The 51,511-nt window shown below is 60.5% G+C and carries 52 protein-coding genes, 4 tRNA genes and 1 pseudogene; 20 read left to right on the top strand and 37 right to left on the bottom strand.

Translation table 11 applies throughout. The annotated features are described in order from the left end of the window. Positions 1 to 83: 83 nt before the first annotated feature. The 18 genes from HAT86_RS10195 to HAT86_RS10110 all read right to left on the bottom strand — a co-directional run bounded on the left by HAT86_RS10195 (position 84) and on the right by HAT86_RS10110 (position 16,859). Entirely contained in the window at positions 84 to 1,256 is a 1,173-nt protein-coding gene (locus HAT86_RS10195; protein ID WP_167196812.1) for a M23 family metallopeptidase, read from the bottom strand. Positions 1,257 to 1,375: 119 nt separating this feature from the next. Then, positions 1,376 to 2,032: a protein-L-isoaspartate(D-aspartate) O-methyltransferase gene (locus HAT86_RS10190; protein WP_167196809.1), complete on the bottom strand. Its 657-nt coding sequence runs from the start codon at positions 2,030 to 2,032 to the stop codon at positions 1,376 to 1,378. Further along, positions 2,029 to 2,811: a 5'/3'-nucleotidase SurE gene (gene surE / locus HAT86_RS10185; protein WP_167196806.1), complete on the bottom strand. Its 783-nt coding sequence runs from the start codon at positions 2,809 to 2,811 to the stop codon at positions 2,029 to 2,031. Before surE ends, HAT86_RS10190 begins: the two co-directional genes overlap by 4 nt. Positions 2,812 to 2,894: 83 nt before the next feature. Then, positions 2,895 to 3,536 carry an SDR family NAD(P)-dependent oxidoreductase gene (locus tag HAT86_RS10180; RefSeq protein WP_167196803.1) on the bottom strand — a complete coding sequence of 214 codons (642 nt, stop codon included), beginning with the start codon at positions 3,534 to 3,536 and terminating at the stop codon, positions 2,895 to 2,897. A gap of 51 nt (positions 3,537 to 3,587) precedes the next feature. Continuing rightward, on the bottom strand, positions 3,588 to 3,854 hold the full coding sequence (locus HAT86_RS10175; protein WP_231125877.1) for a pilus assembly protein PilP: 267 nt from the start codon (positions 3,852 to 3,854) through the stop codon (positions 3,588 to 3,590). A 174-nt stretch (positions 3,855 to 4,028) separates the two neighbouring features. After that, the gene (gene purF / locus HAT86_RS10170; protein ID WP_167196800.1) at positions 4,029 to 5,483 is read right to left on the bottom strand and encodes an amidophosphoribosyltransferase; all 1,455 of its coding nucleotides are present in this window, start codon (positions 5,481 to 5,483) and stop codon (positions 4,029 to 4,031) included. Positions 5,484 to 5,633: 150 nt separating this feature from the next. Then, entirely contained in the window at positions 5,634 to 6,080 is a 447-nt protein-coding gene (locus HAT86_RS10165; protein ID WP_167196797.1) for a DMT family transporter, read from the bottom strand. Between the two features lie 26 nt (positions 6,081 to 6,106). Then, the gene (locus tag HAT86_RS10160; protein ID WP_167196794.1) at positions 6,107 to 6,694 is read right to left on the bottom strand and encodes a CvpA family protein; all 588 of its coding nucleotides are present in this window, start codon (positions 6,692 to 6,694) and stop codon (positions 6,107 to 6,109) included. A 31-nt stretch (positions 6,695 to 6,725) separates the two neighbouring features. Then, positions 6,726 to 8,090 (bottom strand): DNA repair protein RadA, encoded by a 1,365-nt coding sequence (gene radA / locus HAT86_RS10155; protein WP_167196791.1) that lies wholly within the window; start codon positions 8,088 to 8,090, stop codon positions 6,726 to 6,728. A 39-nt stretch (positions 8,091 to 8,129) separates the two neighbouring features. Continuing rightward, complete coding sequence (locus HAT86_RS10150) at positions 8,130 to 8,894, bottom strand: DNA repair protein (RefSeq protein WP_331272529.1); 765 nt, start codon at positions 8,892 to 8,894, stop codon at positions 8,130 to 8,132. 97 nt (positions 8,895 to 8,991) lie between these two features. Then, entirely contained in the window at positions 8,992 to 9,483 is a 492-nt protein-coding gene (locus HAT86_RS10145; RefSeq protein WP_167196788.1) for a paraquat-inducible protein A, read from the bottom strand. A 103-nt stretch (positions 9,484 to 9,586) separates the two neighbouring features. Further along, the gene (locus HAT86_RS10140; RefSeq protein ID WP_167196785.1) at positions 9,587 to 10,333 is read right to left on the bottom strand and encodes an ABC transporter ATP-binding protein; all 747 of its coding nucleotides are present in this window, start codon (positions 10,331 to 10,333) and stop codon (positions 9,587 to 9,589) included. After that, complete coding sequence (locus tag HAT86_RS10135; RefSeq protein WP_167196782.1) at positions 10,330 to 11,115, bottom strand: MlaE family ABC transporter permease; 786 nt, start codon at positions 11,113 to 11,115, stop codon at positions 10,330 to 10,332. Before HAT86_RS10135 ends, HAT86_RS10140 begins: the two co-directional genes overlap by 4 nt. Continuing rightward, complete coding sequence (gene alr / locus HAT86_RS10130) at positions 11,112 to 12,149, bottom strand: alanine racemase (protein WP_167196779.1); 1,038 nt, start codon at positions 12,147 to 12,149, stop codon at positions 11,112 to 11,114. Before alr ends, HAT86_RS10135 begins: the two co-directional genes overlap by 4 nt. Positions 12,150 to 12,308: 159 nt before the next feature. Continuing rightward, positions 12,309 to 13,808: a replicative DNA helicase gene (locus HAT86_RS10125; protein WP_167196776.1), complete on the bottom strand. Its 1,500-nt coding sequence runs from the start codon at positions 13,806 to 13,808 to the stop codon at positions 12,309 to 12,311. A gap of 219 nt (positions 13,809 to 14,027) precedes the next feature. Further along, on the bottom strand, positions 14,028 to 14,702 hold the full coding sequence (locus HAT86_RS10120) for an orotate phosphoribosyltransferase (protein ID WP_167196773.1): 675 nt from the start codon (positions 14,700 to 14,702) through the stop codon (positions 14,028 to 14,030). A 76-nt stretch (positions 14,703 to 14,778) separates the two neighbouring features. Continuing rightward, a complete protein-coding gene (gene pyrC, locus HAT86_RS10115) occupies positions 14,779 to 15,819 on the bottom strand; it encodes a dihydroorotase (protein WP_167196770.1) in 1,041 nt (346 codons plus the stop codon). A gap of 77 nt (positions 15,820 to 15,896) precedes the next feature. Beyond that, positions 15,897 to 16,859 carry a phosphoadenosine phosphosulfate reductase gene (locus HAT86_RS10110; RefSeq protein ID WP_167196767.1) on the bottom strand — a complete coding sequence of 321 codons (963 nt, stop codon included), beginning with the start codon at positions 16,857 to 16,859 and terminating at the stop codon, positions 15,897 to 15,899. Positions 16,860 to 17,063: 204 nt separating this feature from the next. Here HAT86_RS10110 and HAT86_RS10105 point away from each other — a divergent pair, with 204 nt between their 5' ends. From HAT86_RS10105 to HAT86_RS10065, 9 genes are all read left to right on the top strand, one after another. Continuing rightward, entirely contained in the window at positions 17,064 to 17,987 is a 924-nt protein-coding gene (locus tag HAT86_RS10105; RefSeq protein WP_167196764.1) for an AAA family ATPase, read from the top strand. Positions 17,988 to 18,080: 93 nt separating this feature from the next. Next, a complete protein-coding gene (locus HAT86_RS10100) occupies positions 18,081 to 19,349 on the top strand; it encodes a vWA domain-containing protein (RefSeq protein WP_167196761.1) in 1,269 nt (422 codons plus the stop codon). Between the two features lie 96 nt (positions 19,350 to 19,445). Beyond that, a complete protein-coding gene (locus HAT86_RS10095) occupies positions 19,446 to 19,997 on the top strand; it encodes a YeeE/YedE thiosulfate transporter family protein (RefSeq protein ID WP_167196758.1) in 552 nt (183 codons plus the stop codon). 3 nt (positions 19,998 to 20,000) lie between these two features. After that, positions 20,001 to 20,582: a YeeE/YedE thiosulfate transporter family protein gene (locus HAT86_RS10090; RefSeq protein WP_167196755.1), complete on the top strand. Its 582-nt coding sequence runs from the start codon at positions 20,001 to 20,003 to the stop codon at positions 20,580 to 20,582. A 107-nt stretch (positions 20,583 to 20,689) separates the two neighbouring features. After that, complete coding sequence (locus HAT86_RS10085; protein WP_167196752.1) at positions 20,690 to 21,661, top strand: XdhC family protein; 972 nt, start codon at positions 20,690 to 20,692, stop codon at positions 21,659 to 21,661. Beyond that, positions 21,658 to 22,653 carry a molybdopterin-binding protein gene (locus HAT86_RS10080; protein ID WP_167196749.1) on the top strand — a complete coding sequence of 332 codons (996 nt, stop codon included), beginning with the start codon at positions 21,658 to 21,660 and terminating at the stop codon, positions 22,651 to 22,653. Before HAT86_RS10085 ends, HAT86_RS10080 begins: the two co-directional genes overlap by 4 nt. 81 nt (positions 22,654 to 22,734) lie before the next feature. Next, positions 22,735 to 23,220 (top strand): (2Fe-2S)-binding protein, encoded by a 486-nt coding sequence (locus tag HAT86_RS10075; RefSeq protein WP_167196746.1) that lies wholly within the window; start codon positions 22,735 to 22,737, stop codon positions 23,218 to 23,220. Positions 23,221 to 23,290: 70 nt separating this feature from the next. Next, positions 23,291 to 25,660: a xanthine dehydrogenase family protein molybdopterin-binding subunit gene (locus HAT86_RS10070; protein ID WP_167196743.1), complete on the top strand. Its 2,370-nt coding sequence runs from the start codon at positions 23,291 to 23,293 to the stop codon at positions 25,658 to 25,660. 13 nt (positions 25,661 to 25,673) lie between these two features. Next, on the top strand, positions 25,674 to 26,465 hold the full coding sequence (locus tag HAT86_RS10065) for an FAD binding domain-containing protein (RefSeq protein WP_167196739.1): 792 nt from the start codon (positions 25,674 to 25,676) through the stop codon (positions 26,463 to 26,465). Positions 26,466 to 26,615: 150 nt separating this feature from the next. On the opposite strand, the gene HAT86_RS10060 is transcribed toward HAT86_RS10065, so the two are convergent. Then, positions 26,616 to 27,509: an NAD(P)-dependent oxidoreductase gene (locus tag HAT86_RS10060; RefSeq protein ID WP_167196735.1), complete on the bottom strand. Its 894-nt coding sequence runs from the start codon at positions 27,507 to 27,509 to the stop codon at positions 26,616 to 26,618. Positions 27,510 to 27,571: 62 nt separating this feature from the next. Here HAT86_RS10060 and HAT86_RS10055 point away from each other — a divergent pair, with 62 nt between their 5' ends. Next, entirely contained in the window at positions 27,572 to 30,046 is a 2,475-nt protein-coding gene (locus HAT86_RS10055) for a penicillin acylase family protein (RefSeq protein ID WP_167196732.1), read from the top strand. A 5-nt stretch (positions 30,047 to 30,051) separates the two neighbouring features. Here the strand turns inward: HAT86_RS10055 and HAT86_RS10050 are convergent, their stop codons facing one another. Further along, the gene (locus HAT86_RS10050) at positions 30,052 to 30,660 is read right to left on the bottom strand and encodes an SAM-dependent methyltransferase (protein WP_167196729.1); all 609 of its coding nucleotides are present in this window, start codon (positions 30,658 to 30,660) and stop codon (positions 30,052 to 30,054) included. Between the two features lie 219 nt (positions 30,661 to 30,879). Beyond that, positions 30,880 to 31,338, bottom strand: coding sequence for a translation initiation factor IF-3 (gene infC, locus HAT86_RS10045; RefSeq protein ID WP_331272532.1), 459 nt, complete (start codon positions 31,336 to 31,338; stop codon positions 30,880 to 30,882). Positions 31,339 to 31,623: 285 nt separating this feature from the next. On the opposite strand from infC, the gene HAT86_RS10040 reads away from it, so the two are divergent. Then, positions 31,624 to 32,448, top strand: a complete 825-nt coding sequence (locus HAT86_RS10040; RefSeq protein ID WP_167196726.1) for a translation initiation factor 3 — start codon at positions 31,624 to 31,626, stop codon at positions 32,446 to 32,448. Positions 32,449 to 32,524: 76 nt separating this feature from the next. Here HAT86_RS10040 and HAT86_RS10035 read toward each other — a convergent pair whose 3' ends face one another. The 6 genes from HAT86_RS10035 to cysG form a co-directional block, all read right to left on the bottom strand. Beyond that, a complete protein-coding gene (locus HAT86_RS10035) occupies positions 32,525 to 33,376 on the bottom strand; it encodes a ferredoxin--NADP reductase (protein ID WP_167196723.1) in 852 nt (283 codons plus the stop codon). A 70-nt stretch (positions 33,377 to 33,446) separates the two neighbouring features. Then, the gene (locus HAT86_RS10030; RefSeq protein ID WP_167196720.1) at positions 33,447 to 33,851 is read right to left on the bottom strand and encodes a DUF934 domain-containing protein; all 405 of its coding nucleotides are present in this window, start codon (positions 33,849 to 33,851) and stop codon (positions 33,447 to 33,449) included. Further along, complete coding sequence (locus tag HAT86_RS10025) at positions 33,848 to 34,582, bottom strand: phosphoadenylyl-sulfate reductase (RefSeq protein ID WP_167196716.1); 735 nt, start codon at positions 34,580 to 34,582, stop codon at positions 33,848 to 33,850. Before HAT86_RS10025 ends, HAT86_RS10030 begins: the two co-directional genes overlap by 4 nt. After that, positions 34,569 to 36,236 carry a nitrite/sulfite reductase gene (locus HAT86_RS10020; protein ID WP_167196712.1) on the bottom strand — a complete coding sequence of 556 codons (1,668 nt, stop codon included), beginning with the start codon at positions 36,234 to 36,236 and terminating at the stop codon, positions 34,569 to 34,571. Before HAT86_RS10020 ends, HAT86_RS10025 begins: the two co-directional genes overlap by 14 nt. After that, on the bottom strand, positions 36,229 to 36,537 hold the full coding sequence (locus HAT86_RS10015; protein WP_167196710.1) for a DUF2849 domain-containing protein: 309 nt from the start codon (positions 36,535 to 36,537) through the stop codon (positions 36,229 to 36,231). The genes HAT86_RS10020 and HAT86_RS10015 overlap by 8 nt, the downstream gene beginning before the upstream one ends. Position 36,538: 1 nt before the next feature. Beyond that, positions 36,539 to 37,933, bottom strand: coding sequence for a siroheme synthase CysG (cysG, locus tag HAT86_RS10010; protein WP_167196707.1), 1,395 nt, complete (start codon positions 37,931 to 37,933; stop codon positions 36,539 to 36,541). Between the two features lie 145 nt (positions 37,934 to 38,078). Between cysG and HAT86_RS10005 the strand changes: the two genes are divergently transcribed. Continuing rightward, entirely contained in the window at positions 38,079 to 38,540 is a 462-nt protein-coding gene (locus HAT86_RS10005; RefSeq protein ID WP_167196704.1) for an Lrp/AsnC family transcriptional regulator, read from the top strand. Between the two features lie 2 nt (positions 38,541 to 38,542). Here the strand turns inward: HAT86_RS10005 and tpiA are convergent, their stop codons facing one another. The 6 genes from tpiA to HAT86_RS09975 all read right to left on the bottom strand — a co-directional run bounded on the left by tpiA (position 38,543) and on the right by HAT86_RS09975 (position 42,982). After that, positions 38,543 to 39,295 carry a triose-phosphate isomerase gene (gene tpiA, locus HAT86_RS10000; protein ID WP_167196700.1) on the bottom strand — a complete coding sequence of 251 codons (753 nt, stop codon included), beginning with the start codon at positions 39,293 to 39,295 and terminating at the stop codon, positions 38,543 to 38,545. Between the two features lie 51 nt (positions 39,296 to 39,346). After that, complete coding sequence (locus tag HAT86_RS09995) at positions 39,347 to 39,697, bottom strand: HesB/IscA family protein (protein ID WP_167196697.1); 351 nt, start codon at positions 39,695 to 39,697, stop codon at positions 39,347 to 39,349. A gap of 29 nt (positions 39,698 to 39,726) precedes the next feature. Continuing rightward, a complete protein-coding gene (locus tag HAT86_RS09990; protein WP_167196694.1) occupies positions 39,727 to 40,089 on the bottom strand; it encodes an SUF system Fe-S cluster assembly protein in 363 nt (120 codons plus the stop codon). A 175-nt stretch (positions 40,090 to 40,264) separates the two neighbouring features. Further along, positions 40,265 to 41,677, bottom strand: a complete 1,413-nt coding sequence (gene rimK, locus HAT86_RS09985; RefSeq protein ID WP_167196690.1) for a 30S ribosomal protein S6--L-glutamate ligase — start codon at positions 41,675 to 41,677, stop codon at positions 40,265 to 40,267. 145 nt (positions 41,678 to 41,822) lie between these two features. After that, the gene (locus HAT86_RS09980) at positions 41,823 to 42,095 is read right to left on the bottom strand and encodes an NfeD family protein (RefSeq protein WP_167196687.1); all 273 of its coding nucleotides are present in this window, start codon (positions 42,093 to 42,095) and stop codon (positions 41,823 to 41,825) included. Continuing rightward, complete coding sequence (locus tag HAT86_RS09975) at positions 42,092 to 42,982, bottom strand: SPFH domain-containing protein (RefSeq protein ID WP_167196684.1); 891 nt, start codon at positions 42,980 to 42,982, stop codon at positions 42,092 to 42,094. The genes HAT86_RS09980 and HAT86_RS09975 overlap by 4 nt, the downstream gene beginning before the upstream one ends. A gap of 90 nt (positions 42,983 to 43,072) precedes the next feature. Here HAT86_RS09975 and tgt point away from each other — a divergent pair, with 90 nt between their 5' ends. Both tgt and lon read left to right on the top strand, forming a co-directional pair. Next, positions 43,073 to 44,200 (top strand): tRNA guanosine(34) transglycosylase Tgt, encoded by a 1,128-nt coding sequence (gene tgt / locus HAT86_RS09970; RefSeq protein ID WP_167196681.1) that lies wholly within the window; start codon positions 43,073 to 43,075, stop codon positions 44,198 to 44,200. A gap of 237 nt (positions 44,201 to 44,437) precedes the next feature. Next, positions 44,438 to 46,849 (top strand): endopeptidase La, encoded by a 2,412-nt coding sequence (gene lon, locus HAT86_RS09965; RefSeq protein ID WP_167196677.1) that lies wholly within the window; start codon positions 44,438 to 44,440, stop codon positions 46,847 to 46,849. A gap of 117 nt (positions 46,850 to 46,966) precedes the next feature. On the opposite strand, the gene HAT86_RS09960 is transcribed toward lon, so the two are convergent. After that, positions 46,967 to 47,158, bottom strand: coding sequence for a hypothetical protein (locus tag HAT86_RS09960; protein ID WP_167196674.1), 192 nt, complete (start codon positions 47,156 to 47,158; stop codon positions 46,967 to 46,969). A gap of 128 nt (positions 47,159 to 47,286) precedes the next feature. On the opposite strand from HAT86_RS09960, the gene HAT86_RS09955 reads away from it, so the two are divergent. The 3 genes from HAT86_RS09955 to HAT86_RS09945 all read left to right on the top strand — a co-directional run bounded on the left by HAT86_RS09955 (position 47,287) and on the right by HAT86_RS09945 (position 48,087). Next, positions 47,287 to 47,775 carry an HU family DNA-binding protein gene (locus HAT86_RS09955; protein ID WP_167196671.1) on the top strand — a complete coding sequence of 163 codons (489 nt, stop codon included), beginning with the start codon at positions 47,287 to 47,289 and terminating at the stop codon, positions 47,773 to 47,775. 19 nt (positions 47,776 to 47,794) lie between these two features. After that, positions 47,795 to 47,869: transfer RNA gene (locus HAT86_RS09950), tRNA-Val, on the top strand. Positions 47,870 to 48,011: 142 nt separating this feature from the next. Beyond that, positions 48,012 to 48,087: transfer RNA gene (locus HAT86_RS09945), tRNA-Val, on the top strand. A 78-nt stretch (positions 48,088 to 48,165) separates the two neighbouring features. Here the strand turns inward: HAT86_RS09945 and HAT86_RS17005 are convergent. Continuing rightward, positions 48,166 to 48,297, bottom strand: coding sequence for a hypothetical protein (locus HAT86_RS17005; RefSeq protein WP_269204311.1), 132 nt, complete (start codon positions 48,295 to 48,297; stop codon positions 48,166 to 48,168). Positions 48,298 to 48,505: 208 nt separating this feature from the next. Between HAT86_RS17005 and HAT86_RS09940 the strand changes: the two genes are divergently transcribed. The 3 genes from HAT86_RS09940 (at position 48,506) to HAT86_RS09930 (ending at position 48,951) form a co-directional block, all read left to right on the top strand. Further along, a tRNA-Asp gene (locus tag HAT86_RS09940) sits at positions 48,506 to 48,582 on the top strand. A 32-nt stretch (positions 48,583 to 48,614) separates the two neighbouring features. Further along, positions 48,615 to 48,691, top strand: a tRNA-Asp gene (locus HAT86_RS09935). 32 nt (positions 48,692 to 48,723) lie between these two features. Further along, on the top strand, positions 48,724 to 48,951 hold the full coding sequence (locus tag HAT86_RS09930) for an RND transporter (RefSeq protein ID WP_167196668.1): 228 nt from the start codon (positions 48,724 to 48,726) through the stop codon (positions 48,949 to 48,951). Here HAT86_RS09930 and HAT86_RS09925 read toward each other — a convergent pair. Beyond that, a complete protein-coding gene (locus tag HAT86_RS09925) occupies positions 48,932 to 49,798 on the bottom strand; it encodes an alpha/beta fold hydrolase (protein WP_167196665.1) in 867 nt (288 codons plus the stop codon). The genes HAT86_RS09930 and HAT86_RS09925 overlap by 20 nt on opposite strands. Positions 49,799 to 49,807: 9 nt before the next feature. Further along, positions 49,808 to 51,184: pseudogene (locus tag HAT86_RS09920) on the bottom strand (M20/M25/M40 family metallo-hydrolase). Positions 51,185 to 51,511 lie beyond the last annotated feature (327 nt).

Raw genomic sequence — 51,511 nt, 5'->3', positions numbered from 1 at the left:
CCTCTTCACCGACGAGGAATGCTACAACTTCTTCAAGGCAGCAGGATACAAAACCGATTAAACGCGACACGCTCTAAGGTCTCTCAGCCCAGATAATCGTTGGGATCGACGCTGTCGAATCCATCGCGCACCTCGAAATGCAATGCGGCGGCGCCCTCGCGGCGGATCTCGGCCAGCTTGCCACCGCGCTTGATGGAGTCGCCTTTTTTGACGGCCACGTTGGTGATGTTGGAATAGACCGTTAGAAGGTTGTCGGGATGCTTGATCACGATGATCGGGATGCCATTGGTATCTTCGGTGATCGCGGCGACAACGCCATCGGCGGCGGCTTGCACCGGCGCGCCGGGGCTTGCGGCGATATCTATTCCGTCATTTTTGCCCTTGGCATAGTCGCGAACAATATCCCCACGTACCGGAAAGGCCATGCGCGCGCCACTGGCTGCGGCGGTTTGGCTAGGCCCAAGGTCTGGCGCGCTGGTGGTTTCCGGCGCTTGCGCGGCGGGTTTGGTGTCTTGTGCGGGCAGCGGTTTCGAGGCCGAGGGCGGCTCGGGCGTGGGTGATCCGGCACCGGGGGCGGGTGTTTCCTCGGTATTGCTGTCGCGGTAAGGGTCTGTTGTGTCACCGGGCAAGGCCACGGGAATCAACAGGAACTGGCCTTCGCGCACCGCGAAATCCGAGCCCAGCCCGTTCCATTCGGCCAAGCTGCGGACGGATACGTCGTATAGCCGGGCGATGGTATAGGCGGTTTCGCCGCGTTCCACCTTGTGGCGTATCGGTTCAGCGCCGGTCTGTTCGGATGGCGCGTTACGGCTTTTGTCCGAGTCCGTATCAGGCGCGCGATTGATCGCGTCACCGGCCAGCGTTGTGATATCCACTTCGCCGGGCGGTTGGATCGGGCCGCCGGTTGGTTCGGCAACGCGACCGGGCAATGCGATGATTTCGCCTTTGCGCAGCGAATCCCCGGTTTGCATCCCGTTGTAGCGCGCCAGCGTTTCGACATCGGCGTCGATCCGCGCGGCAAGGCTGGCCAGCGTGTCGCCACGTCGGGCCACCGCCACCTGATAGCCCGGATAGGATATGATCCCGCGGCTGTCGGGCGCTGGGCGGTCGGCCGTGGCATTTTGCGCGGCCTGCGCGGTGCTGGGGGCGTTTCCGAACGCGCCACGCAGGTCGAAATCCATGGGTTGGTCACAGGCTGTCAGCGCCAAACACGCGACACTTGCCAATAGTGGGCCTTTGCGAAGGGGGAATGTCATCTCGATCTTGTCCTCATGCTCCTGCGCCCCTTGTTGGCCGGGGCGGCCTGTTCTCACTCGTTACCACGTTTTTTGCTGGGCCGTCGGATAGGTTTGGCTGCCGATCGTGTATCATACTCTTACCCGTCGCGCCCCAACCCTTCGACCAGCGGGACAAAACGCACCGGCCTTAGCTCGTCATAGTCAAAGCCCGTTTCACTGCGGGTTACGCGGATCAGGCTTTGCACCGCGTCTGACTGGCCCACCGGTAGCACCATGATACCGCCGATTTTCAATTGCGCCAAGAGCGGGCCGGGCGGGTCTTCTGCGGCTGCGGTGACAAGGATGCGGTCAAACGGGGCCTGATCAGGCAGGCCAAAGCTGCCATCGGCGGTAACGGCGGTGATGTTTGTCAGATCCAGATCTTGAAAGATCGCGTTGGCTTCGTTCACCAACCGCTTATGGCGGTCCACGGTATAGACCCGGCGCGCAAGATGGCTGAGGATGGCGGCCTGATAGCCTGAGCCGGTGCCGACCTCCAGCACCTTGTCGCGGGGGCTGACGCGCAGTGCTTGGCTCATCAAGCCGACGACCGAGGGCTGGCTGATGGTCTGGCCGCAGGCAATAGGCAGGGGCATGTCTTCGTAGGCGCGGGCGGCGAAATAGCCGCGAATGAACGGGCCGCGGTCGATCTTTTCCATCGCCGTCAGAACGCGGGTGTCCGTTACGCCCTTGGAGCGTAGGGCGAACAGGAACTGCATCTTGCGTTCGGCGATATCAAGGTCTTGGCCGGTCATTCGATTGCCTTGAGGGCCTCCAGCGCGTCATGGGCCGTCAGGTCGGCGCGCATTGGCGTGACCGAGATATAGCCCTTGAGGTTTACATCCGCATCCGAGCCGGGCGAGGTGGGTTGTTGTTGCGGTGCACCGGTGACCCACAAAAACCGCCGCCCCGAGGGCGAATGGATAGGCTGCACGCCAAAGCCCATGTCGCGGCGAAAGCCCTGCCGCGCGGCCTTGATCCCCTTTACATCCGCCGCCGGGACCGGCGGGAAATTGATGTTGTAGAAAATGCCGTAATCGTCAGCGGTCCAGACGCCGCGATCCAGCAAGGCTTGCAGGGTGGGCAGGCCATGCACACGGGCGGCTTCGAACGGGTCGGGGGCGTCGGTCACAGCCGGGCCGTAATACTGGCTAAGCGCTACGGCGCGCACCCCTTGCAGCGCGGCTTCCATCGCGCCCCCAAGCGTGCCGGAATACAGCGCGTTTTCCGCTGAATTGTTGCCCCGGTTGACGCCTGACAGCACCAGATCGGGCGGCGCGTCTTTCATCACGTCATGCATGGCGGCCAGCACACAATCGGCGGGGCTGCCTTCGGCGGCAAAGCGACGGTCGCCCATCTGGCTGACCATCATGGGCCGGGTGTAGGAAATGCAATGGCCGACGCCGGATTGTTCAAACGCGGGGGCCACGACCCAAACCTCGCCCTCGGGCCCGGCAAGATCGTTTGCGATCTCTTCAAGAACTTGCAGTCCCGGCGCGTTGATGCCGTCGTCGTTGGTGATCAGAATGCGCAATGCCCCGTACCTCTTTTCAATGCCTGCTTTATTTGCCTGTCTATCCGGGCAAGGCAGGTGCAGCAAGCATTTGAGGGGCGGGATTAGTCGAGTGTGGCCAACAGGCGGCGGGCCTCGTCGGTGGCGCTGACCAGCTCGGCGCGATCTTCACCGGGGAAAAACCGTGCGCGGGTATTCGTGGACATCGGTTTCGGGGCCAGAATATGCACATGCGGGCCGGTGCGCGCTGTTTCGGCCTGCCACGACCGCGCCAGCGCGATTTGCGCCGCCTTGGAGGCCCCGTAGGCGCCGAAAAACTTTTCGCCGCCGTGCGGGTCATCGAAAAACAGCGCCTGGCCGGTTTCGCCCAAAAGCGGGGCCAGAAAGGGAATCAAACGCCCCGAGGCTGTGACGTTTACATCGACCGATTTTTGCCAGTCGTTTTCATCCATCTGGCCTGCGGGCGCCAAGGGCGGCGCATGTACCGCTGTGTGAACCCACATATCCACCTTGCCCCAACGATCATGGATCGAGCGGCACAGTTGGCGCATGGCGTCGACATTGGTAATGTCCATTGGCGCAAGCGTGGCTTGTCCGCCCTTGGCCTGAATGCGGTCATCCAGTTCCTCAAGCGCGCCGGTGGTGCGGCCTACGGCCACGATATGGTGTGTGTCAGCCAGCGCTGCGGCCATGGCAAAACCAAGGCCGCGCGATGCTCCAGTGATGAGGGCGATACGGTCAATCATAGCCATTGGTTTGGCAGAAATCAGGCCAAGGTCAAGGCCAAAGGATGCGGTTTATTCGCCCGCGATACGGAGCCGGCCGGGGCGGTTGTTGCGGTTGGTGTGCACAAGGCCGGACTCAATGCCGGTGATTCGCAGCCCGCCGACACTGTCACCGGGGCGCACGCGGGTGATCCTCCCATTGCTGCCGCGGATCAGCGCATAAGGCCCGTCGGGTTTCACAAAAGTGCCCAGCAACACAAGCCCACGGCGGGGCAGCGCGTTTTTCTGCGTGGCTGCGGCTTTGATTGTGGGTGTCGTGGCTGTGGTGGATTGCGTCATGTTGCGAAAGCGCCTGTTTTGACTGCGGTTTCGCGTCCCCTAAAGGGTGCGCCGGGCCGATGCAAAAGGCGGGTGTCGGTGTCGGCAGGATAGTGCCACATTCGGCGCGTGCAGGCAGCGTGCCGCTTATCCGCCCTTGCAGGCGGCCGCGCCAGGCATAGGCGAAAGCCGCCGTTATTCGGCGGCCTTCATTTCAAACCCTTTTTCGATCATGTCCGAGGGCGTCACCGGGTATTCGCCCGAGAAACACGCATCGCAATATTGCGGGCATTTGGCATTTCGGCCTGAAGATTCGCCCACGGCGCGATAAAGCCCGTCGAGCGTAATGAATTTCAGGCTGTCCACATTGAGATGCTCACGCATTTCTTCTTCGCTCATGGTCGCGGCCAACAGTTTTTCACGCTGCGGCGTGTCCACCCCGTAGAAACAAGGCCACGCCGTGGGCGGGCTGGCGATGCGGAAATGGACCTCTTTCGCGCCGGCATCGAGGATCATTTCCTTGATCTTGCGGCTGGTGGTGCCGCGCACCACGCTGTCATCCACCAAGATCACCCGCTTGCCCTGAATCAGTGCGCGGTTGACGTTCAGTTTCAGGCGAACACCCATGTTCCGGATTTGCTCGGTCGGCTCGATGAAAGTGCGGCCCATGTATTGGTTGCGGATGATTCCCATGGCGTAGGGGATACCCGATTCCTGACTATAGCCAATCGCTGCGGGCGTTCCGCTGTCGGGCACGGGACACACGAGGTCAGCGTCGACAGGGGCCTCTCTCGCCAGTTCCACGCCAATCTGGCGGCGATTTTCATAGACCGAGCGGCCCCCGATGATCGAATCGGGACGCGAGAAATAGACATGTTCGAAGATGCAAAAGCGCGACGATTGCTTGCGGAAGGGAAAGTGGCTTTCGACGCCCTTGTCGGTGATCACCACCATCTCGCCGGGTTCAACCTCGCGCACGAAGCGCGCCCCGATGATATCAAGCGCGCAGGTTTCCGAACTCAGCACCCAGCCGTCACCAACTTGGCCCAGCACCAAAGGCCGCACGCCCAACGGGTCGCGCACACCGATCAACTTGGTGCGGGTCATGGCAACGATCGAAAACGCGCCTTCAACACGGCGCAGCGCGTCTTCCATGCGCTCGGGGATCGTGCGCTGTAGCGAGCGGGCCATCAGGTGAATGATGCATTCGCTGTCCGAACTGGACTGAAAAATCGACCCGCGCTCGATCAACTCGCGGCGCAGCGCCTCGGCGTTGGTGATGTTGCCGTTATGGGCAATCGCCGCGCCGCCCATGGCAAATTCGCCAAAGAAGGGCTGCACGTCGCGGATTTGCGCCGGGCCTTTTGATCCGGCGGTGGAATAGCGCACATGCCCGATGGCCAACGGGCCGGGCAGGGTTTCCATCAGGCTTTGTCGGGTAAAATTATCGCGCACATAGCCAAAGCGGCGCGCGCTGTTGAAACCTTGATCGGGATCATGGCTGACGATGCCGCCAGCCTCTTGTCCGCGATGTTGCAAGGCGTGCAGCCCAAGGGCTACGAAATTTGCCGCGTCGGTCAGACCGATCACGCCAAAGACGCCACATTCTTCTTTCAGCTTGTCATCGTCGAAAGGATGGGCGGGGGGCATATATTTGGACAAAGGGTGGCTCCGAATCCCGGTATGTCTCGGTGATCCCTACTTAGTGGCTACGCGTGGATATGTCACGAAACTATCACACGATTGTCAGGGGCCGTGTTTGACAGGGTTTAGGGCGGGCAGGGAGGAACAGTGACCCGGTCAATACCGCGACAGGACAACCCCGGCCGCCACAAGCCCCGCAGCCAACAAGCGGGTCAGAGACACCTCGCGCGGGGCCACGCCGAATAGCCCCATATGATCGATCACAAGCGCTGCCGCGATCTGGCCTAGGATCAGAACGGCGCTCATCGTGAGAACGCCCAGCACGGTCACGCTGGACAGGGTGGCCCAGACAAGGAAAGCACCAAGAACACCACCGGTCAGCAAGATGCGCGGGGCGTGGGCTGACTCCAGCAACCGATCGCCATGGCCGTATGCGATGGTCACCACCAGCAGCAGGGCAAATCCAATCCCGAAAGACACGGTCGCGGCCCCAAGGCTGCTGCCGATATGGCGGCCAAGCGCGGCATTCAGAGGTGACTGCAAGGCAATTGCAGCCCCGGCGGTGATCACCAGCAGCATGGCCAGCAGAGGGGACGTTTGCATTTGACCTCCGGCGATCAAAGCGGCGTTCAGTTGCCGGTTGTGTCTGTTTCTGGCGCAGCGGGCGCATCGCAGGCGCTGACCAGTTCCTCGTATTGCAGGGTGATCCAGCCCAACGCCTGTTCGGGGTTCCCGTCCTGTACCTTTTCGGTCATCCGGCTAAAAACCCGGGCCGAGCGGCTATCGTCGATCACCGCGATGTTCTGGCTGGTGACCACGGTTTCGTACACAAAATACGCGATCGCCACCAAAAGGATGCCGCGCGCCACGCCGAACAAAAAGCCCAACGCCTGATCCACACCGCCCAGTGCCGAGCGCTGCACAAGCGACGAAAACAGCGGGGTGATGAATGATGCCACGATCAAGGCCACGGCAAAGACCAAGGCGAACGCCCCGATCATCGACAATTCGCAACTGTCGGCGATGAAGTCGCCGATCACCGGCACCTCTTTGACCAGTGGTTCGACCTGCGGCGCAAAGATGAAAGCTAGAAGGCCGGCCACGACCCAGCCCGCGATCGCCAGCGCCTCGCGCACCAGACCGCGCGAATAGGCCAGCAGGGCCGACAAGACGATGACAAGCGCCACAACGCCGTCGATAATGGTGAAACCGTCCATATGTTCCGTCCTGTCCCTTGCGACGCTTTGTTTACCCTGCGCCGATAACTTCACCTACAAAAGCTGTCAGATCGCTCATGCGCGTCAGTGTCAGCCCGCCATCACCGCCGGGTTTTCCGCCCGTCGGCACAATAGCTGATGTGAAACCAAGTTTTCGCGCCTCTTTCAACCTGTTTTCGGTTTGGCCCACCGGCCTGAGCGCGCCGGACAGGCTGATTTCGCCGAAAACCACGGTCTCCGATGGCAGGCTGGTGTCCTCGCGCGCACTCAGCAGCGCGGCGGCCACGGCCAGATCGGCGGCCGGTTCGGATATCTTGATGCCGCCCGCGACATTCAGGTAAACGTCGAGCCCCGCAAAGGGTATGCCGCAGCGCGCCTCAAGCACGGCCAAGATCATTGACAGGCGCGCGCTGTCCCAGCCCACCACCGCGCGGCGCGGTTGGCTGTGCGGGGTTGGGGCGACAAGCGCCTGCATTTCCACCAGAACGGGCCGCGTGCCCTCGATCCCGGCGAACACAACCGAACCGGGGGCCGGGTTGCCACGCCCCGATAAAAACAGCTCGGACGGGTTGGCCACCTCGGCCAGCCCGGCGCCGGTCATCTCGAACACACCGATTTCGTCAGCCGGGCCAAAGCGGTTCTTGACGCTGCGCAAAATGCGAAACTGGTGGCCGCGTTCGCCTTCGAAATACAGCACCGTATCGACCATATGTTCGACAACGCGCGGCCCGGCGATTTGGCCGTCCTTGGTGACATGGCCCACCATCACGACGCTTGAGCCCTTGCGCTTGGCAAAGGTTGTCAATTCATGCGCGGCGGCGCGCACTTGGCTGACGCTGCCGGGCACGCTGTCCACGTTATCGGCCCAGACCGTTTGGATCGAATCGATGATCACCAGATCAGGGGCTTCGGTTTCAAGGGTCGTGAGGATGTCGCGCAGGCTGGTGGCCGCGGCCAGTTTCACCGGTGCGTCGGCCAGTGCAAGGCGCTGCGCCCGCATCCGAACCTGCGCGCTGGCCTCTTCGCCGGAAATATAGAAGGTTTTCAGACCCGCTTGTGCGAACCGCGCGGCGGCTTGCAGCAGCAAGGTCGATTTGCCGATGCCCGGATCCCCGCCGACAAGGATGGCGCTGGCTGGCACAAGGCCGCCGCCCAGAACCCTGTCCAACTCATCCATCCCCGAGCCGGTGCGCGGCGGCGGGGTTTCCTTGGCTGACAAATCGGTCAGCGTGATCGGTGTGCCGCGTTTCGCGCCCAAAGATTTCGACGCGGGCCCGGCCGAAAGCGGTGCTTCCTCGACGATGGTGTTCCATTCGCCGCAGCCATCGCAGCGGCCCGACCATTTCGAGAACGAGGCCCCGCAGGCCGAGCAGGTAAAGGTGTTAAGTTTCGCCATAGGATGCTCTTGCCCGAAGGGGGGCGGGCCGTCAAACCCCTATTCAGCGGCTTTCTTGGACAGATCAAGAACCCTCTGTCCGGCATCGACCACGTCCTCGTGGCCGAGTTCAGGTAGAATATCGCGCAGGTCGTCGCGCAGGCGATTGAGTTGACTGACCGCAACGCTTTCTTCCAGATCAACCTCATGCGCCCAATGTTTCAGGTAGCGGCACACCTGCTTGGCGTGATCCAGCCGGGCATTGAAGGCGTCCACCTCTTGTTGGCGTTGGGTCAGGAAGGCGCGCGCGCGGTCCACCCGTTCGTCTGAATAGACCTCGGCCAATTCACGGCTGATATGCGACATTTGGGCAGCCACATCCAACAGCGCTGGCTCTAGGCTTTGCAGATCGGGATGATCGCGCAGATAGTTGAGCCGCTCGCGCACCGCGTCAAACTCGGAGGACATGCGAAACAGGCCTTCGCGGTCGGCGGCATGGGCCAGCGCATAGGCGCGCGCCACATCGTGCATGCCGGTCTCGAACCGCCGGTGCGAGGTCTCCAGCCGCATGATCCGTGCATTGCTTGGCAGGTAAAAGCACAGCAAAACCGCCAGACCCGTCACCCCGATTTGCGCGATCTGCCCGGCATTTTCATAGAGCACACCGCCGACCGACGCTTGAATCTCAAGCCATGGCACGGCCCCAAATGCAGCCATCAAGGTCACCCCATAGAGAACCACGGCCGCAAGGACAAAAATCACAACCGCCAGCCGCTGCAAAAGCTGCGCGCACAGTCCGACAAAGGGTTTGATTTGGCTTGGCACGACTTTCCCCCCAGAAAGACCTATCACATCAATATAAGCGATTTTTCGCCGGTTTGGGAGGAATTACTAGGGCGCGCGCGATTAACTTTGTGTCAAGTCAGGGTTTGCAGCGGTTTTCGGGTGTTTTTGTTGCCGATCTGTCAACATTTGCTCTGTTCTGGCGGCGCTTGTCGGTCAAATAGCTGAGTCCGATCGAGGCCAGAATGCATGCCGTGAACAGGTATAACCCCCAAGCCACCTCGATCCGGCCCAAGCCAATGCCCTTGAGGACGGTGATATAGACCGCGATCAGAAAAACGTCGGCCATCGCCAGTTTGCCAAAAATGTGCAGCACCGGCAGAACCTTGCGGCGCATGAGGCCGAAATGAACAAGCGCAAGGCCGATGGTTTTCAGATAAGGCGCGAACAGGGCAAAGGCGGTGACGATCAGCGCCAGCACGACGTCGGTGTCCCAAAGGCTTTGCAGGCCTGAAACAACGCTGATCTCGGATAGGCCGAACAGCGGCAGGTCAATCCCCGCGCGCAAGAGCGGCGCAAACCAAGCGACGGGGTAGAGGATCAACAGCGCCAAGTTTGCGTATTTCAACATCAGGTTCGCCTATCCGGGTGTTTAAGTGTCACATAGCTTACGATTGCGCGCAAAAATCTTCGAAGATTTTTGCCAAGCCGTTTCGAAACGGCTTGCATCGCGGCTATCGCACCGCCTCGATCGGGCCGTCGGCGCGGCCGTGGATGAACTGATCAAGGTAGGGGTCGCCCGAGGCATCCATATCGGCCACCGGTCCGGTCCATTGGATCACCCCGTCATGCAGCATCGCCACGTTGTCGGCGATGGCGCGCACCGATGTCATATCATGGGTGATGGTCATGGCGGTGGCGCCCATTTCCACGACGATTTCGCGGATCAGGTCGTTGATCACGCCCGACATGATCGGATCAAGCCCGGTGGTCGGCTCGTCGAAAAAGATGATCTCGGGCTCGGCGGCGATGGCGCGGGCAAGGCCCACGCGTTTCTGCATCCCGCCCGACAGCTCAGCGGGGAATTTATCGGCCTGTTCCGGCGTCAGGCCGACGCGGCGCAGCTTTTCGATGGCGATTTCGCGGGCTTCGGCCTTGGGCCGCTTGAGCGAGCCGCGCAGCAGGCGGAACGCCACGTTTTGCCATACTGGCAGGCTGTCAAACAGCGCGCCGCCCTGAAACAACATGCCAAAGCGCGCCAGAAATGCGTCACGGTCGCCTTTGGTCACGTCCTTGCCGTCCAGCAGAATTTCGCCCGCGTCATGGCGGATCAAGCCCAGAATGCATTTCAGCGCCACCGATTTCCCGGTGCCCGAGCCGCCGATGATCACCATCGACGAGCCGGTGGGAATGGTCAGGTCCACCCCCTGCAGCACCTTGTTGGTGCCAAATGCCTTATGAACGCCGCGCAGGTCTATCATGCCGAGAAAAACAATTCTGTCAGAAGGTAGTTCGACGCCAGGATCAACACGCTGGCCGCCACGACGGCGGATTTGGTGGCGCGGCCCACGCCTTGGGCGCCGCGGCCCGATTGCATGCCGTAATAGCAGCCCATCAAGGCCACGATAAAGCCAAACACCGCGCCCTTGATCAGGCCCGATATGACGTCCCACGCCTCAAGAAAATCAATCGTGTTGTGCAGGTAGGTGCCAGCGCCGAAATCCAGCCGACCGACGCCGACCAAAAAACCGCCCATGATCCCCAGAACATCGCCCACCCCCACCAGAACCGGCACCGCCAGTGTCGCCGCAAGAACGCGGGGCAGGGTGAGGTATTTCATCGGGTTGGTCGACAGCGTGGTCAGCGCGTCGATCTGCTCGGTGACTTTCATGGTGCCGATTTCGGCGGCAATGCTCGACGCCACGCGCGCCGCAACCATCAACCCACCCAGCACCGGGCCCAATTCGCGCGTCAGGCCAATGGCCACGATCGACGGCACCACCGTTTCGGCGTTGAACCGCGCGCCGCCTGCATAGATTTGCAGCGCCAGCGCGCCGCCGGTAAACAGCGCCGTCATGCCCACAACTGGCAGCGACAGCCACCCGATCTGCATCAGCGCGTGCAGAAATTCGCGGCCGTAAAACGGTGGGCGGGCCAGATGGGTCACGGTTTGCCCGGCAAACATCGTCATGCGGCCAATCATCGCCAGCGCGGCCAGAACCTGCCGCCCAAGGCGACCAAGGGGGCGGGTGATCAGCCTCATCCGCCCAGATACCGGCGTGTATAGCGCGATCCTAGCGCGGTCAGGATTTCATAGCCGATTGTGCCCGCGTTGTCGGCCAAGACATCGATGCCCTGTTCGCGGCCCAGCAATTGCAGGGATTTGGGATCGTATCCCAGATCGGTCACATCCACCCCGATCAAATCCATCGAGATGCGGCCCGCCAGAGGGCAGGGCGCGCCATCGGCCAGCATATGGGTTTTGGCCCCCATCGCCCGGTGAATGCCATCGGCATAGCCCGCCGCCACGGTGGCGATGCGGGTCGGACGTGTTGCTGTGAAGGTGTTGGCATAGCCCACGGTTTCGCCCGGTTCCAGATCGCGGCACTGGATCACCGGAATGTCCAGCGTTACCACCGGCTGCGCGTCGGCAAACGGCAGGCCACCGTAAAGGCCGATGCCGGGGCGCGTCAGGTCAAAGTGAAACTCTGGCCCCATCAGCACCCCGCCGGTATTGGCAAAGCACAAAGGCACACCAGTGTCGGCGGTCATGTCGCGGAAACACTCAAGCTGCTGTCGGTTCATCGGATCGTCGGGATCGTCGGCGCAGGCCAGATGGCTCATCAGAACGGTGGGCGCTTGCGACAGCGCCACCTCGCGGGTGGCGGCCCATTCGGCAGGCTCCATCCCTAACCGGTTCATGCCGCTGTCAAGCTGCACGCCAAACGGATGGCCCGGCAAGGCTTCGACATGGCGGATCATCTGATCAAGCGAGTTGATCATCGGCACAAGGTCCATATCGCCGATCATATCCGCATCGCCCGCCATATGGCCGGAAAAAACGTTGATCACGGGCCCCGGTCCCAACGCCTGACGCAGAGCGGCACCTTCTTCGGCGATGGCGACGAAAAACGTGCGTGCGCCCGCCTTGGCCAACGCGCGGGCCACGCGGTCGGCACCGAGCCCGTAGGCGTCAGCCTTGACCACGGCGGCGGTTTCACTGGTGCTTTGGGCGTCCAATGCGCGCCAGTTGGCGCAGATGGCATCAAGATCAATTGTTAAGGTTGCGCTGCTCATGGCCTCGGGTTTTGACAGGATGCGGGCAAGGGTCAAGAGGAAACAGGCTGCAACCGGGATCAGAAGCCCCACGCGCGGCACCCGGGCCGCACCCGCGTGCCGGTTTGAGTATTTTTGGAACAATGAAGGGGCAGCTGCTGCAACACCCGGCGCCTGCGCCTAGAAGTCCTGCTCGGCACCTTGCTGCCAAGGTTTGATCAGGTTGCCGAAGCGGGTGAACTGTGATTCGAAGCTCAGCTCGACCGTGCCGATGGGGCCGTGGCGCTGTTTGCCGATGACCACCTCGGCCTTGCCATGCAGGCGTGACATGCGTTCTTGCCACGCGGCCATTTCATCAAGCTTCTCATCCGATGGTTTTTCACGTTCCACGTAATATTCTTCGCGGAACACGAACATCACAACGTCGGCGTCCTGTTCGATCGAGCCGGATTCGCGCAAGTCGGAAAGTTGCGGGCGCTTGTCGTCGCGGCTTTCGACCTGACGTGACAGCTGGGACAGGGCCATGACGGGAATATTCAGTTCCTTGGCAATCGCCTTGAGGCCCATCGAGATTTCAGCGATTTCCTGCACCCGATTGTCCGAGGTGCCGCGCACCAGTTGCAGGTAGTCGACGATCAGCAAATCCAGCCCGTGAATGCGTTTCAGCCGCCGCGCCCGCGCGGCCAGCTGCGCAATCGGCAGCGCTGGGGTGTCGTCGATGAACAGCGGGCAGGATTCCAGCTCTTTGGCGGCTTCGACGAAGCGGCGGAATTCGCTTTCTTCCATGTCGCCCTGACGGATCTTGTGCGAGGAGATTTCCGAAGCTTCCGCCAAAATCCGCCCGGCCAATTGCTCGGCGCTCATTTCAAGGCTGTAAAAGCCCACCACGCCGCCATCGACTGTGCCCTCGGTGCCATCGGGCAGGGTGCCGCGCTTGTAGGCCTTGGCGACATTATAGGCGATGTTGGTGGCGAGCGAGGTTTTGCCCATCGACGGGCGACCGGCAAGGATCAGAAGGTCGGATTTGTGCAGTCCGCCCAGTTTCTTGTCCATGTCGATCAGCCCGGTCGATACCCCGGCCAAGCCGCCTTCGCGTTGATAAGCGGCGTTGGCGACGTTGACCGCATCGGTCACGGCCTTGAGGAACGATTGAAACCCGCTGTCGGATTGGCCCTGTTCGCTGAGTTTATAGAGCTTTTGTTCGGCTTCGATGATCTGGTCGCGCGGTTCGCTTTCCACCTCGGCGCGGGTGGCCTTGCCGACGATGTCGTGGCCAAGGCCGATCAATTCGCGCCGGATTGCCATGTCGTGGATCATCTGGGCATAGTCACGCACCGCAAACGCGCTGATCGCCGCGCCCGCCAGCTTGGCCAGATAAGCCGGGCCACCCAATTCCTTCAGCCCCTCATCGTCATCCAGAAACGCCTTGAGCGTGACCGGCGAGGCCAGATTGCCCTTGGCGATGCGGGCCACCGCGGTTTCATAGATGCGCTGATGGACGGGGTCATAAAAGTGATGTGGCTGGATGATCGAGGCGACGCGGTCATACACGTCATTGTTGGTCAGAAGCGCGCCCAAAAGCTGCTGCTCGGCTTCGATTGAATGTGGCATGGCTTGGGCGGCGTCGGCATCGGTGCCTGGGTTTATGCCGGCGGCGTTGAAACTTGCGACTTCATTCATGGTATCCCCCGATCCTTCTGGGACGTGGTCTTAGCTGGGCCAAACATGCGGCGGCAATGGGAACAAACCTGTGGATGATCTGTGTATAAAGTAGCACACATGATTTAGGGGTGCAGCCCGGAATTGCCGCTGTATGATGTGGCGCAGTCAGGCGGCACCGCCATGTCCGTGACCATAAAGCAGCAAAAATATTTTTTATCCGCTTCTGGTCGGGCGCGCTTAGCCGCGCGCGGCCTGCCATGCGCGGGGGTCGTTGAGGAACGATTCGACACCGTTCAGCGTTGCGGTATCAAACGCGCCTTGCGCCCGAGCCTCGGCCAGAACATCCCACCATGTGCACAGGTGATGCAGCGCCACACCGTGGTCGCCCAATGTCTTTTCCGTTTCCGGGAAGATGCCGTAGTAGAAAATCACCGCTGTGTGTTCGCAGGTCGCACCCGTGTCGCGGATCGCGTCCACAAAGCTGAGCTTGGAGCCGCCATCGGTGGTCAGGTCTTCGACCAGCAACACACGCTGACCGTCGCGCATGTCCCCTTCGATCCGGGCGTTGCGGCCATAGCCCTTGGGTTTCTTGCGCACATAGGTCATCGGCAGGGCCATGCGTTCGGCCACCAGCGCGGCAAAGGGGATGCCCGCGGTTTCCCCCCCGGCGATGTTGTCGAATGCCTCAAGCCCGGCGTTGCGCATCACGGTGACGGTCAGAAAATCCATCAGCGTGGAGCGGATGCGCGGATACGAGATCAGCTTGCGGCAGTCGATATAGGTGGGCGACGGCAGGCCGCTGGCCAGTGTGAACGGTTCATCGGCATTGAAATGCACAGCCCCGATTTCCAGCAGCATCCGCGCGGTCAGGCGGGCGATTTCTTGGGGCGCGGGGTAGGAGGTCGGGATCATCGTATTTTGTCCTTTGCAGGCCGGGCACCGTAGGTTTCATGCCTCGGGCAATGATATTTCAGCACGAAGAAAGCGGTCAGCTGACCTGCCAATACAGGGGAAAGCCTGGGTCAAAAACAGTAACAGGACCATCGCCGGTGACGATCTGCGCCGGATAATCCATGGGCTGATCGCTCTTGGTCAGGGTCAGGGTGCTGTCGTTGACCGGCAGGCGGTAGAAGTCGGGGCCGTTCCGGGATGTGAAAGCTTCCAGCTGGTCCAGCGCGTTTTCTTCCTCGAACACTTGGGCAAGGATCGACATGGTATTGGTGGCGGTGAAGCAGCCGGCACAGCCGCAGCCGCTTTGCTTGTTGGCATCGGTATGCGGGGCACTATCGGTGCCAAGGAAAAACCGGGCATCGCCGCTGGTCGCGGCGGCGCGCAGGGCAAGGCGGTGCTCTTCGCGTTTGGCGACGGGCAGGCAGTAGTAATGCGGTTTGATCCCACCCACCAGAATATGGTTGCGATTGATGATCAGGTGATGCGTGGTGATGGTGCCGCCCAGACCGTGATCGGCGGATTTGACATACTCGATCCCGTCACGTGTGGTGATATGTTCCAAGATCACGCGCAGGCCGGGTGTGGCGCGGCGGATCGGATCAAGCACACGGTCGATGAATACGGCCTCACGGTCAAAGATGTCGATATCGGCATCGGTCACCTCGCCATGCACGCACAGCGGACAGCCCACTTCGGCCATTGCGTCAAGCACGCCGCGCACCCGGTCGAAATCGCGCACACCGCTGGCCGAATTGGTGGTGGCCCCGGCGGGGTAGAGTTTGACCGCTGAGATCAGCCCTTCGGTATGGGCACGCACAACATCGGCCGGGTCGGTGTCTTCGGTCAAGTACAGCGTCATCAACGGCCGGAAATCGCTGCCCTCGGGCAAGGCGGCCATGATCCGGTCGCGATAGGCGCGGGCCTCGTCCGAAGTGACGACAGGCGGCACAAGGTTGGGCATGATGATGGCGCGGCCAAAATGGCGCGCGCTTTCAGGCAGGACGGCGCGTAGCATCGCGCCATCGCGCAGATGCAGGTGCCAATCGTCGGGGCGTCTCACGGTCAGGGTCTGGCTCATGCGCTGTGCTTTACACAATTGCGCGATGCGGTGCCAGATGCGACAAACGCAAAAAAACGCAGGGCCGTCGGGGCCGGTTAATCCACTTCGCGCTTTGGCATGGCGACGCCCTGCGCCTCGGCCGCGTTATAGGCGGCTCGCGTAGCCCGACGAAAACGCGGCCCCGGTGTGCGGCGCAAGATGCACTGACACCACAGGGCGACAAGCCTCAGGCGTCCCGCCTGTTCCAGTTTCGCCAAGACCCGCTTGAGATAGGGCGCGTGGGTGCGCCGTTCACGATAAAGCTGCGCCAGCGACGGCTGGTCAAGTTTGTCGGCGCTCAATTGTGCCAGCATACGCAGCAGAACCCCCATGCCCATCAGGCTATGTTCCAACTGATTGCCCAGATGGCGCATGCGTAATTTCATGACGTTGGGCCGGGTAAACAGCGCCGCATGCATGGCATCGAGCGGAATTTCGGGGTCATAGACCACCACGGCGCGCGTCGCGGCATCCAGCATGTCGGGCGCGTAGCCATAGCGATCATCAAACGCCGTGCGCCGCATATGGCTGTAGCGGTCATCCCATTCCGTCACGCGTGGGTCCAGCGTGGCCTGTGGCTGTAGCGCCAACACCTTGGCCCCCGGTGCAGCAACCGAAAACGCCGCCGCCGCATAGCCACAGGCGCCTGCGCCATAGAATATCACCTGCTCGAACTCATCAAAGAACCCATCATCGGCCAGACGGTCGAAATAGCCATAGACATGGCGATCCCGAAACCATGTATCACCATTGGCCACGACGCATAAATGCGACCAACCCAACGCCTTGACCATGGTCCAGCCGATCGGGTGGGCCGGTTGCGACAGCGCGGCAATGCCGTGGTGAGTTTCGAAGGTCACCAGAAGAACAGGTTTGTCTTCGTAGAACACCGCAGCATGATCGGGACCAAGGTTTTCGACATGGCCATCGGCTTCGACAATCTCGTCGGCCGTGCGCAACCAGTCCGACCAGCCCAGTCCGGTCAGGGCGGTGTCGAAACTCCGGGGGGTGTCTTGCATGCTGCTTGGTCCTCGTCATTTGCCGTCGGGCCGCGGTCCGGCGTGCGCCACTCATTACGTGTGACGTCTATATGCGAACTTTGGCGAAACTTTGGAAAATCCAAGAGGTTTTTGTCTTATTGCACCCGTCATCCAAATTCCGGACCGCTTGACGGGACAGGCCTTGCCATGCACTTGTCTGTGTCAGTGCGGCGGGAGGCGTGAATGACTGACAAACCAAACTCCATCGATGATGTGCAGACCATGCTTGGCGCGCAGGATTACGTCTGCGACCGCGCGCTTGGCACGGTCGTGTTCCTGGCGCTGACGCTGGGCAGGCCATTGTTCTTGGAAGGCGAAGCCGGTGTCGGCAAGACGGAAATCGCCAAAGCTCTGGCCGCGGGCCTTGGCCGACGCCTGATCCGGCTGCAATGCTACGAAGGCTTGGATGCCGCCAGCGCGGTCTATGAATGGAATTTCGCCGAACAGATGATCGCCATCCGCACCGCCGAGGCGATGGGCTTTGAAGGCGCGGGCGCTGATCGCACCGCCCTCAAGGACGAATTGTTTACCCAAGATTACCTGATCGAACGTCCGCTCTTGCAGGCCATGCGCCCACAACCGGGCGGCGCCCCGGTGCTGTTGATCGACGAGCTTGACCGTACAGATGAGCCGTTCGAGGCGTTTTTGCTCGAGGCGCTCAGTGATTTTCAGGTGACCATTCCAGAGCTTGGCACGATCCACGCCCCCGAGCCGCCGATCGTGATCGTGACCTCCAACCGCACGCGCGAAGTGCATGACGCGCTCAAACGCCGGTGCCTGTATCACTGGGTCGACTATCCCGGCTTCGTTCGTGAGATTGACATCTTGCACGCCCGCGCCCCCGAGGCCGCTGCGGCCCTCAGCCAAGAGGTGGTGGCCTTTGTCCAAAAACTGCGCACAGAGGATCTGTTCAAGAAACCCGGCGTCGCCGAAACCATCGACTGGGCCAAATGCCTGCTGGCGCTCGATGTCGTCTCGCTCAGCCCCGAGGTTATTTCCGACACCCTTGGCGCGATTTTGAAATATCAAGACGATATCCAGAAACTTCAGGGCTCCGAGGCCAAGCGCATACTCGATGAGGCCCGCGCAAGTCTGGCGCCGACATGATGCTTCATTGTTCCAAAAATACTCAAAAAAAGGGATCGGGTCACGTCAGGGCGCGGCCTGCCAGTCCTGGTGCGATGTCTCTTGAGTGCGAACATGCCTGAATATCCCGCGCTCGATCTGCCGGACACACCCCGGCTGACTCATAACATCACCCATTTCGCGCGCGCCTTGCGCCGGGCGGGGTTGCCCATCGGGCCGGGCCGGGTGATTGATGCGATCCGCGCGGTGCAGGCGGCGGGGTTCACCTCGAAAACCGATTTCTTCTATACCCTGCGCGCCTGTTTTGTGAACCGCCCCGAACACCGTGCGGTGTATGCGCAGATATTCCGCCTCTACTGGCGCGATCCGCGCTACATGGAGCATATGATGTCGATGATGCTGCCCGCCATTCGCGGTGTGCAGGAGGATCGCGCGGCGCAATCGGCTGAAAAACGCGCGGCCGAGGCGTTGCTTGATGGCCAGACCCCCGAGACGCCCACGCCAGAGGGAGACGAGGAGACCGAGGAAACGGTGATCGAGATCGACGCCTCGGCCACTATGTCGGCCGAAGAGCGCCTGCGCACGCTGGATTTCGAACAGATGTCCACCGCCGAGATCACGCAGGCCAAGCGGATGCTGGCCCGGCTGCGCTTGCCGGTCAAACCGCTGCCATCGCGGCGCGGTCAGGCCAGCCTGCAAGGCACCCGGATCGACGCGCGCCGCACCTTGCGCGCGGCCATGCGGCGGGGTGGCGAAATGCGTCAGGTGCATTTGCAGAAACCGCGTCCACGCTGGCCCAATTTGGTGGTGCTGTGCGATATTTCCGGCTCGATGAGCCAATATAGCCGCATGGTGCTGCATTTCTTGCATGCCGTGGCCAATGAAAAAGGCGCGGGCTGGGCGCATGTGCATGCCTTCACCTTCGGGACGCGGCTGACCAACATCACTCGCCACCTTGCCACCCGCGACGTCGACGCGGCGCTTGCGGCCGCCGGTCACGAGGCGCAGGACTGGGAGGGCGGCACGCGCATTGGTGAGTGCCTACATGCCTTCAACCGGGACTGGTCGCGCCGGGTGATGGGGCAGGGCGCGGTGGTGTTGTTGATCACCGATGGGCTGGACCGGGGCAATGCGACGGCCTTGGAAAAAGAGGTCGAGCGTCTGCACCTCAGCGCGCGCCGCCTGATCTGGCTCAATCCGCTGTTGCGGTGGGATGGCTTTGCGCCGCGCGCCAGCGGCATTCGTGCCATGCTGCCGCATGTCGATGCGTTCCGCGCGGGCCACTCCATCGCCACGCTGGAAGAGTTGGCCGAGGCGATTTCGCGGGCCGATGACACCGGCGAAAAGGCAAGGTTGCTGCGTCTTATGGACAGCGCTGCCTGATCGCGCGGTGTTGGCAGAGCGATTATAGATCATTGCAATCTTCCCTGCCTCGTTATATTCAATAAACAGAATGTAAAATTTGGAAGGAAAACCAAAATGGTCCTCAACTGGAAAACCGGTGGGGTGGTCCTGGGGCTCGTGTTCTTTTTGGCGGTGCTGCTGGTCAAGCCGATTGGCGTGTCCACGCAATTCGTCATTCTGGATGCGATCATCGGCAATGTGGCCGTGCCTGATCTGATCACCCAAACCGATGATGGCTATACATCGTCCAACGCTTATCTCGCCAAGTCGGATGGGAAATATGCCGCCAATGCCGCCAACCCGCTGAACTACAGCTTTGTCTTTGTTTTGGCGATGGCAGTGGGCGCGTTTCTGTCGGCCATGGCGCGCGGCGGGATCGGCGCGGATGAACGCAAACTGCCCGCGATCTGGTATGCCAATTACGGCGACACGCCGGTGAAACGCTACACTGTCGCTTTCATTGGCGGCTTTGTCGTGCTGTATGGCGCGCGTCTGGCTGGCGGCTGCACCTCGGGGCATATGATGTCGGGCATGATGCAGACCGCTGTGTCGGGCTATATCTTTGCTGCAGGCGCCTTTGCTGCCGCAGTTCCAGTGGCCATCATGATGTACAAGCAGGAGGGCTAAGCCATGACATCCATTATCCTAGCTGTCGTGATCGGTGCCGCCTTCGGTGCGGTGCTTGACCGGATCGGGGCGACGAACCCCAACTGGATCGGCAAGATGCTGACCCTGACCAACCTGCATTTGATGAAAACCATCCTTCTGGCCATCGGCACTGCGTCTGTCTTGATGTTTGGCGGCCAGATGCTGGGCCTTGTCGATGTCGGCCACATGAGCGTGAAAACCGCTTATGCCGGTGTGTTCATCGGGGGTCTGATGCTGGGCGCGGGCTGGGCGGCGGCGGGCTATTGCCCCGGCACCGGCGTCTGCGCCGCGGCCTCGGGGCGCAAGGACGCGCTGTTTTTCATCGCGGGCGGTCTGCTGGGCGCGGCGGCCTATATGGTCACCTACCCGGCATGGGACGCCGCGGGCTTGCTGGACGGCTCCAAGCTGACGCTTGGCGCGGTGCCGGGCGCGGGCTATGACAGCCTGCTGTCGATTTCGGGCGATCTTCTTGGGATCGTCATGGGGCTGGCCTTTGTGGCCATTGCCATCGCCTTGCCCGAACGCCTGCGCGGCGGGGGCGAGGCTGTTGCGCCTGCCGAATAACCGCACTCGGTTTTGCCAAGACATTGGGCCGCCCCTGACCGGGGGCGGCCTTTTTCGTTTGTCGCGCCGCGCCACCGACGCCATATTGCTGGACAGGGAGGCCTACCATGACGACACAGCGATTTGACGATATCCCCGAAACCGCCCTTGCATGGCACCGCGCGGGCAAGGGGGCGGCGCTGGCCGCGGTGGTGCAGACATGGGGAAGCGCGCCGCGCCGCGTGGGCAGCCAACTGGCAATTTCCGGCGCGGGCGAGATCGCGGGCTCGGTCTCGGGCGGCTGTGTCGAAGGCGCGGTGGTGGCCGAGGCGCTGGACGCCATCGAAGACGGCACGCCGGTGATGCTGGAATATGGCGTCAGCGATGGCGATGCCTTTGCCGTGGGGCTGGCCTGCGGTGGCACCATCCGGGTGTTTGTCGAACCCATAGGCGCGGTGATGCCCGAGGATATGCTAGAGCGCTTGGTTCAGGCCCGCGCCGCGCGCCAGCCGGTGGCCTATGTGACCGGGATGAATGCGCCGCGCAAATTGTTCTATGATGGGTTTTCCGAACGCTTCCGCATGGATCGCTCGGGCTTTGAAGAGGATGGCGAAACCTTCGTCAATATTCATAACCCGCCACTGCGCCTGATTGTCGTGGGTGCGGTGCATATTGCGCAGGCGCTTGTGCCGATGGCCCGGATCGCGGGCTATGATCCGCTGTTGATTGATCCGCGCGAAAGTTTCGGCAGCGCAGACCGCTTTCCCGGTGAAACCATCGCGCATGATTGGCCGGATGAGGGCGTGCAGGCCTATGGGCTGGACAGCCGCACCGCGCTGGTGCTGCTGACCCATGACCCAAAACTGGATGATCCAGCGTTGGAACAGGCGCTGGCCAGCGAGGTGTTCTATATCGGGGCGCTTGGATCAACCCGGACCCATGCCAAACGCGTCGAACGCTTTCGCGACAAGGGCTATAGCGATGATCAGATTGGCCTGATCCACGGCCCCATCGGGCTTGATATCGGCGCGGCAGGCCCGTCCGAGATTGCCATCAGCATTCTGGCCGAAATGACCCGCGTTCTAAGGCAGGGGGCATGAAATTTGGCCCTGTTCCCGTCGCGCAGGCCGCAGGTGCGATCCTTGCGCATTCGCTGAAACTTCCCGACCAGCGGCTGCGCAAGGGGCTGGTGCTTGGGCCGGATCACCTGGCGCAATTGCGCGCCGCCGGGGTTGATCAGGTGACCGTGGCCCAGCTTGATCCCGATGACATGCACGAAGATGCCGCCGCCGACCATCTGGCGCGCGCTTTGCTGGACGGCTCGGAACACCTGCACCTGACACAGCCGTTTACCGGCCGGGTCAACCTGATTGCAGATCGTGCCGGTGTTGTCGTGCTGGATGCGGACCGGATCAACGCCGCCAATGCCGTTGATCCAATGCTGACAGTGGCCACCGTCGCGCCCTACCATCAGTTGCAACCGGGCGGGATGGCCGCGACGATCAAGATCATTTCCTACGGCGTATCTGTGCAGGCGGTGCAGCAGGCCGCGCAGCAGGCCAGCGGCGCCATCCGGCTGGCCACGCCGGTCTATGACACCGCCAGCCTGATTCTGACCGACATTCCCGGCAGCCCCGGAGAAAAGGGGCTTGAGGCCGTCGCGGCGCGCGTCAAAGGCTTGGACATGGAGCTGACAGAAACCCTGCATTGCCCGCATGACGAACATGCACTGGCCCAAGCGATCAAAAACGCGCGCGGCGATATCGTGCTGATCCTGACCGCCTCGGCCACCTCGGATGCGCATGACACGGCCCCGCAGGCCTTGCGCCTTGCCGGGGGGAGGGTGGAACGCTTTGGCCTGCCGGTCGATCCCGGCAATCTGCTGTTTCTGGGCCAAATCGGTGACAGGCCGGTGATCGGATTGCCAAACAGTGCCCGCTCACCGGTGTTGCATGGGGCCGATTGGGTGTTGGCCCGTGTGGCCTGCGGGGTGCCGGTGGACAGTGCCGCCATGGCGCAGATGGGCGTGGGCGGCTTGCTCAAGGAAATTCCCACACGCCCACAGCCACGCCAACCCCGGCAGGTAAAATGAAAAACCGGGTTCTCAACTGGCCGGACCCGTGCTTAACTCTCACTCAGCTAACATAAGAAAAGCCAAATGGGAGGATCCTCAATGCCACAGGTCAACATGACCGTGAACGGCAAGCCCGCGTCCGGCGATGTCGAAGGCCGCACACTGCTTGTCGAATTTCTGCGTGACTCACTCAATCTGACCGGCACGCATGTCGGCTGCGACACCAGCCAGTGTGGCGCATGCGTGGTGCATGTGAATGGCAAAGCCGTCAAAGCCTGCACCATGTTCGCCGCCGAGGCCGAGGGCACCGAAGTGCTGACCATCGAAGGCGTCGCTGCCCCCGATGGCACGCTGGACCCGGTGCAAGATGCCTTTCACCAGCATCACGGTTTGCAATGCGGCTTTTGCACGCCCGGCATGGTGATGTCGGCCAAGGCGCTGCTGGCCGAAAACCCCAAACCCACCGAGGCCGAGGTGCGCGACTATCTTGAAGGTAATATTTGCCGCTGCACCGGCTATCACAACATCGTCAAGGCGATCATGGCCGCATCCGGGCAGGATGTGGAAACCATCGCCGCCGAATGACATGACCGTATAAGCCGCCCAAGGCGGCACCGGCTGCGCAAGTCGCAGCCCTTCAGGGAGGAGACCCAACATGCCCAAGGACGGAGGCATCGGCGCCAGCAGCAAACGGCGCGAAGACGCCCGGTTTTTGACCGGGATCGGCAATTATACCGACGATATCAACCTGCACGGCCAAGCCTATGTGCATTTCCTGCGCTCGGACGTGGCGCATGGCAAGATCAACGGCATAGACACCAGCACCGCTGAATCGATGCCCGGTGTCATTCGTATTTTCACCGGCAAGGATTTTGAAACCGCAGGCAGCATTCCCTGCGGCTGGCAGGTGACAGACCGGTTCGGCGAGGTAATGAAAGAGCCCCGCCATCCGATTTTGGCCGAAGGCAAAGTGCGCCATGTGGGCGATCCGATTGCCGCCATCGTGGCCGAAACCCGTGAACAGGCGCGCGACGCCGCCGAGGCGATCGAGCTTGATATCGAAGACCTGCCCGCTGTGATCGATATGAAGGCCGCGCTTGAGGATGGTAGCACCAAGGTGCATGACGATCTGTCAGACAATCTGTGTTTCGATTGGGGGTTTGTCGAAGAAAACAAGCAGGCCGTCGATGACGCCATCAAATCTGCCGCGCATGTCACCACGCTGGAACTGGTCAACAATCGCCTTGTCCCCAATGCGATGGAACCGCGCGTGGCCGTGGGCGATTTCAACCGCGGCACCGGCGAGCACACGCTGTATACCACCTCGCAGAACCCGCATGTGATCCGCCTTTTGATGGGCGCTTTCGTGCTCAACATCCCCGAACACAAATTGCGCGTCGTGGCCCCGGATGTGGGCGGCGGGTTCGGCTCGAAAATCTACCACTACGCCGAAGAGGCGTTCTGCACCTACGCTGCGCGCGAATTGAACCGCCCCGTGAAATGGACCTGCACCCGGTCCGAGGCGTTTCTCAGCGACGCGCAAGCGCGCGACCACGTGACCAAGATCGAATTGGCGCTGGATGCGGACAACAACTTTACTGCTGTCCGCACCGAGACATATGCCAACATGGGGGCGTATCTGTCCACCTTCGCGCCATCGATTCCGACATGGCTGCATGGCACGCTGATGGCGGGCAACTACAAGACGCCGCTGGTCTATGTGAACGTCAAGGCGGTGTTTACAAACACCGTGCCGGTCGATGCCTATCGCGGCGCGGGCCGCCCCGAGGCGACCTATCAATTGGAGCGCGTCATCGACAAGGCCGCCCGCGAGTTGGGGGTCGACCCGATTGCCCTGCGGCGGCAGAATTTCATCACCGAGTTTCCCTACGCCACGCCAGTGGCCGTCGAATACGATTCGGGCGATTTCAACCGGCTGATGGATAAACTCGAAGCCAATGCCGATTTTGACGGCTTTGCCGCCCGCCGCGCCGAAAACGAAAAGACCGGCAAGCTGCGCGGCCTTGGCATCAATTGCTTTATCGAGGCCTGCGGCATCGCGCCCTCGCATCTGGTGGGGCAGTTGGGCGCGCGCGCCGGGCTTTACGAATCCGCCACCGTGCGGGTCAACGCCACCGGCGGCATAACCGTGATGACCGGCAGCCACAGCCACGGGCAGGGGCATGAAACCGTGTTCCCGCAAGTGGTGGCCGACATGATCGGGATCGACGAATCGATGATCGAGATCGAACACGGCGACACCGCCAACACGCCGATGGGCATGGGCACCTATGGCTCGCGCTCGATCGCGGTCGGCGGCTCGGCGATGGTGCGCGCCACCGAAAAAATCATCAACAAGGCACGCAAGATCGCCGCCCACCTGATGGAGGCCGCCGAGGCTGATATCGAACTGAAAGACGGCCAGTTCACCGTGGCGGGCACCGATAAATCGGTGGCTTGGGGCGATGTGACGCTGGCGGCCTATGTGCCGCATAACTACCCGCTCGAAGACATCGAACCGGGGCTTGAGGAAACGGCGTTCTACGATCCCAACAACTTTACCTACCCGGCTGGCGCCTATGCCTGCGAGGTCGAGGTCGACCCCGAAACTGGTAGGGTCACGATCGAACGGTTCACCACCGCCGATGATTTCGGCAATGTGGTCAACCCAATGATCGTGGACGGACAGGTGCATGGTGGATTGGCCCAAGGGATCGGGCAGGCGCTGCTTGAAAACTGTTCCTATGACGAAAACGGCCAGCTTTTGTCGGCCAGCTACATGGATTACGCCATGCCGCGCGCTGATGACATGCCGTTCTTCACGGTGGATCATTCCAACGGCACGCCTTGTGCGCACAACCCGCTTGGCGTGAAAGGCTGCGGCGAGGCCGGGGCCATCGGATCGTGCCCGACGGTGATCAACGCCGTGGTCGATGCGGTGCAATCGGGTGGCATCAATCTAGATCACATCGATATGCCGGTGACGCCGGGCCGCGTCTGGCAAGCCATCCAATCGGCCAAGTAAGGAGAAACGGAAAATGTATGCATTCGATATCGAACGCCCGACCACGCTGGCCGATGCGGTGAAACTGCTGGCCGCGTCTGATGAGCATCAGGCGCTTGGCGGCGGGCAAACCCTGATCCCGACGCTGAAACAGCGCCTTGCCATGCCCGAAACGCTGGTCAGCCTGACCGCCATCGACGAACTGAAAGGCATTTGTCAGGATGACGCAGGCCGCATCTGCATCGGCGCGGCCACCACCCATGACGAGGTTGTCAAAGGCGCGGGCGACTATCCCGGGCTGGCTGCGCTGGCCGGGCAAATCGGTGACCCGGCGGTGCGCAATCGCGGCACCATCGGCGGCAGCCTTGCCAATAACGATCCGTCGGCCTGCTATCCGGCCGCCGCTCTCGGGTCAGGCGCAACTATCGTCACCAACAAACGCGAAATCGCCGCCGATGACTACTTTCAGGGCATGTTTACCACCGCGCTTGACGAGGGCGAGATCATCACCGAGGTCAAGTTCCCGGTGCCGCAAAAGGCCGCCTACATGAAGTTCGAACAGCCCGCCTCGCGCTTTGCTTTGGTGGGCGCGTTCGTGGCGCAATATGCCGACGGGGTGCGCGTGGCAATCACCGGTGCCTCGGAGGAAGGCGTGTTCCGCTGGTCCGAGGCCGAGGCGGCGCTTGGCGCAAACTTCTCGCCCGACGCGATCGAAGACCTCACCCTGTCGGGGGACGGGATGATTGCCGATCTGCACGGCTCGGGCGATTACCGCGCGAATCTGGTGGCCGTCATGACTAAACGCGCTGTCGCCGCCGCTGGATAATCCAAAACCACAAATAAACGCCCCGCCTTTTCCACAGGGCGGGGCGTTCCACTATATCTCGGCTTTCATTGTTCCCAAAATACTCCGGGGGAGTCGCAGCTTGCTGCGACGGGGGCAGCGCCCCCATTGTCTTCACTCAGCCAAGTGTCCTCACTCCGACAATTTGCGCAGCCGTCTGAACAGGCTTGAGGTGTCCCACCGACCGCCGCCCATGTTTTGCACATCCTTGTAGAACTGGTCGACCAACGCCGTGACCGGCAGTGATGCCCCGGTTTCATTGGCGGTCGCCAGACAGATCCCTAGATCCTTGCGCATCCAGTCCACCGCGAAACCGTGGTCAAATTCGTCGTCCAGCATGGTCTCGTAGCGGTTCGCCATCTGCCAGCTGCCCGCCGCCCCTTGGCTGATCACCTCGACCACCGCGCGCCCGTCCAGCCCGGCGCGCTCGGCGAAATGCAGCGCTTCGCTCAGGCCTTGGACCAGCCCGGCAATGGCGATCTGGTTGCACATCTTGGTCATCTGGCCTGCACCGGTTTCGCCGATCCGGCGGCACAGCTTGGCATAGATCGTCATCACCGGCTCGGCGGCGTCATAGGCGGGCTGATCGCCACCGCACATGATCGAAAGCTGCCCGTTCTCCGCGCCCGCTTGCCCGCCTGAAATCGGCGCATCGACGAAATTCAACCCCGCTTCTTGCGCCTTGGCATAAAGCTCTTCGGTCACTTTGGCCGACACCGTGGTATGATCGACAAATACGGCGCCGTCGCGCATCCCGGCAAAGGCACCGTCGCGGCCAAGGCACACCTCGCGCAGGTCATCGTCATTGCCGACACAGGCCATGACAAAATCGGCCTCCTCGGCGGCCTCTTTCGGTGTGGCGGCCATTTGCCCGCCATGTTCGGCCACCCATTTTTCGGCCTTGGTCCCAGTTCGGTTATAGACGCAGACGTCATGGCCCGCCGCTTGCAGATGTCCCGCCATCGGGTAGCCCATCACACCAAGGCCTAGAAATGCCAGTTTCGTCATCGTCCTCTCCCTTTTCATTGTCTCGAAGGTGATTTCTGACTATCCCATGAGCGGATGCAAGGAAAAACCGGGGCAGGGGCATGGTGCTGATTTTCAAATGGCTGCTGCGGCTGACAGGCGGCGCGATCCTGCTGGCTTTGCTGGCGGTGGTGGGGCTGTATTTCCTGTTGTCGCGGTCGCTGCCGGATTATGACAAGCAGCTTGCCGTTAAGGGGGTCAGCGCCCCGGTCGAGATTGTGCGCGACAATGCCAATGTGCCGCATATTTTCGGTGCCTCTGACGACGACACGTTTTTCGGCCTTGGCTACGCCCATGCCCAAGACCGCCTGTGGCAGATGGTGACCCTGCGCCGCACCGTGCAGGGCCGCCTGTCCGAGGTGTTTGGCCCACGCACCATCGATATTGACAAGCTGATGCGCCGGTATGGGCTTTACGATCTGGCGCGCAGGTCTGTTGCGGCTCAGGATGAGGCCACGCAGCAGGCGCTGCGCGCCTATGCGGCTGGTGTGAACGCCCGCCTGACCGAGATCAACGACGGCGCCCTTGGCCGTGGCGCACCCGAGATGTTTTTGTTCAATGCGCCGATTGCCCCGTGGCAGCCGGCCGATTCCATCGCCATCATCAAATTGATGGCGGTGCAACTGTCGGCGCATCTGGAAAACGAGGTGCTCTATGCCCGCACCTCGCTTGAGGTGGAGGACGAGGCGCGCCTTGCCGATATACTGCCCGAGGCGCCGGGCAGCGGGATCGCGGCCCTGCCTGATTATGCCGCGCTGATGCCGGGGGCCGAAGGGTTGCGCCACGCCGCCCTGCCACAAAAAGACCAGCACCCGCTGTCGCCGTTCAAGAAACGCGCCTTTGCCGGGGCCTCGAATGCATGGGCGGCAGCGCCTGCGCGCTCGGCCTCGGGGGGGGCGTTGCTGGCCAATGATCCGCATCTTGGATTTACCGCCCCGGCCATCTGGTATTTGGCCCGGCTGGATTTGCAAAGCGGTGGGGTGATTGGCGGCACCATCCCCGGCTTGCCCGTGGTGATGACCGGCCGCAGCCATGATCTGGGATGGGGGATCACCTCGTCTTACATGGATGATCAGGATGTGTTCATCGAAAAACTCAACCCTGACGATCCAGATGAATACCTGACGCCGGAAGGCCCCAAGCCGTTTCGGACCGAAAGAACGATCATCCGGATCAAGGATGCTGATCCGATCACCCTGACGTTGCGCTGGACAGATAACGGGCCGGTGCTGCCCGGCTCGCATTACGATCTGGCCACCATCACCCCGTCGGGCCATGTGGCCGCGCTGTCATGGACGGCGCTAACGGATGCCGACACAACGATGACCGCGGGCATGCGTTTGATGAAATCGGCCTCGGTTGATGAAGCATTGGCCGCCGGACAGCTTTATGTTGCGCCCTCGCAGAACCTGACCCTTGTCGATCACGACACGATCGCACTGAAAACCATCGGCGCGATGCCGCGCCGCAACGCGCAGCACGACACCCAAGGGCGTATGCCTGCGCGTGGGTGGGTCCGGCAAAACCGCTGGCGAGGCACCAGCCCCTATTCGGCCAATCCCGAATTCATCGCGCCCTCGGGCGGGGTGTTGGGCAATACAAACAACAAAACGGTCGACAGGCCATTTCCGCTGCATGTCAGCTTTGTCTGGGGTGATACGCAGCGCGTGCATCGCTGGCGCCGGCTGATGCAAACCCGCGCAGTGCACACCCGCGACAGCTTTATCGAAGCGCAGCTTGATACCGTCAGCTTTACCGCCCGGTCGCTTTTGCCGCTGATTGGCAAGGATTTGTGGTTCACCGGCGAGGCCGCGCCAGAGGGCACCCCGGACCGGCAGCGCCAGCGCGCGCTTGACCTGTTGTCCGAATGGAACGGCGAGATGAACGAACATATGCCCGAGCCATTGATCTATGCCGCGTGGCTGCGCGCCCTGCAAGATCGCCTGACGCGCGATGATCTGGGGCCGCTGGCCCGTGAATTTCGCCACCCCGATCCGGTGTTTATCGAACGGGTTTATCGCGATATCGACGGAGCGTCGGCGTGGTGTGACGTGCGGCGATCGACCCGGACAGAAACCTGCACCGATATCGCCCGGCTGGCGCTTGACGACGCGCTTGTCTGGATCAACGAGACCTATGGGACAGCGCTTGAAAGCCTGCGGTGGGGCGATGCCCATCAGGCCACCCATGATCACCCGGTTCTGGGCGAGGTGCCGCTGTTGCGCTACTTTGTGAACATCAGGCAATCCACCTCGGGTGGCGATAACACCTTGTTGCGGGGCCGGACCAAGGGCAGCGGCCCCGATCCGTTCCAAAACGTCCATGGCGCGGGCTTTCGGGGGGTCTATGACTTTGCCGATCCCGATAGCAGCGTGTTCATCACCTCAACGGGGCAATCGGGGCACTTCTTGTCGCGCCATTACGATGACATGGCGCAGTTGTGGCGGCGCGGCGAATATATCCCGATGTCGCTGGACCCGGATCTTGCACGCGCTGCCGCCGTCGGGGTCACTGTGCTGGAACCCGCCGCGCAATAGCGGTTTCAATCGGTGCGCAGGGGCTTGCGCGCGATCAGGTCAATCAGGGCGGACTGCCCACAATGACCTGTGCCTTCTTGAATCTCACGCTCGTATTCGGCGCAGCGGATGATTTCCCACCCTGAAAAGGCGTCGCGCAGTATGGTCTGGGTATACATGTTCGCCGGGTTGGGCGGGCCACCTGTGCCATACTCGATTTGCTGGGGCGTATAGCCATGCAGCATCATCAACCCACCCGGCGCAACGCTGGACTTCATGGCGTCAAACAAACGCGCCCGATCTTCGGGGCCGACAAACTGAATGAAAATACCCGCCACCAGATCGTAAACCTCGGGCCAGTCATACTCCATAACGTCAACCTGCAGGAATGTGATCTGGTCGGCGACGCCATGCCGCTCGGCAAGTGCCTTGGCTTTGGCTATCGCAGACGGGGCGTATTCCAGCGCCGTCACCGTCATACCCTGCTGGGCCATGAAAACCGAATTACGGCCCTCGCCATCGGCCACCGCCAAGGCGGTTGCGCCCTTTGTCAGTAGATGGGCATTTTCCGCCAGAAAAACGGACGGCTCTTGACCAAAGATATATTCGGGTGTGGCAAAACGGTCTTCCCACATCTTGGGATCTCCTGAAGTTTGGTTCGGTGCTTGGCGATTTATGTTGGCCGTGTATCTGTTGCTTGGATCACAGACGACGCACAAAAAACACCCCTTGCACGGCGGGGTGCAAGGGGTGCTGATGTATTCAGAAAAGGTGCCGAAATCTGGCGATCAGGCCGTTTGTGTAGCAAATCCACGGGGATACCATGGGGTTTGCCCACAGCAGCTCTGTGATGATCAGCGGGCCACCGGGCCGATCACCATGATCATCTGACGGCCTTCCATCTTGGGCATGTTTTCAACCTTGCCCACCTCTTTGATGTCTTCGGCGACGCGATTAAGAAGCTCACGGCCAAGGCTTTGGTGCGCCATCTCGCGGCCACGAAACCGCAGCGTCACCTTTACCTTGTCACCGTTTTCAAGGAATTTCAGCACGTTGCGCATTTTGACATCATAATCATGCGTGTCGGTGTTGGGCCGAAATTTGACCTCTTTCACCTCGATGATCTTTTGCTTTTTACGCGCTTCAGCCTCGCGCTTTTGTTGTTCATACTTGAATTTGCCATAGTCCATGATCTTGCAGACCGGCGGTGTGGCGTTCGGCGAAATTTCAACCAGATCCAACCCGGCCTCTTCGGCCATGCTCATCGCGCGCTCTGGTGTTACAACACCAACATTTTCGCCGTCTGCGCCGATCAGGCGAAGTTCGGGGGCGCGGATTTTATCGTTGATAAGTGGTCCTGTTTCACGGGTCGGGGGCGCGTTATGCGGTCTGCGAGCTATGGCTTTGATCCTTCAGTTGTTAGACTATTCCGAAGCCATACGGTAACCGTGCTGTCCGGTGCTTTCAAGTTGCAAAATAGGCTTACCTGAGCCGAACCGCCCCATATTCCCCCTTGTCGCTTTCTTTTTTAATTGTCATCTGAAAGTTGTATGATGCGTGGCGTAAGATCGCGCGAAATTTTTAAGGGGAACCATAAAATGAGAAACCTGCTTTGGATCGTTCTGGCGCTTGTCGTGCTGGCTGGCGGTTACATGCTGTTTACCGGCAAATCGCCGCAAGACGTGGTCGATCAGGTCTCGGACACGACAGTGGATGCGCCAGACCAACTGGAGGACGCGGCGACTGCGGCAGGTGATGCTGCCGAAAACGCCGTTGACTCTACTGTCGAGGCGGCCAGCGATGCCGCGACCGCCGTGGAAGACACCGCCGAAAGCGCGGCAGACGCCGCAAGCGAAGCGGCTGAGACTGCAACCGAAGCCGCGACAGATACCGTCGATGCCGCGACAGAGGCAGCTGGCGACGCCGCTGACGCGACAATGGACGCCGCCGATGACGCGGCCACCGCGGCGCAAGACGCGGTCGATGACGCCACCGAAACCGCCTCTGAAGCCGCCGAGGCGACAGGCGATGCGGTTGATAGTGCCGTCGATACAGCAGCCGAAACTGCCGATAGCGCGGCAGATGCCACCGAAGAGGCTGTCGATGAGGTGGCAGAAGAGGCCGCCGAAGCCGCAGACACCACTGTCGACTCTGTCGAAAGCGCAACGGATGAGGCGGATCAGGCCACCGATGAGGCCGTTGATGCAGAACAGGCGGAGGCGACCGAAACCGCAACCAACGGCGTCGCCGACTGGATGACCGTCGATGGTTTCAACATGGAAAAGGCCGCCGAGGCGATCGAAAATTCATCGCTTGGCGACATGGAGAAAACACTTTTGAAGCGGTCGTTGGAGCAGGCGCAGGAAAATCCCGACCTGTTGAAAACCACGCTTGAAAAGGCCCGCGACGCGCTTGGCATGTAAGCCGAGGGCCGCAAACGAAATGAAACCCGCGCCAGATTGGCGCGGGTTTTTTTGTATTTGAAAATTGGGATTTTGGTCAGTCCAAAAACGCTTTTTCGACCACGTATTCCTTGGGTGCAGAATTCGCACCTTCGCGCAGGCCGTATTCCTCAAGCATCTCCTTTATCTCAAGGTTGAAGGCCAGATTCCCGCAGACCATCGCACGATCCGTCTCAGGGGCCAGTGGCGCGACGCCCAAATCTTCAAACACCTCGCCCGAGCGCATCAGGTCGGTGATCCGGCCCATTTTGGCGCTCTCTTGGCGGGTGGTGGTGGGGTAATAGCGCAGCTTTTCGTGAAAGCCTTCGCCGATCAATTCCTCCAGCATCTCGTCGTTGCGGATGCTGTCGATCAACTGTTTCCCATAGTCCAATTCGCCTGCTTCACGGCAGGTGTGGGTGATGATCACCTCATCGTAATCGCTATAGGTTTGCGGATCGCGCAACAGCGACGCAAAGGGCGCGATGCCGGTGCCGGTGGCAAAGAACCACACACGCTTGCCCGGCAACAGGGCATCATGCACAAGCGTGCCCACGGGTTTTGGGCGCAAAATGATCTGATCGCCGGGTTCGATATGCTGCAAGCGGCTGGTCAGCGGGCCGTCCTGCACCTTGATCGAATAGAACTCAAGCTCATCATCCCAAGACGGCGATGCGATGGAATAGGCCCGCAAAAGCGGTTTTTCCTTGCCGGTCTTTTCGTCGGTTTGCATCAGCCCGATCATCACAAACTCGCCCGAGCGGAACCGCAAGGACGCGGGCCGTGTCACCCGAAAAGAAAACAGGCGGTCTGTCCAATGGGTCACCTCGGTGACGGTCTGCGCGTCGGGCAGGGCGGGTTTGTTGACGGCCTTGGCTGCTGCTTCGGTCACTTTGCTAATCTCGTTCATTGCTGCATTTGCCGATTTGATTAAACCGACACCTCTAACTAATCTTTGATTCAGGTCAGGTGAAGGGGTGTTAACCGCGCAGGCGGGCTTGATAGTCATTTGCCCGCCAATCGGCGCGGAATAGCCACTGATCTTCGGGCTGCCGGGCCGCCAGATCATCGGCGATTTCCACCTCGTCAAATCCCGCGCGCCGGGCCATGGCATATTGATCGGCGATCACATGGCCGCGCGCGCGCAATCGGCCCTTATAGCCCATCAGCCGCAGTTGCCGGGCGATGGTAAACCCGCGGCCATCAGCAAAGCTGGGAAAATCCACCCGGATCAGCGGGATGTCAGACAGCCGCCCGGCCAATTCCATCGGGTCGGCACTGGAGGGCACGTCGATGCCATGTCCGCTTCGGGCGTCTTCAAGGGCCGAGAACGGACCGGCCCAATCGTCGGGAACAAAGCCTGTGTCTGTGACGATGATGCTCATGCGTTTTCTCCTTGGCGGACAATCTTGCCGTTGACGAAATGAATGCCGCATTCTGTTTTCTGTTGCCCACGCCAGCGGCCCGAGCGGGGATCTTCACCATTTTGCACGCGAGAGGTGCAGGGCGCGCAGCCGATGGACGGATAGCCCTTGGCCACCAGCGGATGACGGGGCAGGCGGTTTTCCTCCATGTAGCTGCGCAGGTCTTCGGGGGCCCAATGGGCCAGCGGATTCACCTTGATCCGGCCGGTGGCGTCCTCGACCTCGAAAAACTCCAGATCGGCGCGGCTGTTGCCCTGATAGCGTTTACGCCCGGTGATCCAGCCGTCGAAACCGGCCAAGGCGTCTTGCAATGGCTGGGTCTTGCGCAAAGCGCAGCAGGCGTCGGGGGCGGTTTGATGCAAGCGGCCGTCAGGATCGTGCCGCTGCAACTCGGCGTCCCAAGCGCGGATGATCCGCAAATCGCTCAGGTTCAATCTCTCGGCCAATTCCTGTTGATAGACCAGCGTTTCGGCAAACAGCATCTGCGTGTCGATAAAGATAACCGGCGTGTCACGGCGTGCGACCGATACCATATGCAGCAACACCACCGATTCCGCCCCGAAGCTTGAGACCAGCGCCAGCGACCCCGCGTCTGGATCATGCAACGCGTGTTCCAGAACGGCGGTCGCCGAATGGTGGCGATAGCGCGCGTTCAGCCGCGCCACGCGGGGGGCTAGATCACTGCGCGGCATAGGCGTTGACCTTGTCATAAAGGGCCGCCTTGAAGGGGGCCATGCCAATCCGGCGAAAGGTCTGCAGGAACGGCTCGGACGCCTCGTGGCGATTCTCAAGATAGGTATAAACGATACGCTCAATCGCGGGGATGATCTCGTCGGCGGAAAACCCCGGCCCGGTGCGCTGCCCAAGGGCGGCGTCCTGCGTGTGGTCGCCGCCAAGCGTGACTTGGTAGTTTTCCACACCCGCCCGGTCGAGGCCAAGAATCCCGATATGCCCGACATGGTGATGCCCGCAGGCATTGATGCAGCCCGAAATCTTGATCTTCAGATCGCCGATCTCATGCTCCAGCTTCAATTCGTCAAACCGTGTGGCGATTTGCTGTGCAATCGGGATCGACCGCGCCGTTGCCAAGGCGCAGTAATCCATGCCGGGGCAGGCGATGATATCGGAAATCAGCCCGATATTCGCGGTAGCCAGCCCGTGCTTTTTCAAGATGCCATGCACGGCGGGCAAATCGGATTTGTGGACATGTGGCAGAATCACGTTCTGCTCATGGCTGATGCGCAATTCGTCATGGCCGTAAAACTCGGCTAAATCGGCCAGCACGCGCATCTGGTCCGCCGTGGCGTCGCCCGGTGTTGCGCCATGCGCCTTGAGGCTGATCTGCACGATGGCATAGCCCGGCGCGCGATGGTCGGCCAAGTTCGTGTCGCACCACGCCCGAAAGACCGGATCGGCGCTATAGGCCGTCTGGTAATCGTCTGTGCTAGCGCTGCGAAAAGCCGGCGGCGCAAAGGCGGCTTTGATCTGATCGAATAAAGCCACGTCAATTCCACCAAAGCTGGGGCGAACCAGCGCAAACCGCGCCTCCACCCGCTGGCGAATATCGTCGATCCCGTGTTCATGCACGGTGATCTTGATGCGGGATTTATACTTGTTGTCGCGCCGCCCGATCTGATTCCAGACGCTGACGACGGAATCCAGATAGGGCAAAAGATCGTCTTGGGTGATGAACTCGGCCAAGATTTTGCCGATCATCGGCGTTCGGCCCAGACCACCGCCCACAATCACGCGGTAGCCCTGCTGACCGTCCCTATCAACAATTTGCAGGCCAATGTCATGCGCCTTAATCACCGCACGGTCATTTGGGCTGCCGGTGACGGCAATCTTGAACTTGCGGGGCAGGAATTGAAATTCGGGGTGATCGGTGGACCATTGCCGGATCAATTCGGCCACCGGGCGCGGATCGGCGATTTCATCGGCAGCGGCCCCGGCGAAATGGTCGGCGGTGACATTGCGGATGGTGTTACCGCTGGTCTGAATGGCGTGCATCTCGACCTGGGCCAAAGCCTCCAGCATATCCGGCACATCGCGCAGTTTCGGCCAGTTATACTGGATGTTTTGCCGGGTGGTGAAATGGCCATAGCCCTTGTCCCACCGCTCGGCGATATAGGCCAGTTGCCGCATCTTGGCACTGTCAAGCGTGCCATAGGGAATCGCCACGCGCAGCATGTAGGCATGCAATTGCAGATAGAGGCCATTCATCAGGCGCAGCGGCTTGAATTCGTCTTCGGTCAATGCGCCGCTGATACGGCGTTCGACCTGCTGGCGAAACTGACGGTTGCGTTCGGCCACAAAGGCGGCATCAAATTCGGAATAATTATACATCTGCGGGCTCCGCTTGTTTGCCATGGGCATAGTTCGAGGGGCCTGTGCGGCGAAACTCCTCGCGGAAATGGGTGGGTTCGGGACCATCCGGGCCGGGTGTGACATCGGCCAGATACACCCCGACCACTTCGTCTGGCTGACCTTCGGCCATCAACAGACGCAGGTTTGCGTTGGCCTCATCGGTGATCACTTCGGCCTGAGACAGATGCCGCGTCCAGCGATCATCGCTGGTTTGATAGACAACATCGCCCTCTAGCAGGGCATTGGCGGTGACAACTTTGGGTGTGAAGGCTTGGGGCATGTCAGGCAAGCTCCTGTTTCAAAGAGGAAAGGGCCGCCTGTGCGGCACGTGGGGCCAAGCCATAAACCAGCAAGGCAGGCCCGGTGATTGACGCATCCGAAAGATCCTGCGCCATGGTTTCCAATGTGGTGGCCAGACAGCGTTGATCGGGGCGCGATGCGTTTTCGATCACCGTGACCGGCGTGACGCGGTCGGCCCCGTGCATGATCAGGCGGCCTTGGATGAAGCGGGCCGATTTCTTGCCCATGTAAATCGCGGCAACCTCGCCGGACCGGGCCAGCGTTTGCCAATCGTGATCGGCAAAGCCTTTCATGTCATGCCCGGTCAGTAGGCGAACGGCGCTGTTGCGGCCCCGTTGGGTTAGGCTTTGGCCCATGGCTGCAACGCTGGCCGACGCGGCGGTGATGCCGGGCACGATGTGCCAGCCGATCCCGGCGTCCTCAAGCGCTGCGATCTCTTCGTCCAGCCGCCCGAATACCGTGGGATCGCCACCTTTGAGCCGAACAACCTGCGCGCCGTCCAAGGCATGGGCGACGATCAACTGGTTGATCTTGTCCTGCGCCATCGCCGGGCCAAATCCTTGTTTGCCCACATCAATCACCGTGGCTTCGCGGCGGGCAAGCTCTAGGATATCCGGGGTGACCAACCTGTCATGAATCACCACATCCGCCGCATCAAGGGCTTTGCGTGCCTTGAGTGTCAGCAACTCCGGATCGCCCGGACCAGCCCCGACAAAGGCCACATGCCCCGGCGTTTCCGCGGCGGTTAAGTGTTTTTTCAAAAGGGTTTGCAAGCTATCCTTCACGTCGTTTTCGCCACCGGTCGTGACGGCATGTGGCCCCGCGTGAAAGTAATATTCAGCCCAAAAGTCACGACGCGCGCGACCCATGGGCAAAACGTCGGCCATTTTTCGAAACGCCTTGCCGATCCGGGCCAACGTCCCAAGGGTTGAAGGAAGTTTTTCCTCCAAATCGGCCTTGATCGCACGGGCCAGCACGGGGGCGGCCCCTTCGGTGCCGATGGCCACGGTCACGGGGTCGCGGTCCACGATGGCCGGGGTGATGAACTGGCTGTCTTGCAGGTTGTCCACGATATTCACCAACGCGCCATCCGCACGCGCGATGGCTGCGGTGCGCGCATCCTCGGCCGCGTCTTCGTTGGCGCCGTAGAACAGCGCCGCGCAGAGCGTGTCACCGGGGGCCAAATCCCGCCGGTAGAGTGTCATGCGATGATCATTGGCCCAGCTTTCGATCTCCGGGGCTGGGTGCGTGCTGAAAACGTTCAGCCGCGCCTCGGTCTTTAGCAGAAGGCGCAATTTCGCAACCGCCGCATCGCCGCCGCCTGCGACCACGATCCGCCGGCCCGCGACTGACATGAAAATTGGAAAATGCTGCATGGGACCACCCCGGAAACTTGATTGACCTTGCTGTGAATATAGGAAATATTCCCGATAAATTGCCATATACCTACGACAATAAGGATTTTTGTTCCAAAAATGGCGGATTGGTATGGGGGCGTTCCACAAAAAGGTGACACATAAAATGACTGTTCGTATCGACGATCTGGATCGGAAAATTCTTGTGCAGCTGCAGCGCGACGGCGGCCAATCTTTGGACGAAATCGCCAAGATTGTGGGCAGTTCCAAGACCCCTGTCTGGAACAGGATTCGCAAAATGCGCGATGCGGGAATCATCAAGCAACAGACATTTTTGCTGGATGCCGAGACGCTTGGATTCGAGGCGTGCTTTTTCGTGCTGATCCGCACGTCCGAGCATGATGCAGACTGGCAGGCGAAATTCCTCAAGGCGCTGCTGGATCGCGACGAGGTGCAAGAGGCCCACCGGCTGGCAGGTGATATCGACTACATCCTAAAGGTGCGTGTGGCCAATGCCCGCGCTTATGACAGCTTCTATCAGGCGCTAATTTCCGAGGTGAAAGTGCACAACGTCACAGCGCTTTTGTCGATGGAGGAAATCAAATCCACCACGCACCTGCCGTTATGACCTTAAGAGTTGTCGCTTAGGGCCTTGATAATCGGGGTAAAATCACCTTCCGACAGGCTTGCGCCACCGACCAGGGCACCATCAACGTTATCCACCGCAAAGATCTGGGCCGCGTTGGCGGGTTTGACAGACCCGCCATACAACAGGCGCACGCCCTTGGCGGTGTCGGTGCCAAAGCGCTTGGATAGGCTTTGACGCATGAAATCATGCACTTCGCCGATTTGTTCAAGGCTGGGCACCTTACCCGTGCCGATGGCCCACACAGGCTCGTAGGCGATGACGGTGTTGTCTGCCTTGGCGCTGTCGGGGGTGGAGCCTTCTAGCTGTGCGGCGATGACACCAAGGGTTTGCCCCGCGTCGCGCTGCGCCAGCGTTTCACCGATACATATGATTGCGGTCAGCCCCGCGGCATGGGCCGCCGTCGCCTTGGCGCGCACCAGATCGTCGGTTTCATTGTGGTCTTCGCGTCGTTCTGAATGGCCAAGGATCACGGCCGTCGCACCGCAATCGGCGATCATGGGCGCTGCGATATCGCCGGTATGCGCTCCAGAGGCCGCCGGGTGGCAATCCTGTGCGCCAATATCAATGGCCTGACCTTTAACCATCTCCGCCGCTGAAAATAGCAACGGGGCAGGTGGGCAGATCAAAATATCAACCGACGGGCTGTCATGCGCTTGCGCCAAGGTTTGCAGTTCGGCCAATGCCGCGCGGGTTCCGTTCATCTTCCAATTGCCAGCGGCAAGTTTGCGCACCATAAGCCTAAGCGTCCTTTTTATCTTTTGATATCAGTGGAATACAGGCGTGTCTTACATGCCTTCAAACTTGATGGATTCACCGCAACCACAGGCTTCGGTTACGTTAGGATTGTTGAACACAAACCCTGATTCCAGCAAGGATGTTTGATAGTCGATCTGCGTGCCGAACAGAAACATTTGCGCCATGGGCGCAATCATGACCCGCGCACCTTCATGTTCAACCACTTCATCATGCGGGTCGACTTCGGCCACATATTCCATCGTGTATTCCATGCCAGCACAGCCGCCTTTCTTGACGCCGATGCGCAACCCTTGATGGCCGTCTTTGTCCATCAGTTTTGCAATCTGTGTGGCAGCGGCTGGCGTTATGCTAACAGCCTGCTTTCCGGGAATTCCGAACATCAGCTTTCCCTTTCAATCTATTGAAGTAATTACATGAAACCCAATTCAAGCCGGGCTTCGTCGCTCATCATGTCCATACCCCAGGGCGGATCCCAAACCAATTCAACATCCACCTGTTTGACGCCGGCCACCGGCTCGATCGCCTCGGCCAACCAGCCGGGCATTTCACCGGCCACGGGACAGCCCGGTGCGGTCAGGGTCATGATCACGCGCACCGCGTTCTCACCGTCGATCTCGATGGTGTAAATCAGACCTAGATCGTAGATATTGACTGGAATTTCGGGGTCATAAACAGAACGGCACGCTTCAACGATCTGATCGTAAAGCGGGTGTTCGGTGCTGGAGGGCGCGATCAGCGGCGTCCCTTCGAGCGGTTCGGGGCTATGGGTCATGGACGACTCCTGCAGTGTTCCTGACGAAACATATAGGATTTATGTGGCCTGCCGTCCAGAGGGGCGCGGTGAACAGCAAGCAAAACAAATGGATGCGGTCTTGCTGCACGGCAGCAAAAGGCACCAAAAGGACGCGACGGTCGCACTGTTTTGAAGGTGTCGGGCTGGACGCCCTTCAATCGGATCTGGCAGATCGGCGGCGGCGAACGGGGGTAGGGCGCACGCGCTCTTCGATGTTGTCGTAAAGCTTTCCGATGATGTTCTTGTTGGTGGATTTTTCAATGCCTTCGAACCCCGGGGATGAGTTCACCTCAAGCACCTTGGGCCCATTTTCCGAGCGTAGAAGGTCCACGCCGGCCATGTTCAGGTTGAATGCCTTGGCCGCGCGCAGGGCGGTGTCGCGTTCTTCCTTGGTGATCCGAACTGATTTGGCCGATCCGCCGCGATGCAGGTTCGAGCGGAAATCGCCGTCGGCGCCGGTGCGCTTCATCGACGCCACAACCTTGCCGCCGATCACCAGACAGCGGATGTCTTCGCCTGCGGCTTCCTTTACGAAGTCCTGCACCAGAAAGTTCGCCTTCAATCCGCGGAACGCGTCGATCACCGATTCAGCGGCTTTTTTTGTTTCGGCCAGCACAACGCCTTTGCCTTGGGTCGATTCCAGCAGTTTGACGATCAAAGGCGCGGTGCCGACCAGCCCGATCAGGTTGCCTGTATCTTTGGGCGATGCGGCAAAGGCGGTGTTGGGCATACCGATCTTGGCGCGCGCCATAAGCTGATGGGCATACAGTTTGTCGCGGCTGGCGGTAATGCCAGCCGAGGGGTTGACGCAATAAGTGCCGATGGTTTCGAACTGGCGGATGATGGCGGTGCCATAGGGGGTGATCGACGCACCAATGCGCGGGATCACAGCATCAAAGCGCGGCAGGCGCTTGCCATCATAATGCACCTCGGGGGCCATGGCGTTGATGGCCATGTAGCACCGCGTGGTGTTGATCACCTCAACCGAATGGCCGCGCTTTTCGCCCTCTTCGACAAGGCGGCGCGTGGAGTAATTATCTTCGCGCGACAGCACGCAGATTCGTAAGGACCGCTTGGGCGCTTCGCGGCGCATCTTGGCGGTGTGATAGACATCATAGCTTAGCTCGGGCTGCAAAAACCGGTCGGTCGCCACGATCGTGATATGATCCTTGAGCGCCTGACGCCCCAGCAACATGCGCGATTGCATGGTCGACCGGTTGGTGAGCGTCATTTCGATCGGCCAGCAGTCACCGTTCACTTCCAGATTGGTTTCAATGACATAGCGCATTTCCTTTTCGCCATTCGACGATGTCACTTCGCGGCGGTCGATGATCGGTGCCGAGCAGGGAATGACCAGATCATCGCGCCCGGGGATCGGGTGCACGGTAAACCTGACCTTGGGTTTGCTGGCGGGGCCAAAGGTTTCGATGTCAAACGCATGTAGCGCGGAGGTGCGCGCGCCGGTGTCCACTTTGGCCCGTAAGGCGGGCACGCCCAGATCCGGAAGCGAGATCCACTCCTCCCACCCGAATTGCAGTTGTTGCGATGGATCGGGTATGTCGGTCATATGCCTGTCCCTTTTGATTTTGCCGTTGTGTCTGGCGGCACCTTAGCCGTCGACCATAACGCAATTTAGACGGGATGAAAGCAGGTGATATCCCTTGGGTAATGGGCTTTGTAGGCCATGCCGCTCGCAAAGGGGGCGGCCGTGGCTATTGATTGATATCGTCATGGATGACGCGGCTTTGATCATTGCGGGCCCGAAACACACGCCGCAGGATCAACCAAGCGACCAGAGACAGAACCGCGAAAATCGCCAGTATGGCCGCAAGGCCAATCGACAGCGGCAGCGCCACGATCAATGCCATCATGGCCGCGCCGATTGCGATGCCCAGAAAGACATATCCGGGGATCAGGGTTTCAAGGATCGCCAGCCCAAGGGCAGCGGCCAGCCAAACCCACCATGATGTCCAAAGTTCTGTCATGATTTGCCTTTCAGCATGTTAAAGGCGTTTCCAAAGGCCTCTAGCGCGTGTGCGGGGACCAGAACGGTTTGCGAGGACGGACCGCTGCCAAGGGCATTCAGCGCCTCGACCTGTTTGAGCGCGACTTGATATTGCGCGGCTTCCAGCCCGTTATCGGCAATCGCCTTGGCCACGACCCCGGTGGCATAAGCTTCGGCGTCGGCGGTAATCCGTCGTGCCTTGGCGGTTTGTTCGGCGGCATAAAGCTCGCCTTCGGCTTCCAGTTCAACGGCGCGTTTTTTGCCCTCGGCTTCGGTCACATGGGCGCGGCGGGCACGCTCGGCGTTAAGCTGTTGCAGCATGGCGGCGCGGGTGGCTTCGTCAAGGTTGACGTCCAGCAGTTCGGCGCGCGTCACCTCGATGCCCCAATTGTCCACCGCGTCTTCGACGGCCGCCTTGATGGTTGTTATCAACGCGGACCGGTTGGCCTGAACATCGTCAAGGTCCATCTTGCCAATCTCGGCGCGTACGATGCCTGCGACCGTGGTGGCAATGGCGGCGTCAGCGTCGCGGATACGGTAAACCGTCTTTTCCGGTTGGGTGATGCGGTAGAACACGGATGTCTCAACCTCGACCAGCACGTTGTCGCGGGTGATGGCATCTTGGCTGGCATTGGGCAGTTGGCGTTCAAGGATCGACACCTTGTGACGCACCACATCAAGGAACGGCACGATGAAGTTGATCCCCGGCCCCAGAACCGCGCGCAGGCGGCCAAAGCGTTCGACGACGTATTGCTCGGATTGCGGAACGATCTGGATGCCTTTGAAAATCACGACAAAGATCAGGATCGCCAGAAGCACCCAGATCAGGTTTGACGCCAGAAGATCCAGAATTTGTTGTTCGGTCATTGCGAAACTCACTTGAAATGAAGGCGCGGGGTTTTCAAGGCAGATTAAATCACAATAAGGGGGGCGGAAAGACGGCAAAAGCGGGATGTTGTGGTGAAATTCGACTTTCAAGTGCAAGCGACGGACGGGATGGCGCGCAAAGGTGTGATCAGCACCCCGCGCGGTGATGTGCGCACGCCGGCCTTTATGCCGGTGGGCACGGCGGCGACGGTCAAGGCGATGCTGCCCGAAAACGTGCGCGCGACGGGCGCGGATATTTTGCTGGGCAACACCTATCACCTGATGCTGCGCCCCACGGCGGAGCGGATCGACCGTTTGGGCGGGCTGCACAAGTTCATGAATTGGGATCGGCCCATTCTGACCGACAGCGGCGGCTTTCAGGTGATGAGCCTTGCCGGGCTGCGCAAACTGACCGAGGCGGGCGTGACCTTCAAAAGCCATATCGACGGGTCCAAGCACGAGTTGACGCCCGAGCGCTCGATGGAGATTCAGCGACTGTTGGGCAGCGACATCGTGATGTGTTTCGATGAATGCCCGGCACTGCCTGCGACCGACAAACAGGTGGCCGACAGCATGCGGTTGTCGATGCGGTGGGCCGCGCGCTCGAAAGAGGCGTTCGGCGACCGGCCCGGCCATGCGTTGTTTGGCATCATGCAGGGCGGCGTCACCCCCGAACTGCGCGAAGAAAGCGCCAAGGCCCTGACCGAGATCGGGTTCGATGGCTATGCGGTTGGCGGTCTGGCCGTAGGCGAGGGGCAAGAGGCGATGTTCGGCGTGCTGGATTATGCGCCGGGGTTTTTGCCGCACGACAAGCCGCGCTACCTGATGGGCGTGGGCAAGCCCGATGATATCGTGGGCGCTGTCAAACGCGGCATCGACATGATGGATTGTGTTTTGCCGTCCCGCAGTGGGCGCACGGGACAGGTGTTCACCCGGCACGGTCAGTTGAACATTAAGAACGCCCGACATCAGGACGACCCGCGCCCGATTGACGATGAATGCACCTGTCCGGCCTGCCGCAACTATAGCCGCGCCTATTTGCATCACGTGTTCCGCAGCCAAGAAATCATCAGCTCGATGCTGCTGACCTGGCACAATCTGCATTACTTTCAGCAGATCATGGATGGGATGCGGCAGGCGATTGCCCAAGGGATGTTTACCGAGTGGGAGGCCAGCTTTCACAAGGGCCGGGAAGCGGGCGATATCGCGCCGTTATAATCGGATGTGCTGAGTGCTGTGCCTGATCGAGTCACCGGCATCGCGCAAGTCTGACGCGTAATCTTCGAAAATAGCCCGTAAACAACCCTTGTGATGCCTTGGCGCGGCGGGCATTCTGCATCAAATCGGTTGAAACCTGAGCGGGTGCGCCCCAAGTTAACATTCAGGAAACGCGGAGATGGGCGCGGCTGCCTGTAACAGGGGCCCGGATCATCTGCCCAGAACAAGGAAACGAGCATGCAAGAGCCTCTTAACGCCTCTTACCCAGTCCTGCCGCTGCGCGATATTGTGGTGTTCCCACATATGATTGTGCCGCTTTTTGTCGGGCGCGAAAAATCCGTGCGCGCACTGGAAGAGGTCATGCAAGACGACAAGCAAATTCTGCTATCCAGCCAGATGGATGCCAGCGTCGATGATCCCGACGTTGACGGCATTTACGGGGCCGGTGTGCTGGCCAATGTGCTGCAACTGCTGAAGCTGCCCGATGGCACCGTCAAGGTGCTGGTCGAAGGCGTGGCGCGGGTGCGGATCGCTGAATATCTGGACAACGAGAACTTTTTCGAGGCGCGCGCCGAGTATCTGCAAGAGATGCCGGGCGATCAAGCCACCATTGAGGCGCTTTTGCGCACCGTCGGTGATGAGTTTGAGCGCTACGCGAAGGTCAAGAAAAACATCCCCGAAGAAGCGCTAGCCGCTGTCAGCGACACCGAAGAGCCCGCGAAACTGGCCGATCTGGTGGCCGGGCATCTGGGTATCGAGGTTGAGCAGAAGCAGGAGCTTTTGGAAACCCTGAGCGTGAGCGAACGTCTTGAGAAGGTTTACGGCTTGATGCAAGGCGAGATGAGCGTTTTGCAGGTCGAGAAAAAGATCAAGACGCGCGTCAAGTCGCAGATGGAGAAAACGCAGCGCGAATACTACCTGAATGAGCAGATGAAGGCCATTCAGAAGGAATTGGGCGATGGCGAAGAGGGCGAAGGCGAACTGGCCGAGCTTGAAGACAAGATCGCCAACACCAAGCTGTCCAAGGAAGCGCGCGACAAGGCCGAGGCCGAGCTGAAAAAGCTCAAGAACATGAGCCCGATGAGCGCCGAGGCCACAGTGGTGCGCAACTATCTGGATTGGATGCTGTCGATCCCGTGGGGCGTGAAATCGCGCGTCAAAAAGGATTTGGGCCGCGCCGAGAAAATCCTCGATACCGACCATTATGGCCTTGAAAAGGTCAAGGAACGGATCGTCGAATATCTTGCGGTGCAGCAGCGCTCGAAAAAGCTGAAAGGCCCGATCATGTGCCTTGTCGGCCCGCCGGGCGTGGGCAAGACCAGCCTTGGGGAATCCGTGGCCAAAGCGACGGGCCGCGAGTTTATCCGCATCTCCCTTGGCGGCGTGCGCGATGAAAGCGAAATCCGGGGTCACCGCCGCACCTATATCGGCTCGATGCCGGGCAAGATCATTCAGGCGCTGAAAAAGGCCAAAACGACCAATCCGCTGATCTTGTTGGATGAGATCGACAAGATGGGTCAGGACTTTCGCGGCGATCCGGCATCGGCCATGCTTGAGGTGCTGGACCCTGAGCAGAACGCGACCTTCGTGGATCACTATCTTGAGGTGGAATATGATCTGTCGAACGTCATGTTCCTGACCACGGCCAACAGCTATACCATGCCGGGGCCATTGCTGGACCGGATGGAGATCATTCCGCTGGCCGGCTACACCGAGGATGAAAAGCGCGAGATCGCCAAGCAGCACTTGCTGCCGAAGCAGGTCAAGAACCACGGCCTGGAGAAAGGCGAGTTCGAGCTGACCGACGCGGCGCTGACCGATATCGTGCGTCACTATACCCGTGAGGCTGGTGTGCGGAACCTTGAGCGTGAAATCGCCAAGGTCGCGCGCAAGGCGGTCACCCGGATCATCAAGGGTGAGGACAAGGCAATCACGGTGACACCCGAGAACCTGACGGATTATCTGGGCGTCAAGAAGTTCCGCTATGGTCTGGCCGAAGAAAAGGATCAGGTCGGTGTCGTCACCGGGTTGGCCTATACCTCGGTCGGGGGCGAGTTGCTGAACATCGAGGCGTTGCGCCTGCCCGGCAAGGGCCGGATGAAGACCACCGGCACCTTGGGCGACGTGATGAAAGAATCGATCGATGCCGCGAGTTCTTACGTGCGGTCCATCGCGCCCGAGATCGGGGTCAAGCCGCCGCGCTTTGAAAAGTGGGATATCCACGTCCACGTTCCCGAAGGTGCCACGCCCAAGGACGGGCCAAGCGCCGGTTTGGCGATGGTCACGTCGATCGTTTCCGTGCTGACGGGCATCCCGGTGCGCAAGGATATCGCCATGACCGGCGAGGTCACCTTGCGCGGCAACGCGTTGGCCATTGGTGGCTTGAAAGAAAAGCTGCTGGCGGCCCTTCGCGGGGGCATCAAAACGGTTCTGATCCCACGTGAAAACGAAAAGGATCTGATCGAAATCCCGGACAACGTGAAAGAGGGGCTGGACATCATCCCGGTGGATCACGTCCGCGATGTGCTGAAGTTGGCGCTGGTGCGCACGCCCGAAGCGGTGGAATGGGATGAAGAGGCCGAAGAGGCGGCCGCAGCCGAAGCCGCGCTGAAGGCCGAGGGCCGTGGCAAGGCCGCAACGGCCCACTGACGTGGACCACGCTCTGCAGGTCTGCGGACATCGAAAAACACGAAGACCCCGCCGCGATACGTGGCGGGGTCTTTTTTGTTCTCAAAGCGCCTCTAGGTGCGGACGCCGTCCACTGTATCAGACGCCAGCAGCACCCAGAATGATCAGCAACACCGTCACAAAGGCAACCAGCCCGCCGATTTTATCCGATGTATCGACCGCATCTGCGGCAATGACTTCGGGTGTCACAACCGGATCTGACAAGCCGCTTGCGATGGCTGCGCCGCTGAATGCGGCGAGGGCGAGCACGGTAAACACGGTGGTTTTCATGATTTTTATCCCCAACATATGCGGTCAAAATATTATGTCGCAAGTTGAGAGGCGTCAACTGACGGCTGGCCATAAGAGGGGCTTGCGGTTACTGTGTCGCGCAGAGCAGTCATGATAGAGAGTGTCAAATGTCCAAACGCAAGACCGCCCCGACCAAGGCCAAAACAAGCCCCCTGAAAGCGTCTGTATCGCCGTCAACGCTGGCGACAGCATCGTCGGCCCCCAAATCGTCGGGCCCCAAACCGGCAAAGCCCGCTGCAACCTCTACGCCCGATCCGGCCGTAGTCAACGAGGCCACGCCGCAGACGGCTGCGCCTGAGTTGAAAAAGAAAGAATTGGTCGATCTTGTCACCGAACGCTCGGATGTGCGCAAGAAATACGCAAAACCAGTGGTCGAGGCGATGATCGATATCCTCGGTGAAGCCATCGCTGAAGGGCGCGAATTGAATTTGCAGCCCTTTGGCAAGATCAAGCAGCAGCGCACCAAGGACACGCCGAATGCGCGTATCACCGTGGCCAAGATCCGCCAAAGCAAAAGCGCGTCACCGGCGCTGGATCATGGCGATGACGCGACCCAAGATAATGCGAAAGAGAGTGTTGCAGACGCTGCCGAGTGACGCTAAATAGCTTTCCAACGGGTGATTAGCTCAGTGGTAGAGCGCTTCGTTCACATCGAAGATGTCAGGAGTTCAAATCTCTTATCACCCACCATGAATTTTCAAACGGCGTGCCTGACAGTCGGGCGCGCCGTTTTCTTTTGTTTGAGGTGTTTGGCTTAGCGGTTGGGTCTGTGGCCAATAGCGGAAAACAGCCTCTTGCGCGCGGCGTCGGCATTGGCTAAGACGCGCGCACCGGGTCGTTAGCTCAGTTGGTAGAGCGCTTCGTTTACACCGAAGATGTCGGGAGTTCGAGCCTCTCACGACCCACCATTCCCCATGGAACGTTGGACTTTAAAAGAACCGGCAACACGGCGCGGCGCGGTTAGCAAACCAACCGCGCCGGGGGTGTTACAGGATGGGCGACATGAGTTGCCATTGCTCCAACCAATCTGGCCCCTCAAGAGCCAGAATCATAAGCGCGGGCAGAACCACCAGAATCCCGGTGACGATCAGCATCGCGCTGAAGAAACCTTTGAACATATCCGTCCTCCTTGCTGCAATTTATAAGTCGGTAAGTAGACGCCGGACCCCGGTCGGCAAGAGGGTTTGCGACCCTGTGGCGCAGGTCGCTGTCGGGTTGGTTCAAAACATGGCGGCTAGCTGGTGAAATTTCCCCAAACGGCGCTTGACGGCACCGCGCGCTGCGCCTAATAAGCGCCACACGCTCAAGAGATCGAGCGGGCAGTGAGCGGTTGTAGCTCAGTTGGTTAGAGTGCCGGCCTGTCACGCCGGAGGTCGCGGGTTCGAGCCCCGTCAACCGCGCCACCACTGCCCCAAGGTTCGCTTGTCGTGAAAGCGCGGTTGTAGCTCAGCTGGTTAGAGTGCCGGCCTGTCACGCCGGAGGTCGCGGGTTCGAGCCCCGTCAACCGCGCCACTTAAGTTTCCCTTGAACTGGATGCGACGTGCATGGCCCGTATTTTGGACAAACTGCCGTGGCTCATCGTGCTGGCGCTTTGCGCGACGTTGGGGTTAGCGCCTGTCATCCCCGAGCCTCATATCTGGGAAAAGCTGAAAATGCTGATCGCGGGCGATCTGGTGCGTCCGATTGACTGGTTCGATCTGCTGTTGCATTCCCTTCCGTGGGCCTTGGCCGTGGCCAAGCTTGCGCGCGAGATCAGCCAAAAAACGCGCTAAGCGCGGTCGCGGTTTTCCGTGCTGCCGTGTCGGGGAAGAAATGCCCGCCGGGAATGGCACACGTCTGAACATCCGTGCACTTGTCCGACCAAGCAGCGGCCATATCGTAATGCTGCGCCATAGCCCCGTCGGCGCCGTATAGCACAAGGGTGGGGCAGGTGACGCGCTGCGACAGATCATCGGCATCGTCTTGAAAATCCACCGCCAAGGTGGCGCGGTAATCATTGCACATCCCGCGGATGGTGTCGGGCTTGCGCCATGCAGATCGGTAGGCGGCCAGTTGCGCCGCGTCGAATTGTGACAGGTCGGCTTTGCCCCAACCCAAAAGACAGCTTTCGTAATAGGCGTCGGGATCGTGGGCGATCATGGTTTCCGGGAACGGCGCGGGCTGTGCCAGAAAGAACCAGTGGTAATACGCGCGGGCCACTTGCGCGTGTAAATCGTCCAGCAGGGTGTGCGTGGGCACGATATCCAGCACGGCCAGCCGGGTGATGGCATCCGGCGCGTCCAGGGCCAGCCGGTGTGCCACGCGCCCGCCGCGATCATGGCCCACCACGGCAAAGCTGTCATAGCCAAGCTGGTCCATCAGGGCCAACACGTCGCGCGCCATGGCGCGAAAGCTGTAGGCGGCCATGTCTTGCGGTTTGCCGCTGTCGCCATAGCCGCGCAGATCAGGGCAGATAACCGTATGAGTCGTGGCCAAATCAGGTGCAATCTGTGCCCACATGGCGTGGGTTTGCGGGAACCCGTGCAGCAAAACCAAAGGCGGACCCGCGCCGCCGATGCTATAGGTGATATCCACCGCGTTCGGCGCGCGCGTATCACAGGTGAAACCGGGTATTGTCATGGCGGAGCCTTACTCTTTGCTTAGCGCATCAAGAATGCGTGCCCAACTGCGCATACCCTTGTGAAAGCTTTCAAGGTCATATTTTTCGTTCGGAGAGTGGATGGCGTCATCGTCTTTGCCAAAGCCGATCAGCATGGCGTTCATGCCAAGGATGGATTGGAAATGCCCGGCAATCGGGATCGAGCCACCACAGCCAACATACGCAGCCTCGTCGGGCCATTCATCCGACAGGGCTTGGCGGGCGGCCTCAAAGGCCGGATCGCTGGTTTCCATGACCGATGCCGCCGAGCCGCCATGCGCTTTGAAATCGACGCTGCAATCGTCGGGCAGGCGGGCCTGCACGAAACCGCGAAACGCATCGCGGATGGTGTCGGGATCTTGGCCCTCGACAAGGCGGAAGCTGATCTTGGCATGGGCTTGCGCGGGCAGCACGGTTTTGAAACCGTCGCCGGTATAGCCGCCCCAGATGCCGTTGACCTCGGCGGTGGGGCGTGACCAGATCATTTCAAGCGGCATGCGCCCCTGTTCGCCCGCCGGTTGGCTGAGTCCGACCGAACCTAGAAAATCTTGCCAGTCGAAATTCAGACCCTCCCATTGGGCGCGGACCTCATCGGTCAGCTCCGGGATACCATCGTAGAATCCGGGAATCGTCACGCGGCCCGTGCTGTCATGCAGATCGGCCAGAATGCCCGACAGCGCCCGAATGGGGTTCATCGCCAAACCACCGAAAAAGCCGGAATGCAGATCGACCTTGGGGCCCGTGATCGTCAGTTCTTCGGTCACCATCCCGCGTAGCATGGTCACAATGGCTGGCGTTTTCGATTGGAACAGGCCGGTGTCGCAAATCAACGCGATATCGGCGCGCAATTCATCGGCGTTTTGTTCCATAAATGGCACCAGCGACGGCGAGCCTGATTCCTCTTCGCCTTCGAAAAAGATCGTGATCTTGCAAGGCAGGGTGCCGTTGACGTCGCGCCATGCGCGGCAGGCCTCGACAAATGTCATCAACTGGCCTTTGTCGTCCGAACTGCCCCGGCCACGGATCACCTGACCTTTGGGGGTATCTTCAAGCTTGGGCTCGAACGGCGGGCTGTCCCATAACTCCAGCGGGTCGACGGGCTGCACATCGTAATGGCCATAAAACAACAGGTGCGGGCCATCGCCGTCGACATGCCCAACAACCATCGGATGCCCCGGTGTTTCGCGCTTTTCGGCCTGTATGCCAAGGCTGTTGAGGTCATTGACCAGCTAATCGGCGGCCTGCGTGCACGGCCCGGCATAGGTTGGGTCGGTCGAGATGGACGGGATGCGCAGCAACCCCATAAGGCGGTCGGTTGCGGCGGGCAGTTGGTCGTCGATGCGGGCCAGAACGGCGTCCAGTGACATTTGCGATCCTTGAATTTATATAAGTTTTAAATAGCGTATCAGGTGACACGCTGCTGTCCAGCGGGCTTGATCGATGTCAAAGAATGGGGGGGCGGCAATTTGTAACCTGTTGCGTGAGGGGTGGGACATCTATATGCATCACCGTTAATGAATATGTCGCCTGCAATGCGACAACGGCCCGGAACAGGGGGCCGCAAAAGACCGAAGGAGGAGACGCCAGTGGATTACTCTGCGAAGCTGGAAGACGCGATCAACCGTCTGCACGAGGAAGGGCGCTATCGCACCTTTATCGACATTGAGCGTCAGAACGGTCAGTTTCCTCATGCC

The sequence above is a fragment of the Roseovarius gahaiensis genome (assembly GCF_011601345.1).
Lineage (GTDB): Bacteria > Pseudomonadota > Alphaproteobacteria > Rhodobacterales > Rhodobacteraceae > Roseovarius > Roseovarius gahaiensis.
This window is presented reverse-complemented; position numbering and strand designations above follow the sequence as displayed.

Excerpts from the sequence above, each read along its gene's own strand:
- HAT86_RS10195 (WP_167196812.1), bottom strand. The coding sequence starts at position 1,256 with ATGACATTCCCCCTTCGCAAAGGCCCACTATTGGCAAGTGTCGCGTGT.
- HAT86_RS10190 (WP_167196809.1), bottom strand. The coding sequence starts at position 2,032 with ATGACCGGCCAAGACCTTGATATCGCCGAACGCAAGATGCAGTTCCTG.
- HAT86_RS10180 (WP_167196803.1), bottom strand. The coding sequence starts at position 3,536 with ATGATTGACCGTATCGCCCTCATCACTGGAGCATCGCGCGGCCTTGGT.
- HAT86_RS10175 (WP_231125877.1), bottom strand. The coding sequence starts at position 3,854 with ATGACGCAATCCACCACAGCCACGACACCCACAATCAAAGCCGCAGCC.
- purF (WP_167196800.1), bottom strand. The coding sequence starts at position 5,483 with ATGCCCCCCGCCCATCCTTTCGACGATGACAAGCTGAAAGAAGAATGT.
- HAT86_RS10165 (WP_167196797.1), bottom strand. The coding sequence starts at position 6,080 with ATGCAAACGTCCCCTCTGCTGGCCATGCTGCTGGTGATCACCGCCGGG.
- HAT86_RS10160 (WP_167196794.1), bottom strand. The coding sequence starts at position 6,694 with ATGGACGGTTTCACCATTATCGACGGCGTTGTGGCGCTTGTCATCGTC.
- radA (WP_167196791.1), bottom strand. The coding sequence starts at position 8,090 with ATGGCGAAACTTAACACCTTTACCTGCTCGGCCTGCGGGGCCTCGTTC.
- HAT86_RS10145 (WP_167196788.1), bottom strand. The coding sequence starts at position 9,483 with ATGTTGAAATACGCAAACTTGGCGCTGTTGATCCTCTACCCCGTCGCT.
- HAT86_RS10140 (WP_167196785.1), bottom strand. The coding sequence starts at position 10,333 with ATGATAGACCTGCGCGGCGTTCATAAGGCATTTGGCACCAACAAGGTG.
- HAT86_RS10135 (WP_167196782.1), bottom strand. The coding sequence starts at position 11,115 with ATGAGGCTGATCACCCGCCCCCTTGGTCGCCTTGGGCGGCAGGTTCTG.
- alr (WP_167196779.1), bottom strand. The coding sequence starts at position 12,149 with ATGAGCAGCGCAACCTTAACAATTGATCTTGATGCCATCTGCGCCAAC.
- HAT86_RS10125 (WP_167196776.1), bottom strand. The coding sequence starts at position 13,808 with ATGAATGAAGTCGCAAGTTTCAACGCCGCCGGCATAAACCCAGGCACC.
- HAT86_RS10120 (WP_167196773.1), bottom strand. The coding sequence starts at position 14,702 with ATGATCCCGACCTCCTACCCCGCGCCCCAAGAAATCGCCCGCCTGACC.
- pyrC (WP_167196770.1), bottom strand. The coding sequence starts at position 15,819 with ATGAGCCAGACCCTGACCGTGAGACGCCCCGACGATTGGCACCTGCAT.
- HAT86_RS10110 (WP_167196767.1), bottom strand. The coding sequence starts at position 16,859 with ATGCAAGACACCCCCCGGAGTTTCGACACCGCCCTGACCGGACTGGGC.
- HAT86_RS10105 (WP_167196764.1), top strand. The coding sequence starts at position 17,064 with ATGACTGACAAACCAAACTCCATCGATGATGTGCAGACCATGCTTGGC.
- HAT86_RS10100 (WP_167196761.1), top strand. The coding sequence starts at position 18,081 with ATGCCTGAATATCCCGCGCTCGATCTGCCGGACACACCCCGGCTGACT.
- HAT86_RS10095 (WP_167196758.1), top strand. The coding sequence starts at position 19,446 with ATGGTCCTCAACTGGAAAACCGGTGGGGTGGTCCTGGGGCTCGTGTTC.
- HAT86_RS10090 (WP_167196755.1), top strand. The coding sequence starts at position 20,001 with ATGACATCCATTATCCTAGCTGTCGTGATCGGTGCCGCCTTCGGTGCG.
- HAT86_RS10085 (WP_167196752.1), top strand. The coding sequence starts at position 20,690 with ATGACGACACAGCGATTTGACGATATCCCCGAAACCGCCCTTGCATGG.
- HAT86_RS10080 (WP_167196749.1), top strand. The coding sequence starts at position 21,658 with ATGAAATTTGGCCCTGTTCCCGTCGCGCAGGCCGCAGGTGCGATCCTT.
- HAT86_RS10075 (WP_167196746.1), top strand. The coding sequence starts at position 22,735 with ATGCCACAGGTCAACATGACCGTGAACGGCAAGCCCGCGTCCGGCGAT.
- HAT86_RS10070 (WP_167196743.1), top strand. The coding sequence starts at position 23,291 with ATGCCCAAGGACGGAGGCATCGGCGCCAGCAGCAAACGGCGCGAAGAC.
- HAT86_RS10065 (WP_167196739.1), top strand. The coding sequence starts at position 25,674 with ATGTATGCATTCGATATCGAACGCCCGACCACGCTGGCCGATGCGGTG.
- HAT86_RS10060 (WP_167196735.1), bottom strand. The coding sequence starts at position 27,509 with ATGAAAAGGGAGAGGACGATGACGAAACTGGCATTTCTAGGCCTTGGT.
- HAT86_RS10055 (WP_167196732.1), top strand. The coding sequence starts at position 27,572 with ATGGTGCTGATTTTCAAATGGCTGCTGCGGCTGACAGGCGGCGCGATC.
- HAT86_RS10050 (WP_167196729.1), bottom strand. The coding sequence starts at position 30,660 with ATGTGGGAAGACCGTTTTGCCACACCCGAATATATCTTTGGTCAAGAG.
- HAT86_RS10040 (WP_167196726.1), top strand. The coding sequence starts at position 31,624 with ATGAGAAACCTGCTTTGGATCGTTCTGGCGCTTGTCGTGCTGGCTGGC.
- HAT86_RS10035 (WP_167196723.1), bottom strand. The coding sequence starts at position 33,376 with ATGAACGAGATTAGCAAAGTGACCGAAGCAGCAGCCAAGGCCGTCAAC.
- HAT86_RS10030 (WP_167196720.1), bottom strand. The coding sequence starts at position 33,851 with ATGAGCATCATCGTCACAGACACAGGCTTTGTTCCCGACGATTGGGCC.
- HAT86_RS10025 (WP_167196716.1), bottom strand. The coding sequence starts at position 34,582 with ATGCCGCGCAGTGATCTAGCCCCCCGCGTGGCGCGGCTGAACGCGCGC.
- HAT86_RS10020 (WP_167196712.1), bottom strand. The coding sequence starts at position 36,236 with ATGTATAATTATTCCGAATTTGATGCCGCCTTTGTGGCCGAACGCAAC.
- HAT86_RS10015 (WP_167196710.1), bottom strand. The coding sequence starts at position 36,537 with ATGCCCCAAGCCTTCACACCCAAAGTTGTCACCGCCAATGCCCTGCTA.
- cysG (WP_167196707.1), bottom strand. The coding sequence starts at position 37,933 with ATGCAGCATTTTCCAATTTTCATGTCAGTCGCGGGCCGGCGGATCGTG.
- HAT86_RS10005 (WP_167196704.1), top strand. The coding sequence starts at position 38,079 with ATGACTGTTCGTATCGACGATCTGGATCGGAAAATTCTTGTGCAGCTG.
- tpiA (WP_167196700.1), bottom strand. The coding sequence starts at position 39,295 with ATGGTGCGCAAACTTGCCGCTGGCAATTGGAAGATGAACGGAACCCGC.
- HAT86_RS09995 (WP_167196697.1), bottom strand. The coding sequence starts at position 39,697 with ATGTTCGGAATTCCCGGAAAGCAGGCTGTTAGCATAACGCCAGCCGCT.
- HAT86_RS09990 (WP_167196694.1), bottom strand. The coding sequence starts at position 40,089 with ATGACCCATAGCCCCGAACCGCTCGAAGGGACGCCGCTGATCGCGCCC.
- rimK (WP_167196690.1), bottom strand. The coding sequence starts at position 41,677 with ATGACCGACATACCCGATCCATCGCAACAACTGCAATTCGGGTGGGAG.
- HAT86_RS09980 (WP_167196687.1), bottom strand. The coding sequence starts at position 42,095 with ATGACAGAACTTTGGACATCATGGTGGGTTTGGCTGGCCGCTGCCCTT.
- HAT86_RS09975 (WP_167196684.1), bottom strand. The coding sequence starts at position 42,982 with ATGACCGAACAACAAATTCTGGATCTTCTGGCGTCAAACCTGATCTGG.
- lon (WP_167196677.1), top strand. The coding sequence starts at position 44,438 with ATGCAAGAGCCTCTTAACGCCTCTTACCCAGTCCTGCCGCTGCGCGAT.
- HAT86_RS09960 (WP_167196674.1), bottom strand. The coding sequence starts at position 47,158 with ATGAAAACCACCGTGTTTACCGTGCTCGCCCTCGCCGCATTCAGCGGC.
- HAT86_RS09955 (WP_167196671.1), top strand. The coding sequence starts at position 47,287 with ATGTCCAAACGCAAGACCGCCCCGACCAAGGCCAAAACAAGCCCCCTG.
- HAT86_RS17005 (WP_269204311.1), bottom strand. The coding sequence starts at position 48,297 with ATGTTCAAAGGTTTCTTCAGCGCGATGCTGATCGTCACCGGGATTCTG.
- HAT86_RS09930 (WP_167196668.1), top strand. The coding sequence starts at position 48,724 with ATGGCCCGTATTTTGGACAAACTGCCGTGGCTCATCGTGCTGGCGCTT.
- HAT86_RS09925 (WP_167196665.1), bottom strand. The coding sequence starts at position 49,798 with ATGACAATACCCGGTTTCACCTGTGATACGCGCGCGCCGAACGCGGTG.